Origin of the sequence: Streptomyces luteogriseus (genome assembly GCF_014205055.1) — a bacterium.
GTDB lineage: Bacteria > Actinomycetota > Actinomycetes > Streptomycetales > Streptomycetaceae > Streptomyces > Streptomyces luteogriseus.
In genome coordinates this window covers 7621976-7679646 of sequence record NZ_JACHMS010000001.1, presented here as the reverse complement: position 1 = coordinate 7679646, position 57671 = coordinate 7621976, and the positions used below count along the sequence as shown (strand labels likewise).

Genomic DNA, 57671 nt, shown 5'->3' with positions numbered 1-57671 from the left:
GGTGCCCTCTTTCGACCGGGGCATGCCCAACTCAAACGCCAGGCCGCGCCACCCCTTCCGGCCCGTAGAAATATCTACGAGCATGGCCAGGGCCGGGCGGCTCGCGGAACCCCGCGGGTCACCGGCCCGTGTCCAGCACGCGCCCGACCGCGGCGCCGCCGACTGCTCCTGGGGTGGCCATGCAGAGCGTCATGTGGAAGCAAGCCGTCGAGTGGCTCGCCGCGGCCGCCACGGACCCCCAGGAGTGCAAGCGGGAGTGGGACTACGGGGCGGGAACCGTGCTCGTGGAATCCGGGCGGTACTGGGACGTGCTCAGCGTCCCCGACCGGCTCGGTCTGCTCGCGCTGGACCTCCTGTGGCGCGACCCGCTGAAGGTGCCCGGCCCCACCCTGGTGGACTCCGCGGCCCGCAGAGTGGGGTTCTTCCTGCCGCCCGACCCGGTCAGCGAGTGGATCGGCTTCGGGGTGCGGCACGTGGGCCGCGGCTCCTGGGTCGCCGTGCCACCGCCGTACCGTCCCGCCGGTCGCCTGGAGTGGCTCGTCCCGCCGGACGGAACCGGCACCCTGCACACGCCGGGCACGCTCGAAGCGGCCCTGCGGGAGGCCAGCGGAACCCTTGCCGTGCTGGCGCCGGTCAGCGCGGAGCCGGTGGCGACGGACGGCTGGTGAGGCGCGAGCCGGACGGGGGCGTCGCCGCCCCCGGGTGACGGCCGGAGCCAGGACGGGTGCCGACCGGAGCTGCCTGCCCCGGGTGCCTGCCGGCAGCCGGGTGGGGTGCGGCGGCGGGGTGAGTCGCGGCAGCCGCGTGAGAAGTCGCGACCGAGTGCGCAGGTGCGGCCGGGCGGGGACCGGCGGGGACGACCGGGCCCGTGTGCCGGCCGGCGGCCCATGAGGTGACGGCGGCCCAGGTCTCGCTCTCGGCCGGCGCGGCGAAGGAGACCCACTGGCCGTCGCGGTGCTCCGGGACCGTGTGGCCGCGCGCCTCCCACTCGGCGACCAGGGCCGCGTAGATCGGCGGATGTCCCGCGTATGCGCTGGTGAGTTCGGCGTACGAGCGGGGCGCGGCGGCGTTCCCCGGAAGGCGCCGCACCGTCTCCGTGCTGTCCATGCCAGGGGAACGCGGCGTCCCACACCGGTGGTACGCGGGCCGGGCTCCGTCCGTCGGGTCGAGTGAACCCGTCACCCGTACGGCGGCACGGGTGAACCGGACAAACTTCCAGTCAGGCGGTCGCCCGTTCAGGGGCGGGGACGGTTCCCGGCCACAGGTCGGTTGCGGGCCGACCGGTCGCCCGGCTGCCTCATACGGAAAAGCGCTCCCGGGTCCGACGGAGTTCTCGACCGGGACAGGCCCGTCCGGTCACACTGGCCTCACGCCGACTAACCGGTACGACGGCAGGGAGAGGCCATGTCACAGCGCCCTGACCTCCGGCAGCGCAGGGCCGTGCTGGAGCACGAGTGGTCCCGCTGGGTGCCGAGGCTGAGCGTCCCGGGCGCGCGGCCGGGCGGCACCGCGACGCTGCGCCACGAGGTGACCGAGTCCTGGGCGCGTTCGCTGGGCAGCGTGGACCCGGGCCGGGACAGCGCCCCGGTCGCCGACGACGGCCGGGTGCACCAGCGCTGGGCGTCGTCACCGCTGTACCGGCCGGTCTCCGCCCTCGCCGGGGAGCTGCACAGCATCGCCGAGGACGCCGGGTTCGTCACGGCGGTCACCGACGAGTCCGGCACCATCCTGTGGACCTGCGGCGGCCCGACCATGCGCCGCCGGGCCGAGCGGGTCAACTTCGCACCGGGCGGCCGCTGGGACGAGCAGGCCATGGGCACCAACGCGCTGTCCCTCGCCCTGCGCACCGGCCGCCCCAGCTCCGTCTTCTCGGCGGAGCATCTGGTGTCGGCCCTGCACGGCTGGGTCTGCTACTGCGCGCCGGTGCACGGCCGGGACGGCCGCGTCCTCGGCGTACTGGACCTGTCCACGACCTGGGACCGCTCGCACCCCCTGGCCATGTCCACGGTACGGACACTGGTGTCCAGCATCGAGGCCCGCCTCACCACGCAGGACGCCGGTACGGGACACCTGCGGCTCACCTGCCTGGGCGCCGAACGGGCCGTGCGGGACGGACGGCATCTTCGCCTGCGTCCGCGGCAGTTGGAGATCCTCGTCCTTCTCTCCCTCGAACCCGGGGGCTTCTCCGCGGAACGGCTGCGCGCGGCCCTGTACGGCGACCGCCCGGTCACGTCGTCGACCTTCAAGGCGGAGATCTCCCACCTGCGCCGCGCGCTGGGCGGCGCGATATCGCCCCGCCACTACGCCCTCACCGAGCCGGTCTCCTGCGACGCCGGCGAGGTGCTGCGCGCACTCGAACAGGGCGACACGGACACGGCCCTGCGCCGCTACGGCGGCCCGCTTCTCCCCCGCTCCGAGGCCCCGGGCATCGAGGAGTGGCGCACGCGCCTCGAAGTGGCGGTGCGCGACGCCGTGCTGGCGAGCACCCGCCCCGAGCACGCCCTGCGCTACGGCGAACGGGCCCCGTACGACGCGGAGGTCCACGAGCACGCGCTGCGGCTGCTCGGCCCGGGCGACACCCGCCGGGCGATCGCGAGGGGCCGGCTCGCGACGGCCCTGCGCGGCTGAGGGACGCCCGGCCCGTCACGGCGCCAACCTTGCGCCAACCTCCCGGGAGCACAGTGAGGGACGTCGCAACCCGCCCCGCACCGCACTTCATTGAGGAGAGCCGCCATGGTGTACGCGCAGCCAGGAACCGAAGGCAGCATCGTCACCTTCGCCCGCCGCTACGACAACTTCATCGACGGCGACTGGACAGCGCCCGTCGAGGGCCGCTACTTCGAGAACGCGACGCCCGTGACCGGCAAGGCCTTCTGCGAGGTGGCCCGTTCCACGGCGGCCGACGTCGACCTCGCCCTGGACGCCGCGCACCGGGCGGCCGACCGGTGGGGCCGCACCTCCACGACGGAACGCGCGAACATCCTCAACAGGATCGCGGACCGCATCGAGCAGAACCTGGAGAAGATCGCGGTCGCCGAGACATGGGAGAACGGCAAGCCGGTCCGTGAGACCCTGGCCGCGGACATCCCGCTGGCCGTGGACCACTTCCGGTACTTCGCCGGGGTGGTCCGCGCCCAGGAGGGCAGCATCGCGGAGATCGACGCCGACACGGTCGCGTACCACTTCCACGAGCCGCTGGGCGTGGTCGGCCAGATCATTCCGTGGAACTTCCCCATCCTCATGGCCACTTGGAAGCTCGCCCCCGCGCTGGCCGCGGGCAACTGCGTCGTCATCAAACCGGCCGAGCAGACCCCGGTCAGCCTGCTCTACGTCATCGACCTGATCGCCGACCTGCTCCCGCCGGGCGTGGTCAACGTCGTCAACGGCTTCGGCGTCGAGGCGGGCAAGCCGCTGGCATCGAGCCCGCGGGTGGCGAAGGTGGCGTTCACGGGCGAGACGACCACCGGCCGTCTGATCATGCAGTACGCGAGCGAGAACATCATCCCCGTCACCCTGGAACTGGGCGGCAAGAGCCCGAACATCTTCCTGCCCGACGTCATGGCCGCCGACGACGACTTCCTGGACAAGGCGGTCGAGGGTTTCGTGATGTTCGCCCTCAACCAGGGCGAGGTCTGCACCTGCCCGTCACGCGCCCTGATCCATGCCTCCATCTACGACGACTTCATGGCCCGCTGCGTCGAACGCACCCGGGCCATCGTCGGCGGCGACCCGCTGGACCCGGCCACCATGATCGGCGCGCAGGCGAGCAACGACCAGTACGAGAAGATCCTCTCCTACCTCGACATCGGCAGGAAGGAGGGCGCCGAGGTCGTCACGGGCGGCAACCCCCGCGCGGTGCCGGGCCTGGAGGGCGGCTTCTACATCGAGCCGACCATCTTCCGCGGCACCAACGACATGCGGATCTTCCAGGAGGAGATCTTCGGCCCGGTCGTCTCGGTCACGACGTACGACTCGGTCGACGAGGCCCTGAAGATCGCCAACGACACCCTGTACGGCCTCGGGGCCGGCGTCTGGACCCGCGACGGCAACACGGCCTACCGCCTGGGCCGCGAGATCAAGGCGGGCCGCGTCTGGACCAACTGCTACCACGCCTACCCGGCCCACGCGGCGTTCGGCGGCTACAAGAAGTCGGGGATGGGACGCGAGACGCACAAGATGATGCTGGACCACTACCAGCAGACGAAGAACCTGCTGGTGTCGTACTCACCGAAGAAGCTGGGCTTCTTCTAGACACCGCAAGAAGGGCGCCTGACCTGGGCAGATGCCCCCGTCGGGCGCCCAGCGCATCACCAGCCCGTGCCTCCCATCTCTGTATGGACCCCTCGATCAGCTGGTTGGCATGACGCCCACTTGCCCTCTCCGGCCTCGGAGCGGTCCGACGCGGCCCGTAGCCGGGTCTGGGTGCTCGAGGCGGCCGATCGACCGGTCGCTGAGCGAGGGGCCCGGCAGTGGCGGAAGTCAGTAGAGGCCTCGTCACCCGCTCTGTTACGGTCCTGAGGCCGGCCGCGGGACTCCGGTGCGACTTCCGGAACCTGCCTATGAAGCAATGATTCGCAGCTCGTGCCCCCATTCCCCGGCCGGCATCGCACCCATGAGGAAGATTCGGATGGATTCGTACGGGGACCTCATCGCGGCTGACGATGTACTGCTCTTCGTCAACGCGGCGATCACCTCCACCGGCCAGCGTGAGTTCCACAGCGATGCGGGCGAGCAGCGACTGTCCTTGGACTTTCTCCACGCTTACATGCTGGGGAACTACCGTGACCTCTACGCCGGGGTCCTCGCCCTCGACATCAACGACCACAACGCGGTCCTCATCATCCGGCGTCTGCTGGAGACCACCCATGAGGCCACCGCCGACCAGCGTCGCAGCGAGGGCCGTCTGATTGCGTGCCGTCTGGCGATGCTGCCGCCGCAACGCGTGTACGGGCTGTTCGGCGCACTGCGCCGGGCCAGGGTGAACAACCGCCGAACCCGCGCGATCATGCGTGACTGGCTGTCCGCCCGCCCGGACCTGGCGTTCGATGCCGTGAAGTACCGCAGCGGACTCAAGCGGGCGCTTCGCCACGCACACCTGACCCCCGCCGCGGAAGAACTGGGACCTTTCGTCTTCGCGCCGCTGACCCGCAAGCGCTATGCGACACCCCTCCTGGAGACATGGCGCCGCGCGCACCACGAGAAAGCTGCGCTGTACGAGCTGCCCTTCACGGCTGCCGAGGGCTTCGCCGCCAAGCACGGCATCCCCCGGGATGTCTTCCTGCAGCGCATTGCTCCACGCATGACCCGCCTGGAGACCCTGCGGCTGCAGGAGTCCGCACACCAGCGCGGGGCCACGGGTGTGCAAGCGGACCTGACCCGAATGCCCCTGACCAGACTGGCCGCCTATGTGCTGTCGCTGCCGGTCGAAGACCGCCTGCGCCGGCGCCATGAGCTGACCCACGCCCTGGATTCGGCCGCGGCTCGGGTGGCCGGCTCGCACAGGGGGAAGTGGGGCAAGGTCACAGCCGTCCTCGACGACAGCTTCTCCGCCTTCGGCTCAGCTCACAAGCGTCGCCGACCGCTGGCCGTGGCCCTTGCCTGTCACTACCTGCTCGCAGCCCTTGCCGACGAGTACACCGGGCTGTGGGCATCGGGGCGGACCGACGCTCTGCTGACCTATCCGTACGGGCCGACGCCGCTGGGGCGGCGGATCCTCGACGCGCTGGACACCACCCCGTCCAGGCTGGTGATCGTCTCCGACGGATGGGACAACGCACCCCCCGGCCTGGCGGCCGAAGTGCTGCGCATCTGGCGGACCCGGCTCGACCCCGAACGTCGCACCAGCGTCGTGCACGTCAACCCCGTCTACGACGCGGCCGACTTCGACGTACGCCGACTGTCCGCGACGGTGCCCACCGCGGGCATCCGTGACGCCGAGGACCTTCCCCCACTGGTGGAACTCGCCCAGTTTTCGGAAGGCCGGACCGGCCTGGCAGAACTGATCGCTTACATGGACACCCGTGCGGCCCGGATGCTGAGCGGCCACAACCACGAGCAGGCGCGATGACCACGCTGGATCTGACCGGACTGGACACCCGCCCCTCCCAGGTCTGGGGGGCCGTCCGTCTTGTGCCGCTCGTACGGGACGAACCTGTCGACGATCTCCGTCTACGCCCGGAGCTCTACGGCGACGTAGCAGGTCTGGTCCAGGTCGGGCCACACCGTGCCTACGTCTCTTACATCCCGCACGGATTCGTCGCCACGTGGACCAGTGACAGTACGCCGGCAGCCGCCTACGGCACCCAGATGTCCGCCGACGCCGACTCGGCTCCCGCTGCCACAGTGGGCCTGCGTTTCCACCGCAGAATGGCCCGTCGCCAGGCCAAGGACCGGCTGCGGTTCCTTCCCATGCACCTGGCGCTGGAAGGCTATCTGGCACTGCACTTCGGCGGCCCCTCGATCGCCTGGGAGGAGTGGTCGCAGCGTGCGATCCGCCAAGGGCTCTCCCCGCGCGTCGAAGAAGCGTACGTGGGCGCCGAAGTACACGGACTCGGCGACGCACTGCGCATCTTCGAGATCCACCCCAACCAGTGCGGTGTGATGCTCTACCTGGCCGACGCACTCGCGGCCGTGTTCGCTGTCCCGCATCCCGACGATTACCGCGCCCTCCACCCGACGCTTCTGCAGGATCTGTACGGCGAACTGATCCACCACTACGCCACGCTCATGCCGCCGGTGCAGGAGTTCCGGGCGCGCATCCCTGACGCGCAGATCCGCTCTCTGGCCCACCTGCGCACGGCAGTTGCCGACCAGGAACGCACCTGGACGCACTTTCACGACACGACCATGGTCACTGGCCTGCTGGAGCACACGTACACCTGGCAGACGGTCTACCGGATGGAACGCTTCACCCTCTCCCGCTTCCTGCCGACGTTCCGTCCCAAGCAGGAGAACCACATCGGTGAGGCCATCACCGACGACAGGGGCAGGATCGCCTACCTCAAGACGTTTCGGCTGTCGGAGAACCAGGTCCGTCGCGGCCACCTTCTCAGCCGACTGGCAGCCAAGGACTGGCATCTCGCGGACACCGCAGCCGACTTGGCTATCGACGAGGCTCAACTGGGCCTACGGCTGGAGTCAGCGGGCTTCGGCTTCCTGCTCCGCCAGGATGTACTGGACGCATACCGCAAGCAGGAACGAACCCGGGATCAACGGTGAGTGAGCGCGCGGCCTGCGGGTTCACGGATCCGTCGCGGGTATCCGTGGCCCCGGCCGCCGCGGCGGAACCACCGCCTCGGGGTGGTCCTCTCGGCCACATCAGCGGCAGCACCTCCGCGCGAGTCAGTCCTCGTCGGCGCGCAGCAGTTCCGGGAGCGCGCGGGGATCGGGGGCGTCGGCGGAGTCGTAATCGAGGAGGACCCCGCCCGACGGGGTGGTGAGGGTCAGGGTGCCGACGCGGCGGGCACCGAACCACCATTCCTCAACGATCCGCATGAGCCGGTCACGGGCCGCTCCCGGGACACCCGTGAGCGGGACCACCACGTGGTCGGGTGCCGTGAACCGCAGCTCGCCGTCGTGCACGCCGGCATCCATGACGAGCCGGGCCAACTCCCACATCAGGTCGCGGTCCTCACGGCGGGGGCCACAGCGCACGCTGAGGTGGTACACCGTGCGACGCGACGCTTCCGAGGCCGCCGCCGCAACCTGCAACTGCGTCTGCCAGGGCTGTTCGACGGTCGGCGTGCGCTCCAAGGTGAGGCGTACCCCGGAGTCGTTCAGTGGGCCCAGCCGGAAGGTCCGCACCGGTCCGCGCGGGGACCGATCTGGTCGGCGTACGGACACCCTCGGATCGCCGGGCTCAGGGGCCGTGTACGTAAGGAGGGTCGAGGAGTGCGCGGCGGCCACCAGCGGCATCACACGGGCCTCGATGTGGCGGCTCGGCTCCGGATGCCGGATCACGTCCTCGTACAGCAGGCCAAGCCCTTCGCCGGTCAAGGGGAGTGCCCAGTGGTCGAGGGCAACGTTCCGCAGCGCCAGCACCTTCGTGACCTGCGGGGATGGCACGCCCGGGTCGCTTGCGGCGAACAGCTTCAACTCCTCGAAGAGGCCGACCTGCGTGCCCACGGTGACCAGCAGGTCGATGTGCACCTTGGGCCGGTGGAACGAAAGAACGTCGTGGACGATGTTGCCACCCATGCTGTGGGCCACGACGATCAGCGGATCACCGTACGTCCCGGCCGCATCGGCCGCCTCGTCCAGTGCCCCGCCTACCAATTCAACAACCCGGCCCGGCATTTCGGCAGTGCCGCGTCCGGCGAGATACCCGGCACGTCACCGCCGAGTCCTCCGGCCTCGCAGGCCACGGCGCCCACCTCGCCGGAGCCCTGAACGGCGCCGACCCCGACCTCCCTGTCCTGCTCCTGGCGCACCAGCCCAAATTCGTCGACCGGGCGGCAGCCGCCGGCATCGACCTCCAACTCTCCGGCCACACCCACGGCGGCCAGATCTGGCCCTTCCATCACCTGGTCCACCTCGACCAGCCCGCCCTCGCCGGCCTCAGCCGGCACGGCACCCGCACCCTCCTCTACACCAGCCGTGGCACCGGCTTCTGGGGGCCGCCCTTCCGTGTCTCCGCCCCCAGCGAGATCACCCTGCTCGTGCTCCGCTCCCCGCACCTGCCCACCTCGCCATAGCACGGGTTGGCCAACAGATCCGCTTGGCGGAGTCCACGAACCGAGGGGCGCGGCGTCCAGCAGACGTCCACGGAGTGGGGCCAGGACGATCCTGGCCCCACTCCGTGGTGCGGGTCTGTCACTGGAACTGTGCGAAGAACCTCCAGATCTCTGCCTTGGTCCAGGTGGTGACGCCGCTTTCGCCGCCGGAGCCGTCGACCGGACCGGGTATGTGGCCTCCGTCGAACGCGGCCCATTGGACCGGGTATCCGGCACGGCAGCCCGAGTAGGTGGTGGTGATGTGCGTCCGGCTGCCCGGCGCGGGTTCGCGCGGGCCCTGGGGGGTGCAGCCGTTGTTGCTGACGAATCTGTCGCGCAGGGACCGTCCTTGCGCGATGTTGAGGACGTTGTCGCTGATGCCGTGGATTCCGAAGTAGGCGATGGGCTGGGTGCCGCCACTGCACCCGCTGATCTGAGCGCCGGACATGACCGCGACGGCCCTGAAGACGTTCGCCCGGCTGCATGCGAGTGCGTAGCTCATCCCGCCGCCCCAGCTGAATCCCGTGGCGAACCGCTGTGCCGGGTTGACACAGAGGCCGCCCTCGATTCGCCGGATCATGTCGTCGACGAAGGTGATGTCCTCACCGCCCGAATTGGCCCAGCCGTTGCCGAGGCCCTGGGGGGCGACGAGGATCGCGCTGTTGTTCGCCTGTTCCTGTTGGCCGTAGTAGGACCAGGCGCTCCCGCTCGTACCGCCCGAGGCGACGTCGCCGGCGGTTCCGCCCCGCCAGTGGAACGCGAAGATCAGCCGGTAGGGGCGGCTGTTGTCGTAGTTGGCGGGAACCCTGAGGATGAAGCTGCGGCTCTTGCCGCCGCTCTGGATCGTGTGCGTACCGCTCGCCAGGGTCGGGGCGCTACCGCATCCGCCACCGCCGCCGCCACCGGACGACAGCTTGATCATCTGCCATTGCTGGTTGGTGCCGCCCCAGTCGGTGTACTGAACGACGTTGCCGCCGTCGGCGGTGGACGCTCCCTGCACCTCCACCGCCTTGCCGCTGGTGCGGTTGATCAGCCTGATGTGGCCCGCCTCGGAGTCGGCCAGACGGAACTGCTGGTTGGCCCCGTTGTGGTCGGCCCACTGCTGGATCGCGGCACCGTCTGCGGTCGAGGCTCCGGCCACGTCGAGGACCTTGCCCGAATGCCGGGCCTTGAGGCGGTAGAAGCCGCCGCCGGAGTCCACGAACTGCCACTGCTGGTTGGCTCCGTCGCTGCGCGTCCACTGGCTGACCCGCGCACCGTCGGCGGTGGACGTGCCAGAGACGTCCAGCGCCTTGCCGCTGTTGCGGTTGACCAGGACGTACCAGGCGTTGGGGTCCACCGTCGCCGCCTCGGCGGGCGACGGGTTCACCGCGGCGAGCATGCCGATCGCGAGGGTCGCCGCCACCAGGGCGGCGACCCTGGACCACCAGCGATGTTTTCGTGGAGGGGCGGGGGAAGCCGCACCGTGGGTCTTCATCGATTCGCCCTTTCGTTTCCGGAGGGTCCCATCAGGTGCGGGTCCAGCGTTGGTTGCTGCCGTTCGAGCAGGAGTAGAGCTGGATCAGGGTGCCGTTGGCGGTGCCGGCCCCGACGGCGTCGAGGCAGAGGCCGGACTGGACGCCGACGATGGATCCGTCGGAGTTGAGGCGCCATTTCTGGTTGTCGCCGCCCCAGCAGCTGTAGATCTGGACTTTGGCGCCGTTGCCGGTGCCGGCGGCGTCCAGGCACTTGTTCCCGTAGACCCGGAGCTCACCGGCGGCGGTGTACGTCCACTGCTGGTTGGTGCCGTTGCCGCAGTCCCACAGGTGGACCTGGGTGCCGTCGGTGGTGGTGCTGCCGGGCACGTCCAGACAGCGGCCCGAACCGACGCCCTTGATCTGTCCGCCGTCCGAAGGGGGCGTAGTAGAGCCGCCGTTGAGTGCGTTGAGGACGGCGGTGTAGGCGGGCTTCTTGCTGCCGTTGCCGTTGAACAGCAGCGGCGTGTCCCCCGGTCGCCAGGAGTCGGTGTCGCGCACACCCCAGACGGTGATGCCGAGGCAGCGCGGGACGGCCAGACAGTCGTTGGTCACGTTGGCGTAGGTCGAGGCCGGGGCGCCCTGGATGTCGAGTTCGGTGATGGCCACGTCGACGCCGAGGGCGGCGAAGTTCTGCAGGGTGGTGCGGAAGTTGCTGTTGTAGGGGCTGCCGCTGTTGAAGTGCGACTGGAAGCCGACGCAGTCGATCGGCACGCCGCGCTGCTTGAAGTCCCGGACCATGCGGTACATGGCCTGGGTCTTGGCCCAGGTCCAGTTCTCGACGTTGTAGTCGTTGTAGCAGAGCTTGGCGGCCGGGTCGGCGGCGCGCGCGGTGCGGAAGGCGACCTCGATCCAGTCGTTGCCGGTGCGTTGCAGGTTGGAGTCGCGCCGGGCTCCGGAACTGCCGTCTTCGAACGCCTCGTTCACGACGTCCCACTGGGCGATCTTGCCCTTGTAGTGGGCCATCACGCCGTTGATGTGGCCGATCATCGCCTGGCGCAGGGTGCTGCCACTGAGGCTCTGCATCCAGCCGGGCTGCTGGGAGTGCCAGGCCAATGTGTGGCCGCGCACCTGCTTGCCGTTCTGCACCGCCCAGTTGTAGACGCGGTCACCGGCGGTGAAGTTGAACTGGCCCCGTTGCGGTTCGGTGGCGTCGATCTTCATCTCGTTCTCGGCCGTCACCGAGTTGAACTCACGGCCCGCGATCGTCGTGTACGCCGAGTCGCCCAGCCTGCCCGAGGCGATGGCGGTGCCGAAGTAGCGGCCGCTCTGTGCCGCCGCGGCGCCGAGCGTGTTCTCGGCGGCGTGCGCGGCCGGCGGCGGGACCAGTGCGGCGACCGCACCGAGGACGCAGACGACCAGCGCCGGCAGCAGGCCGCGGGTCTTCCGGCGGATGTCGGGTCTGGGGAGGGCATACGAGCCCATGACGTGCCTCCAAGGTAGAAATCACGAAGGACTGAAGCGCGGGGGTATGCGTCGTCCGATCGCACTCGGCAGACGGACGGGGCGGTCCGGAACCCGGGCGGCACGGAACCACCGGGCACCGCGGTCATGGGGCCGGGACGATCTCGGCCGGCACGGACGGCACCCGTTCGGCCGTTGGCGCTCTGGTGCGCGGATCTGCTGTGCAGTGTGCGTCGATGGATCTGCCGTGCGGTGTGCGTGGATCTGCCGTGCGGCACAGGCCGCCCAGGCGCATTCGACATACCGAATAAAGGTCGGTTTCTCAGACACGGATGATCGAGGTTTTGGTGACGGGTCGTCAATACTTCCCGCAGAAGAAGTTTCGGTTTCCCTTCCGAAACTTTCTGACGTCGCCCTCTCCACTCCTCCCCTCAGCTCGGAAGTCACGCGCCAAGGGCAGGCGCGGTTTGTGGACAGATCAGTGGCAGACCTTGACCAGAGGGCTCCGCATTCCTAGCTTGTGGCGTCACAGCATCCGGGAATTCCTCGAAACATTCGAGATTTGCCCCCGGTCCCCCGGCACGGCCGCTCCGTGGTTCATCGGGGTCACCTCACCACCGCCCCGCCCCCAAAGGAGGCCCTCTGATGAGGATCCGCCGCCCGTCCCCCGTCCGTCCGAGACGCTTACTGGCCGTCCTTGCGCCCCTGCTGCTCGTGGCCACCTTCCTCGGTGCCCAGCCCGCCGCCGCGGCGACCGTAGACACCAACGCCTCGTATGTGCTGGTCAACCGCAACAGCGGCAAGGCTTTGGACGTCTACAACAGGGCGACCGGTGACGGCGCCCGCATCACCCAGTGGGCCAGGAACGATCAGGTCCAGCAGCAGTGGCAGTTCGTCGATTCCGGGGGCGGCTACTACCGCATCAGGTCCCGCCACTCGGGCAAGGTGCTGGACGTCCACAACTGGTCCACCGCGAACGGCGGCGCGATCGTCCAGTGGGCCGACCTGAACGCCACCAACCAGCAGTGGCGGCTGGCCGACAGCGCGGACGGCTACGTGAGGTTCATATCGCGCCACAGCAACAAGGCTCTCGAAGTGCAAGGCGCCTCCACCGCCGACAACGGGAACATCGTCCAGTACGACGACTGGGGCGGCACCAACCAGCAGTGGCAGCTCGTCAAGGTCGACGGCGGCACCCCCGGCACGTGCGATCTTCCGTCGGCGTACCGCTGGACGTCGACGGGCGCGCTGGCGCAGCCCAAGGCCGGGTGGGCCTCGCTCAAGGACTTCACCGTCGCCCCCTACAACGGCAAGCATCTCGTCTATGCGACGACGCACGGCGCCGCGGGAACGGGAGTGGGCTGGGGTTCGATGAACTTCGGCCTGTTCACCAACTGGCCGGAGATGGCCTCGGCCGGCCAGAACACGATGGCGTCCGCCACCGTCGCGCCCACGCTCTTCTACTTCGCGCCGAAGAACATCTGGGTGCTCGCTTACCAGTGGGGCGGCGGGAGCGCCTTCTCCTATCGGACGTCCAGCGACCCCACCAACCCCAACGGCTGGTCGGCACAGCAGGTGCTCTTCTCCGGAAGCATCACCGGCTCCGGCACCGGCCCCATCGATCAGACGCTCATCGCCGACGGCCAGAACATGTACCTGTTCTTCGCCGGTGACAACGGCAAGATCTACCGGGCCAGCATGCCGATCGGGAACTTCCCGGGCAGTTTCGGGTCGTCCTACACCACGATCATGAGCGATACGGCAGACAACCTGTTCGAAGCCCCGCAGGTCTACAAGCTCCAGGGCCAGAACCGCTACCTCATGATCGTCGAGGCTAGGGGCTCGCAGGGCCGCTACTTCCGCTCGTTCACGGCCACCAGTCTGAACGGCTCGTGGACGCCCCAGGCCGCGACCGAGAGCAATCCCTTCGCCGGCAAGGCCAACAGCGGCGCCACCTGGACCAACGACATCAGCCACGGCGAACTGATCCGCACCACCGCCGATCAGACCTTCACCGTCGATCCCTGCAACCTGCAGTTCCTCTACCAGGGACGCAGCCCCAACTCCGGCGGCGACTACGGCCAATGGCCCTACCGTCCGGGTCTGCTGACCCTGCGGCGCTGACGGGCGTGACACGAGTTCGGCTCCGGTAGGGAGCCGGCGTGGCGGGCTCGGCGCAAGGCCGAGCCCGCCCGGTCACGCGACGACGTCAGCGCTCAGGCGGCCGGCGTTGTCGGTGTGGAGACCGGCTCAGCCGCCGCGGCGCACCCGGGCCGCCTTGCGGGCCTCCGCGAGCTTGCGGGCCTCGTTGTTCTTGCGGGACGACCTGCCACCGGAGCCGCTCTTCGCGTCCTTGGTGCTGCCCAGGCCGCGGAACGGGGCGTTGTGGTTCTTGGGCCGGGCCGCGGCCGCCCCGCCGTCGAGCGGCTCTCCGGAGGGGGCCTTGGCGCCGGTGATCCGGCTGAGCTCCGCCTCTCCGGACCGTACTTTGGTGACCTTGGGAGTCACGTCGGCGTCCGACATGACCTGGCTCGTCTCGCGGCGCTGTCCCGGCAGGACGAGTGTCACGACGGTGCCGAAGCGGCCGGCCCGTGCCGTGCGGCCCGCGCGGTGCAGATAGTCCTTCGGGTCGGTGGCCGGGTCGACGTTGACCACGAGGTCGAGGTCGTCGACGTGCAGGCCGCGCGCGGCGACGTTCGTCGCCACCAGCGAGGTGACCTGCCCGTTCTTGAACTGCGCCAGGGTCCGGGTGCGCTGCGGCTGGGACTTCCCGCTGTGCAGGGCGGCGGCGGCCACGCCACTGGCCCGCAGATGCCGCGTGAGCTGGTCGACGCCGTGCTTGGTGTCCAGGAACAGCAGGACGCGGCCGTCCCGGGCGGCGATCTCCGTGGTCACGGCGTACCGGTCCGGGCCGTGCACGACGAAAACGTGGTGTTCGATCCCGGACACCGCGCTGGAGGAGGGGTCCACGGAGTGGACTGCGGGGTCGCGCAGGTAGCGCTGCACCAGGTGGTCGACGTCGCGGTCGAGGGTGGCGGAGAACAGCATCCGCTGCCCGTCGGCGCGCACCTGTTCCAGGATCTCGGTGACCTGCGGCAGGAAGCCCATGTCGCACATCTGGTCGGCCTCGTCCAGGACCGCGATGCGCACACGCCCCAGCCGGCAGTCCCTGCGCTCGACGAGGTCGTGCAGCCGGCCGGGCGTGGCGACGACGATCTCGGCGCCGTCCCGCAGCGCGGCGGCCTGCCGTCCGATGGACACGCCGCCCACCACGGTGGCGAGCCGCAGCCGCAGGGCCTCGGCGTACGGGGTGAGCGCCTCACCGACCTGCTGCGCCAGCTCCCTGGTGGGCACGAGAACGAGCGCCAGCGGCTCCTTGGGCTGCGCACGCCGCCCGGCCGTCCGGGCGAGCATCCCGAGGCCGAAGGCGAGCGTCTTGCCGGAGCCGGTGCGGCCCCGGCCCAGGACGTCCCGTCCCGCGAGCGCGTCCGGCAGCGTCGCCGACTGGATGGGAAAGGGCACGGTCACACCGTGCTCGTCCAGCGTCCGCAGAATCCCGGCCGGCAGCCCCAGCTGAGCGAAGGACGCCGCCGAGGGCGGCGCCGAGTCCTGCGGGCGGGCATCGCCACGTACTGATTCGCTCACAGAAAGCCTTCCTCCGAAGAAACCGTACCGAGGAAGGCGCGGCGGGGACGCGGTCACCGGCCAGGGACTCCGAACAGGGTCACCGACACGGTGAGCGGCAAACAATAAACGCTAGCACGGGTCACTGCGCGGGAGACGCGGTCCGGGAGGGCCGCGGCACAGGGCGGTCTGCTGTCCGGCCGCGAGAGGAGGACGGATGGGGGGCCGGGCCGGTCGGGACCGGGCGCGGGGCCCGGTCCCGGCCGTTCGCCGGCTGCCTCTACTTGCGGTGTCCGACGGCGATGACGCCCTTCGTCCTCGCGCCGGTCCTGTTGTCGTACAGGACATCGCCGGTGGCCTTCTTCCAGATCCTGATGCGGAAGGTGTCCGGGCCGTCGGTGGCGGTGACTCTGAAGGCGTAGCCGTTCTTGCCTCCCACCGTTCCGGTGCCCTGGTAGACGGCCCGGGAGCCGTTCACCACGAGCCAGTCGGAGCCGGTCGAGCGGAAGGTGAGCCGGGCGGGGCCGAAGACGAACGTGGCCTTGCCGGTGGGGACGGTGGCTCCCTTCCGGTACTGGGCGGCGAGGGTGAACGCCGCCTTCCCGGTCAGTCCCGGCCTGCCCGGGCAGGCACCGGCCGGCGAGGTGATCGTGCCGGCTCCGGCGGCGGGCCCGGCGGACCGGTCGTAGACGATCAGCTCCGCCAGGGTGGTGCTGTCCGTGCCCGTGTCGTCGTCGGTGACCGTGACGACGGGGCGGTGGATGCCCGCGTCGTCGTAGACGTGCGCGGCGCGGCAGCCGGAACCGGTGACCGTGCCGGTCGTCGGGCGGCTCCCGTCCTTCCAGTCGACCTTGCAGGTGTGGTTGTCGGACGTGCCCGGGTCGTCGAAGGACGCGGTGACGGCGGCGACCCTGCCCACCGGGAGGGGTGAGCCGGGACCCTTGGCGGACGTGATCGACGGGGCGGCGTTGGCGACCTCGACCGTGGTGGTGTCGGCGGAGCGCCCGCCGGTCAGGGTCGCCCGGAAGGTGCCGTCATCGGTGCAGGTGACGGTGGTGCGGGCGGCTGTGGGGTCTGCGACGGTGCACGGGGCGCCGTCCTGGAGGGTCCACTTGGGGGTGCCCGCCCCGGAGACGGTGCCGGCGAGGGTGATCGCCTCGCCCTCGGCCCCGTCGGTGTCCGGTCCGGCGTGGACGACAGTGACCGGGTCGATGCCCGAGAGGGTGGGGACGACCTTCTCGATCAGGCCGTCGGCGTCGAACTCCAGCTTGTCGACGGTGGTTTCGCGGTGGGTGCCGTCACCGCCGGGGATGGCGAAGCGGTGGTAGGCGATGTACCAGTCGTCGGTGTTCGGGACGTGTACGACGGAGTGGTGGCCCGGGCCCTTGATGCCCAGGGACAGGTCCTTCTCCAGGATCACGCCCCGCTTGGTCCACGGGCCGGTGGGCGAGGGGCCGGTCGCGTAGGCGACGCGGTAGTTCTCGTCCCGGGTGTCGTTCTCCGACCACATGAAGTAGTAGGTGCCCTTGCGTTTGATGACGAAGGTGCCCTCGTTGTAGCCGCTCGGGGTGATGTCCGTGACCTTCGAGGTGTCGAGGGAGGTCATGTCGTCGCCCAGTGGGACGACGTAGGCGCGGCCGTTGCCCCAGTAGAGGTACTGCTTGCCGTCGTCGTCGGTGAAGACCGCCGGGTCGATCATCTGGCCGCGGAAGTCACCGGCCTTCAGCAGCGGCTTGCCCAGGGCGTCCTTGAAGGGGCCGGTGGGCGAGTCGGAGACGGCCACGCCGATGTTCGCGTCGGCGCAGAAGTAGAAGTAGTACTTGCCGTCCTTCTCGGTCATCGCCGGTGCCCAGGCGCGGCTGTCCGCCCAGTCGACGTCCGGCCCCAGGTCGAGGATGACGCCGTGGTCCTTCCAGTGGACCAGATCCGTGGAGGAGTAGGCCTTGAACTGCGTGCCGCTCCAGCCCTCGAAGCCGTCGGTCGTCGGGTAGAGGTAGAAGGTGTCGCCGAAGCGCACGATGTTCGGGTCGGCGTTCAAGCCCGGCAGGACCGGGGTCTTCATGATCAGCGCGGAGACCTTCCAGGTGCGCTTCTTGCCGTCCGACCCGGTGACCTCGTACGTGACGGGCTCGGTGAAGTCGTGCGCGCTGCCGGAGGCGGGGCTGATCGACGCGCCCTCGGCGAGAGTGAACTCCGGTGCCAGCGCGGTGAGATCGGTGCCCGCCTTCATCGGCAGGGTGATCGTGCCGCCCGCGTTGTCGACGAGCGCGTCGACCTTGAGCGCCGGGTGGGCCGCCTTGGCGATGCCCGTCGTGTTACCGCTGAGCTCCATGACCTCGGCGCCCGTGAGGGCACGGTCGTAGATGCGGAAGTCGTCGACCTCGCCGCCGAAGTACGGGTCGGCGGCGTACAGGGAGCGGCCGATGAAGCCGCTGTGGTCCTTGGCCGCGCTGTACAGCTCGGACGGCTTGACGGTGGTCGTGGTGCGGGCCGCCTCGATGCCGTCGGCGTAGAGGACCATCGTGCCGGTGGCGCCGTCCAGCGTCACGGTGACGTGCCGCCATTGGCCAGGGGTGAGCTGTGAGCCCGCTGTCAGCTTCGACTCCGCCGACCAACTCGCCTTCGTGATGGCCGAGTAGAGGCTGGACCCGCCGTTGGAGGGGGTGGCGAAGAGGTACGTGTCACTGTCGGGACCGAGCCCGAAGAGCCACTGGAAGCTGCTGCCGCCCTTCCACTTGGCGTACGTCGACACGGTCACGCTGCCGGCGTTCTTCAGCACACCGTTCGGGATCTTCACGTACGGCGAGTCGGAGCCGCCGGACATCTTGAACGAACCGCCGTGGACACCGGTGCCGAACTCGGGCGTGCGCGCATAGGTGCCGTGGAAGCCGTGTCCGCTGGAGTCACGAGCGATGGTGCCGCCCGTCTCGTCGAAGTCGTAGTGCAGCAGCAGGCCGGCCGGGGCGCCCGGCCCCTCGTCGGACACGGTGACCTCGGCCCGGACCGGGATCGCGGCGCCGTCCAGGCTGCCGGTCACGGTGAAGGTGCCGGCCTGGGCGTACTTCGACGCCGGTACGTCCTCCCAGGTGACCGCGACGGGCCGCTCGGCGCCGTCGGCGTACTCGGCGATCACCGTGGCCGGCAGCACCGGCGCCCGGCCGATGCCGGTCTTCACGGAGACGTCCTCGACGCTCTTCACGATCTGGTCGGGCTGGTAGGCGCGCAGCAGCCGGTCGTACTCGGCCTGGGTGACCGGCAGCACTGTGCCGTGGCGGGGCTTGGCGGGCAGGTCGTAGCCGGTGGAGGGGGTCCAGGTGCCGGAGTCGAGGTCGGTCGTCTCGAACGGGATGTAGCCGCGGCCGCCGAACTCGTCGAGGAACGCGTACCACTTCTTCTCGGTGTTGGACTTGAACACCAGCGGTCCCTCGGCGGCGTTCATCGCGCCCTTGCCGATGCCCTCGGCGACCGGGGTCCAGGACGGGTTGAGGATCGAGTCGCTCTTCTCCTCGAAGATGAACTTGCTGTTGGGGGTGGAGGAGCTGTTGTTCCGCTCGTCCTTCGACAGGCGGTAGTACGTGCCGTCGTGCCGGATCATCGTGGAGTCGATGACCGAGTAGCCGCGGTCGATCCAGACCTTGGGCTCGCTGAAGGTGTGGAAGTCGCGGGTGGTGGCGTACATCATGCGGTTGTACGTGTCGCCGGAGTGGTCGGCGTTGTCGTACAGCTTCGACGCCCAGAAGACGACGTACTCGCCGCGCTCGGCGTCGTAGAAGGCCTCCGGCGCCCAGGTGTTGCCGGCGCTGTCGGGTGAGACCTTGACCAGGCGCTGGTTCGTCCAGTGCACCAGGTCGGTGGACTCCCAGACCATGATGGACTTGCTGCCGGTGCGCTGGGAGGCGTCCCAGTCGCCGTTGCCGTAGATCCTGAGGTCGGTGGCGATCTGGTAGAACTTGTCGCCCTCCGGGGAGCGGATGATGAACGGGTCGCGCAGGCCCTTCTCGCCGAGCGTGGAGGTGAGGACCGGCTTGCCGTCGTTCAGTTCGCGCCAGTGCAGCGGGTCGTTGCCCTTGCTGAGGGCGGCGTAGAGCTGTTCGCCGTCGGAGGTGCCCTCGCCGGTGAAGTAGCTGAACATGTAGCCCTCGAGGGCCGCCTCGGCGGGGAGTTCGGGCACCTGGGCCGTCATGACGCGGGTGGCCTTCGCCTCGCCCTTGGTGACGGTGGCGGTCAGTTCGACGGTGGTGGCGCCGTCGCCGTGCGCGGGGCGGTGGACCTCGCCATCGGCGGAGACGGTGTCGGGCTTCGCGGAGGACCAGGTGACGGACGTGCCGAGGGCACCGCTCCCGGGGAGGGTGAGGTTGCCGCGGGCGTCGTCGAGGTTGTGGACCGTGAGCGCGTCGGCGGCCTGCCGGACGGCGGCCGTGTCGTCGAGTGCGGGCCGGACCGTGACGTCGAAGGTCTTGGTGCCGGTCACGGTGCCCTTCCTCAGGGTCGCCGTGAGGGTGGCGTGGCCGTCGGGTGAGCCGGCCTCGGGGCGGGTGACCTTGCCGGTGGCGGAGACCACGGACGGGTTGTCGCTGTCCCAGCCGATGGTGGAGCCGCCGGCCGGGCCGACCTTGGGCAGGTCCAGGTCCGAGGTGATGCCGCGGGTGTCGCCGAGGCTGAGGGCGTCCTTGTCGTCGGCGACGCCCTGTGTGGCGACGGGGAGGGAGAGCTGCTCGACCTCCGAGCCGTCCAGGGCCCTGTCGTACACCCGGAAGTCGCGTATCCGGCCCTTGAAGAGCTTGTCGCCGTCGTAGACGGACTTGCCGACGTAGTTGGCCTTGGTGCTGCCGGAGCCGATGGCGCCGGGCGTGGTGGTGACGGAGGTGTTGCGGCCGACCTCGACGCCGTCCTCGTACAGCACGCCCGTGGAGCCGGTCTGGGCGTAGGTGACGTGCTTCCACACGCCGCGGGTCAGGTTGTGTGAGTCGGACGGCTTGGTGGTCTGCTCGGTCGACCAGTTGCCCGTCGCCACGGAGGTGCGGAAGGAGTTCCCGGTGGTGAACAGATAGCCGTTGCCCGTGCCCGCGCTGGTGTTGCCGAAGCCGTAGAGGAAGTAGGGCGTGCTCTGGGCCGAGTCGATCAGTACGTCCATGGAGACGGTGATCGCGTTCATGCCCTTCATGACGTCGTCCGGCACCTTGATGTAGGTGTCCGATCCGTTGAAGGCGAGCCCCTGACCGGAGGGGGACCAGTCGGCGGTGCCGTTGACCGTGCCGTTCCGGCCGTTGCCGGAGGCGTCGGTGGCGGTGCCGCCCGAGGCTGCGTCGAGCTTGTACCAGAGGGCCAAACCCTCGGTGAGGTCCACGGTTTCGGCCGCCGGTGCCCCCGGGGCGGCATGCGCGGAAGCGGTGGGTCCGGCGAGGGTGAGCAGCATCGACGCGGCGGTCAGTCCGGCGAGATGACCCGCCCGGCGTCTCGCGCGGCTGCGAAGGCGTGCGACGTGCGTCATGTCGAGGTTCCCTGCTGAGGCATGGCTGATGACGGACAAGGCGGAGCGGAAGGGACGAGCGGCCGACGAGGCGACGGCAAGTCCTTGCCGTGGGCCTGCCGTTACACGCAGGTGAAGTGTGTGGCGAGAGTCTCAGCGACGCCCGGGGCAGCGTCAAGAGGTTTCGAACAATGTCCGACAGGCCGAACAGGAGTCACGCCGCACTCCGGGGCCACCGAGTGCCGCCGGTCAGCGGGGGCGGGCGCCTCGCGTGCGCGTCAGTTCGCACCCCTTGTCGCCACCACGGCCCAGGTGCGGTGCGGGATTTGGAGGACCTCGCCGGGGAAACGGTCGCGCAGCACCCGGCCGAGAGCCGCGTCGAAGCGATCCACCTCGTCCGGCGGCAGGGCGGCGCCGACCCCGGCGCTGGCCCGGATCCGGCCCCGCCACGCATCGGGCGGGTACGGCACCTCCAGATCGAAGGAGAAGGTCTCGATGCCGGTGAAGCCCGAGCCTGCAAGGTCGGTCAGCCAGCGCGGGTACAGGCCGGTGCCGCCGCCCAACGTCCAGGCCGGGTTGAAGGAGAGGATCAGTTCCTCGGTCGCCTCGACCACGTTGCCCGGCAGGGGCAGCCAGTCGAAGTGGGCGATGACCACCCGGCCGCCGGGGCGCAGCAGCCGCCGCGTCTCGGCCCCGGCCTCCGGTGCGTCGAACCAGTGCCAGCACTGACCGGCCGTCACCACGTCGTACGACGCGTCCGGCAGCCCTGTCGCTTCCGCAGTGCCCACCCGGTAGTCGGTCTCCACCCCGGCTTCCTTGTCGAGCCGCCGGGCCTGTTCGAGCAATGGCTCCGCCGGGTCCAGGCCGGTCACCCGCGCCCCTGCCTGCGCCAACAGCCGGGCCAAGGCGCCGGGGCCGGTCCCGACGTCGAGCACGTCCCTGCCGGGGAAGGCGATGCCGTGCCGGTACAGGTGCGAGACGAGCTGCGGGGGGAATCCGGCGCGGTGACGGCCGTAGTCCTGCGCGGTGAGCCCGAAGTCAGGGCGGAACGAGCTGGTCATGGCGGGTCTCCGTTCTGCCGGGCTGCCGCCCGGACGCAACTGCCGTGCATCGGTACCGGGAAAGTCGGTACCGGGAAAGTCGGGCTCTCGTGGACAAGGACTGCTAGCTGCTAGCTGCTACAGCACTGTAGAAGCTACCGACCCTCATGGAGTTCTCATGGCCCTGTGGGACCGCCTCAAGGAATCCGCCTCGACGACGCAGACCCAGCTGATCGCGAGGAAGAACGACCTGAAGAGCGGAGCCTTCCGCGACTCCAGTATGGCCATGTGCGCCCTGGTGGCCGCCGCCGACGGCACGGTGGACCCGGCCGAACGGCAGCGCGTAGCCCGGCTCATCGCCACCAACGAGGTGTTGCAGAACTTCCGCGCCGACGATCTGCGCCGCCGCTTCGAGAACAACCTCGACAAGCTGGCCGCCGACTTCGACTTCGGCAAGGTGAGCGTCATGCAGGAGATCGCCAAGGCGAAGAAGAAGCCGGCGGAAGCGCGGGCCGTCGTCCAGATCGGCATCGTCATCGGCGGCGCCGACGGCGACTTCGACAAGGACGAGCAGGCGGTGGTCCGCGAGGCGTGCTACGCCCTCGACCTGCCGCCGCACGAGTTCGACCTCTGACCGAGCAGGCCTGGGGCCGAGGGGCCGACGCGGTGTTTCCCGGCTGTGTCGAGCGGCCGGGGCGCCATGATTCGGCCATGCTGGGGCTGTCTGGCATCCCTCCATACGACAAGGAGCCCCGCATGCCCTCGGACCCGCTCGGACGATTCCTGACAGCTCTGGACCCGGAGCACCGCGAGGCGGTCGGCGCCAGGCCGCGCCAGGAGCAGGAGCGCCTCGCGGCGGCCTGGGAACGGGAACTGGAGGCGGACGACGAGCTCGACACCCTCGACGAACTGTCGCCGCCGGCGGCTGAGGCCGAGGCGGCCCGCCGCGTCCTGGAGCGCGAGACCGACTAGGTGTACTGACCTGAAGCGTCCTAGGTGTACTGACCTGAAGCGTCGTTCGCACGGCTGACGAGTGGGTGGGCGCCGAGCGCGGCGACGGGGGCGGACCGATCCCTCCGGCGCGGGCCGGGCAGTCGCCGGAGCCGGGAGCCCGGTGTGCGCGGCTGGACCGGCATTCGATGGACGACCGGCAGTCGGCGGACGCCCGGCTGCCGACGGACGCCCGGCTGCCGACGGACGCCCGGCAGTCAGCGGGCGCCCGGCAGCCGGCGGATGCCCAGCTGCCGACGGACGCCCGGCAGTCGGCGGATGCCCGGCAGTCAGCGGGCGAGGAGCTGTTGCGTGCGGACGTGTCCGCGGTGCTCGGCCATCCGGACGCCGACGCCCTCCCGGGCGACCGCTCCCTCGCCGAGCCGGGCTTCGACTCCCTGACCGCGGTGCAGATCCGCAACCGGCCGAGCACGGCACCGGGGCTCCGGCTGTCGGAGGCCCTGGTGTTCGAGCACCGCACGGCCGGAGACCGGCCCGCCACCCGCTCGGCCAGTTGTCCGACGCCCCGGTCAGCCGACAGGCGGAGCACGCCCCGGCTCATGTCGGCGATGGCCCCCTCGTGCTCGTGGGCCGGTCCTCGGGTGGCGACGGGACGCACCTGGTGGCCCACCGCCTGGAGGGGACGGGCCGGGCACCGGTGGGCCTCGTCCTGCTGGACGCCTGCCCATCACGCCGCACGGCCACGGCGAGGACTGGCTGCTGTGCCCGGCCGCTCCCCCGCCGCGGGAGTCGGGGCGGCCCCTCTTCAGCGGGGACGGCGACAGGGCACCGGCGGCGATGGGGGCCTGCGACCGCGTCTTCCGCGGCCGGCACCCCGAGCCGGTCACGGCGCCGACGCTGCTCCACCGGGCGTCGCACCCCACGTCCGCGACGCCCGCCTCCGCGGACGGCTGGACGGCTGGACGGCTGCGACTGGCGTGCGTCCTGGCCGTGGGCACACGACGTCCTGGACGTCCCCGGCGACCATCTGACGTCGATGCAGGAACACGCGGACACCACGGTTCCGGCCGTCCGCACCAGGATCGAGAGGGCGTGCGCGGGCCCGGCGCGAGTGCGTCGAGCGGGCCGTCCGGACACCGCCGAGCAGCAGGATTGTCCGTGATCCGTAACAGACGGATCCGCCGGCCGCCTTCAGCCCTCTTGCCGTATGCACGGGCTCCACGGCGACGGCGAAGGAACAGAAGACATGGTGCGAAGTGGCGGGCGGGGTTGGTACGCCAAAGTGCTGGCGGCGGCGCTCGGGGTGACAGCGGTGGCCGGGCTGAGCTCGCTCTGGAACGCGCGGATCGGTTCCGGCGAGGAGCGACCCGCCCAGGGCGTCTCGGCGCCTCCCGCCCAGTCGCAGGGCCGCAAGGCTGCGCCCGTGCCGGCGGGCATCGTGCACGCCTCGGACGCCGGTGCCCGAGGCGTCAACATCACCATCGACGACGGACCGGACCCCGCCTGGACCCCCGAGGTGCTGCGGGTGCTGCGCGACAACGGTGTGAAGGCCACGTTCTGCATGGTGGGCACGCAGGCCCGCGCCCATCCGGACCTGGTCAAGGCGGTGGTGGCGGCCGGGCACCGGCTCTGCGACCACACGGTCTCGCACGACGTCACCATGGACCGTAAGTCCGAGGCCTACCAGTCGAAGCAGATCCTGGACGCCGAACGCATGATCACCAAGGCGTCCGGGGGTGTCCGCCCGCTGTACTACCGGGCGCCCGGCGGAGCCTTCACGCCCTACAGCCGTCAGCTCGCCGCGTCCCACGGGATGCGCCCGCTCGGCTGGAACATCGACTCCAAGGACTTCGAACGACCCGGCACGGCGGCCATGGTGGCCACCGTCAAGAACGAGATCTCCAACGGCCCGACCCTGCTCTTCCACGACGCGGGCGGAGACCGCTCGCAGACCGTCGCCGCCCTGCGAGAGGTCCTGCCATGGCTGAAGGAGCAGGGGTACTCCTTCGGCTTCCCCGTGCGCTAGCCGCGGCCGGCGGGGCCGGACGGCGGTCGCGGGCCGCCGAAGCCGTGTTCCGAGAGGTCGAACCAGGTGCCCTCCGGGTCCATGGCCCGGTACTCGGCGAAGGGACGGTCGGTGAAGCGATCGGCCGGTTTCGGGGTACCGGCCGGCGCGAGGGTCTCGGAGGTGGCCGCCGTGTCCGTGATGTGGAAGCCGAAGTGGTTCATGCCGACCGGGGTGTCACCGTCGAGCCGGTGCTTGATCAGGGCGAGCGACAGGTGGCCGTCGGACAGGAAGCAACTGCCCTCCGGGTCACGGTGGAAGAGCTCCATCGCGAACAGCGTTCAGCTGCGCCGTCCGCCACGTCGGTACCGGCCTTCGGGGGAAATCCGGGCCGGCTCCGCTGTGCGACGGCCGGTGGGTGGTACGGGCATGAGGTGTCGACGCCCCCCGATCCCCCCGTCTCGGCGCTGCCGAACCTCAACGACGCCGAGTCGCGCGTGCCGGGCGTGCTGCGGACGGCGGCCGCGTACGCGTGGCGGCTCATCGCGGTCGGCATCGTCGTCCGGGTCGCCTTCTCCGTGCTCGGGCAGTTCCACCGGATCGCCGTGGCCGTCTTCCTCGGCCTCGTGATCACGGCGGTGCTCCGTCCCGTGGCCGGTCTGCTGGCGCGGTTCATGCCCCGGCCGCTCGCGGTCGCCGCCGCCCTCGTCGGTGGCATCGTCCTGGTCCTCGGGGCGCTGGCCCTGGTGGGCGAGACCGTGGCGGATCAGCGGACCGGGCTGGAGAAGGAGTTCGTGGCGGGGATCGACCGGATCGAGCGCCGGCTGGAGGAGCCGCCCTTCCGCCTTCCCGCGGACGCGTTCGACGATCTCCAGTCCCGGATCGGCAAGCTCCTGTCCGACCACCGCTCCACCCTCATCAGTACGGCGCTCAGCGGCGCGAGCAGGCTGGTCGAGGTGCTGACCGTGCTCGCGCTGGCCCTGTTCTGCGCGGTCTTCTTCACGCACTCCGGCGACAAGCAGTGGCAGTGGCTGTGCGGCCAGCTCCCCGAACGGGCCCGGCAGCGGTTCGCGGTCGGGGCCGGGGCGGCGTGGCGGACCTTCACCGGGTACACCCACGGCATCCTGCTGGTGGCGACGACCAACGCGGTCCTCGTGGGCATCGCGCTGTTCGCCCTCGGGGTGCCGCTCGCCGTGCCGTTGGCGCTGCTGGAGTTCATGGCCGCTTTCATCCCCCTGATCGGCTCGCCCATCGCCCTGGCGATCGCGGCGGTCGTCGCCCTGGCGTCGAAGGGGCCGCTCATCGCCCTGGTGGTCGTCGCCCTCATCGTGGTAATCGGCCAGATCGAGGGCCACCTCCTGCACCCCATCGTGATGAGCTGGGCCGTCCGTCTGCACCCGGTGGTGGTCGCCCTGGCGGTGGTCGGCGGGGCGGTCGCGGCGGGGGTGATCGGTGCGGTGGTGGCCGTGCCGCTGGTGGCCGTGGTGTGGTCCGTGTACCAGGCGCTGCGGGGCAGCGCGGGCGAACCGGCCCGGACGTCTCCCCGGTGAGGGGCCCTCGACCGCGTGCTTCCGTGTGCGGCGCCTGGGGCCCGGAGCCGCCGCCCGCCGGACGTATCATCGCGCGGTGGGCACTGGGGTGGGGATCACGGCGCCGTTCGGCCGGCTGCTGCGCGCGCTACGGCAGAGCCGCCGGCTGACGATCGAGGAACTGGCCGAGGCCTCGGGGATCTCGGGGCGGGCCATCGGGGACATGGAGCGCGGCCGGAGCCGGCGTCCGCACCGGGGCACCATCACCGCGCTCGCCCAGGGTCTGGACCTGGACGAGGCGGGGCACGCGGACCTCCTCGCGGCGGCCAGGGCGGCCCGTCCCGGTGCGCGGACAGCCGGGTTCGCCAAGGCCTCGCCCCACACCCTGCCGAGGGGCGTGAGGGACTTCGTCGGCCGGCACACGGAACTGACCGTGCTGCGCGCTCTCGCCCGGGAGGCCGCCGAGGGCCAGATGGTCGCTCCGCCGACGGCCGTGGTGTCGGGTCCGCCCGGCAGTGGCAAGACCTCGCTGGCGGTCCGGCTGGCCGAGGAGCCGGGGTCGCCCTGTCCCGACGGGGCGTTCCTGGTGGACATGCGGGGCCTGGACGAGCTGCCGCTGCCGGCGGAGCAGGCGGTGGCGGGGCTGCTGGGGTCGTGGGGCGTAGGGGACGCCGAGCTGGCCCGGCTGACCGCCGAGGAACGTCTCGCGCGCTTCCACGAGATCGCCGCCGGGCTGCGCGCGGTCCTCGTCCTGGACAACGCCGCCGGCGAGGCCCAGGTCAGGCCGCTGCTGCCGCGTGCGGGGCGACTGCTCGTGGTGGTGACGAGCCGCCGTACTCTCGCCGGTCTGGAGGGAGTACGGCGGGTGGAACTCGGGCCACTGAGCCGGCGGGAGTCCGCCGCCCTGCTGCGTGCGGTCGTGGGCGCCGGGCGGGTGGACGCCGAGCCGGGGGCCGCGGACGTCGTGACCGAGCTGTGCGGGCATCTGCCGCTGGCGCTCCGGGTGGCCGCGAACTGGGCCGCCACCCGCGCCGGCTGGAGCCTTGAGCGGCTCGCCGCCCGGCTCGCCGACGAGGACCGCAGGCTGGACGCGCTCAGCGCGGGCGATCTGCGGGTCGGTTCCGCGTTCGCGCTGTCCTGTTCCCGTCTCGCGCCGGAGGCCGCCCGGATGTTCCGGCTGCTGTCGCTGCTGCCGGGCGGGGACTTCGGCGCCGCCCCGGCCGCCGTGCTCGCCGACGTGCCGCTGCCCGACGCCGAGGACCTGCTGGAGGAACTGCTGGAGGCGGGACTGCTCATGACGTCCCATCAGGATCGGTACCGGCTGCACGATCTGCTGCGCCTGTACGCGGCTTCCCGTCACCGTGCCGAGGACGGCGAGGAGATCTCGCTCGCCGCGCGGTCGCGGTTGCGGCACTGGCTGCTGGACACGGCCGTCCTCGCCGGCCGCTGGCACGAGCCGGACTACGGCGTACCGCCGGCGGATCCCGGCCGGCTGGTCGCCCTGGACGACCGTGCGCAGGCGGCGCGCTGGATCAGGGCCGAGGGCGACACCTGGCTGGCCGCGTTCCGCGAGGCCGCGGCGCACGGCGAGCACGCTCGGGTCGCCGAGGTCGCGGAGGCCATGCACTGGTTCTCCGACCACTGGGTGTCCTGGGGCCACTGGGTGGAGGTCTACGAGCGAGCCGCCGCGGCCGGGGCCGCCCTGGGCGACGCCGCGCTGGGGGCGACCCACTGCAACTACCGCGCCTGGGCGTACTGGGCCTGCGCCCGCCGGCACGACGAGGCGGTGGAGTCGGCCACGACCGCACTGCGCCTCGCCGGGACGGCCGGCGACGTCCGCCAGCAGGCGTGGGCCCACGCGTATCTCGGCTGGCTGCGGGACGCCGTCGACGACATGGCGACCGCGGCCGACCACTATCACCGCGCGGCGGAGCTGTTCACCGAGGCGGACGACGTCAACGGGTATCTCCAGGTGTCCTGCGGGATGATCCGGGTGCTTCGCGGGGCGGGGCGCGCGCAGCAGGCCGTGGAGACCTGCCGGGGCATCATGGACACCCTCGCGGATCCCCGCCACCAGGACCGGATCCCGGCCAACGTACGGGAGTTCACGGCCCTGACCGCCCTCTACGCGGTGTCGTTCGTCCATCTCGACGAGGGGCGGTGGGGGGAGGCCGTCGACGCGCTGCGGTCCATCCGCGGGCAGTTCGACGACCGCGGGTGGCACAAGCAGGCGGGCAAGGTCCGCCTGCATCTGGCGCATGGGCTGGCCCGGCTCGGCGAACGGGCCGAGGCCGCCGCCGAGTACCGGGCCGTGCTCGCGCTGGAGAGCCGCGTCCCCGCTGACATGCGGGACGAGGCCCGCACCGGCCTCTCCGCACTGACCGCGGGCCGACCCGTGCCGCACATCCGGTTCGTGCAGTGAACCGGCGTCAGCCTCTGCGGCCCGCCGTGGAGGCGAAGCCGAGCCAGGTGTGCCGGTTGTTCCACCAGCACCAGCCGACCTTGGGGGCGTTACGGCGCTCGCGGCCGTCCCGGCCGGTGCCGTTGCTGATCCAGATGGCCGGGGTGCGGGCGTCGAGGGTGCCGTTGGGCTTGCGCAGCCGGGAGCCGATGGTCATGAAGCAGAGGTTGCGCTCCAGGGCCTCGGGCTGCTGGAGCACCCAGTGGATGCCCTCGCTGAGCACCAGCGGGCTGCGGTCCTCCTCGGTGAGGGCGGGCAGGGCCTCGTCCGGGGACCAGTTGGACATGTGGTCGCCGCGGTCGACGCCGGTGACCAGGTAGAGCGGGGCGTCGGGCAGTTCGAGGGAACAGGGGGTGAACTCGTCGACGTCGGGCATGTCGACGACGACGAAGCCCGGTTTGCCGTCGCGGCTGAGCAGCGGTGCGAGGGCGGAGGCGGGGGCCCGGTCCGGGTGCACGGCCAGCAGGGCGCCGTCGCCGTCGGCCCCGGCTGCGGCCTGCGCGGCGAACGTGCGGATCTCGTCGGCGGACAGTCCCGCGGTCTCGTGCACCCCCAGCTCGATCAGCCGCTCGGCCTGCGCGCTCAAGGCCGGGAGTGCGGGGAGGACGGTGGACGGGTCGGGCGTGGTGTCGGGCACGATGCTCCCTGGGTGGACGACGTGGGGCGAAACTCGAACGCGGGCCGGACTCGCCCGCCGGGCGGATTCGGACCTGCGCGAACTCATGGGCAACGCGCCGGTCCGCCGGGACGTTCCCGCTCCGCCGTGTCCCTTGTCCCCACGCCTGCCCTGTCGCCCGTCCCGTCGCCCGTCCCTTCGCCGGACAGTCTGTCGATCTGCCACGCGCGGGGCGTCATCCCGTAGGCCGCTCGGAAGGCACGGCTGAAGTGGCTGGGGCTCGTGAATCCCCAGCGCCGGGCGACGGCCGCCACCCCGTGCCCCAGGGCCGGGGAACGCAGCAGATCCCGGCGGCACCGCTCCAGCCGCTGCGTCCGGATCCACTCCCCGACCGTGACGCCCTCCGCCTGGAACAGCTTGTGCAGGTAGCGGACCGACATGAAGTGCGCGGCGGCGATTGCGGGCGGTGCCAGGCCGGGGTCGGCGAGGTGGCGCAGGATGTGGTCCTTGACCCGCACCAGGGTGGCCGCGGCGGTCTCCGGGCCCTGGGGGGTGAAGCGGCCGCTCCGCTCGTTGATCAGCAGCGCCAGCAGGTCGAGCGCCGTGGCGGCGAACTGGGGACCGGCCAGGGCGTCGAGATGCCCCGCCTCACGTGCCAGGCGCGCGAAGTAGGTCCCCACCAGGGCGGCGCTGCCCTCCCGGCCGGAGAACGCCGTGGCGGTCAGCGCCCGCAGGTCCTCGTCGCGCACCCGGAGATCCTCGCGGGGGAAGTGGAAGGAGGTGAAGCTGAACGCGTCCTGCACCTTCTTCCGGAACAGCCGCGAGGAGTCGGAGAGGGAGAAGTCGCCCGGCCCGATGCGGGCCTGTCTGCCGTCTTGTTCCTTGAGTGCGCTGCCCCGTCGCTGCAGGGTCAGGATGAGGAACTGCTTGCCGTCCCGGGCGATCAGCCGCCTGCTGCGCGTCACGACCTGCGGGCCCGCCTGGACCTGCGAGACCTGTAAGGAACCCAGCCGGTGGCTGACGATGCTGCCGGGGGACGGATCGTCCTCCAGGAGTCGTACGTCGAGCGGGATGAAGGTCCGGGACACCGCGTGGTGCCAGCGCTCCCTCCGGTCGGCCGCCGGCAGTGACGCGGTGGAAAGGACGACGGACACGTGGATTCCCCCTGGGCATGATCAAGGGCCGGCAGACGGTATCCGCTGCCGGCCCTGACGATGTCACCATGCCGCCCCGGGGCGGTCCAGGAAGAATCGGGGGAAGAAACCGATCACTTCGCCAGGAAGGCGAGCAGCGCCGCGTTGACCTCCTCCGCGTGGGTCCAGAGCAGACCGTGCGGGGCACCCTCGATCTCCACGTAGTCCGCCGCCGGCAGGGCCTTGTGGAACGGTCGCGCGGTCCCCTCGACGGGCAGGATGCGGTCGCCCGTGCCGTGCAGGATCAGGGCCGGCACGTCGATCGCGGGGATGTCGGCGCGGAAGTCGGTGTACCAGGTCGCGGGCGCGGCGGACGCGGCGAAGAAGCCCCCGCCCGCGGCGACGTCCCAGCTGTGGCGGACGGCCTCCTCGCTGATCCGGGTGCCGAGGTTCTCGTCGAGGTTGTAGAAGTCCTTGTAGAAGTCGGTGTAGTAGGCGTAGCGGTCGGCCTTCACCGCGGCGACGACCCCGTCGAAGAACTCCTTCGGGGCGACCCCGTCCGGATTGTCGTCGGACTTCAGCAGGCAGGGCTCCAGGGAGGCGAGGAAGGCGACCTTGGCGACGCGGGCCGAGCCGTACCGGGCCACGTAGCGGGCGACCTCGCCGGTGCCCATCGAGAACCCGACGAGGACGGCGTCCCGCAGGTCGAGGGTCTCCATCACGGTGTTCAGGTCGGCCGCGAAGGTGTCGTAGTCGTAGCCGGTGGTCGGCTGGGAGGACTGCCCGAAGCCACGCCGGTCATAGGTGATCACGCGGTGGCCGGCCTCGAGCAGGACGGCGCTCTGCCGTTCCCAGGAGTGCCCGTCGAGCGGGAAGCCGTGGATGAGGACGACCGGCTGCCCGGATCCGTGGTCCTCGTAGTACAGGTCGATGGCGGTGGAGTTCTCCTGGCCCACGGTGATGTACGGCATTTGTGCTGCTTCCTCGTTTCCGAGCGGCTGGTGCAAGGGACCCGGCCACGCTAGGACGGACGCGGAGCCGCCGATTGCCGTACAGCGCACGGGTAGTTGACCGGGGGTGCACAGAAGGCCGCCGATTCATGACTCGGTGCACCACCGCCCCCGCCGTGACACCATCGGCGCCATGGAAGGATTCTTGACACCTGATCAGATCTCCGCCCGCAGCTCCCGCGCCCTCACCGCCGCCGTCGCCGCCGGGCGGGAGCTGGGGCTCGACGTGGGGGACGCGAGGGTCATCTACGACGTGTTCTCGGTCGTGGTGCACCTGGCTCCGTCGCCCGTGGTGGTCAGGGTGCCGACCGTGCTGCCCTCGTACGCCGACGCCGACTCGCAGGCCGCCCGGCAGCGGCAGGAGCTGGACGTGGTGGGGTGGCTCGCGGATCACGGGCATCCGGTGATCCCGCCGAGTCCGCTCGTGCCCCGGGAGCCCGTGACGCGCGACGGGTTCTCGATGACGTTCTGGCAGTTCGTCGAGCTGGACCAGAGCGCCGAGCCCGACTATGTGCGCAACGCCGGCCTGGTCGCCGACCTGCACGCCGCGCTGCGCGCCTACCCGGGTGAGCTGCCGTTCCTGTCGGCGGCCGAACCGCGGTTCGTCACCGAGGGGCTCGCCGCGCTCGAAGGGCGCCCCGATCTTCTGGATCCGGCCGATCTCGACCGGGCGCGGCGCGAGTGGGAGGTGCTGGAGCCGGTCGTCGGTTCACCCGCGGGGTTCGAGGCCGTGTTCCCCGGCGTCGGGCTCCAGCCGATCCACGGGGACGCCCCGGCGGCCAACATCGTCTCCGGGCCGGCCGGCGTGCTGTACTCCGACTTCGAACTGACCACGCTCGGGCCGGTCGAATGGGATCTGGCTGCCTTCGGCGGCGAGTGCGAGGCCGCGTACGACGCCGCCGCCGGGCGCTTGGGGCTGCGGCGGCTGGACCAGGACGTGCTGCGGGTCGTCAACGCGGTGGGCATGTCCCGCGCGGTGGCCTGCCTCGCCCTCGCGCCGCGGCTGCCCCTGCTGGTGGACGCGCTGAAGCCGGCCGTCGAGCAGTGGCGGACGATGCCGTTCGCCGGAGGACTGGCGGGCTGAGGCCCCGCGCACTCGCGGCGGCCGGTCACTCGGGCAGCGGGCGGTCGTCGACGATGTGCTTCATGACGAGGGTGGAGTTGAGGCGCTGCACGCCGGGCAGCCGGGCCAGCTGCTGGTCGTAGAGCTGCTGGAAGGCGCCCAGGTCGGTGGTGGCGACGCGCAGCAGGTAGTCGGGGTCGCCGAACAGGCGCTGGGCCTGGAGCACGTGCGGGACGGCGGCCACGGCCTCTTCGAACGCGGAGACCGTGTCGGCGTCCTCCCAGCGCAGGGTCACGAAGACCAGGGCCTCGAAGTTCAGGCCCACGGCGGCCGGGTCCACCACCGCGCGGTACCCGCGGATCGCACCCTCGCGTTCGAGATCACGCAGCCTGCGGTGACAGGGCGAGACGCTCAGCTTCACGCGTGCGGCCAGCTCGGTGACCGTGAGACGGCCGTCCAGCTGCAGCTCGGTAAGAATTTTCCGGTCCAGGGCATCCATGGAGAAGATTCTGCCCCAGATCCCGCGATCAAGGAGTAAAGAAGGGAACACCTTCGGGCAGATCCGGCCTAGCCTTCCTCTCGCACTACAGCACGTGAGAGGGAACGATCGATGGACACGACCACGCTGGCGGCCTTCCTGGCAGTGGATCTGCTGCTGGTGTTCACGCCCGGCGCGGACTGGGCCTACGCGATCACGGCGGGTCTGCGGGACCGGTCGGTCGTGCCGGCGGTCGCCGGGCTGGTGGCCGGATATGCCGGGTACACCCTGCTCGCGGTGGCGGGACTGGTGGTGATCGTGGCGAGCTCCGGAACGCTGCTCACCGCGCTGACCATGGCCGGGGCCGGCTACCTGGTGTGGCTCGGCTGGGGAGTGCTCCGGCAGCCGGCCACTCTGACGGCCTCCGAGGCGGAGGTGGGCACCCAGGGCTCCTCCCGCCTGCGGGTGATGTTCAGGGGCATCGGGATCAGCGGCCTGAACCCCAAGGCGCTGCTGCTCTACTTCTCCCTGTTCCCGCAGTTCATCGATCCCGCGGGGGCGTGGCCGGTCGCCGGCCAGACCGGTCTGCTCGGCTCGCTGCACATGACCGCCTGCGCCGTCGTCTACCTGACCGTCGGGGTTCTGGCCCGTACGGTCCTGAGGACCAGGCCCTCCGCGGCCCGGGTGGTGACCCGGGTCTCCGGTGCGATGATGATCGTCATCGGCGGGTTCCTGCTGGTGGAACGCCTGGCGGGTTGACCGATCCGAGCGGCCTCCCTGTCGTAGGAACGTGCATGGACGGGCCCTGCGGGGAACGGGCGTGGCCGGCACGGTCCTGAGGTCCGGACGACGCTGACGGTGTGCTGGCGGGAGGTGTTCGGCGTCGAGGACGGCCGACGGGGTTCGCCCCGCCCGGGCGGCGGACCCTGATCCGTGTCGGCCGGCCCTGACCTCAGCGGAGGATCACCGAGCGGCGGCCCTGGACGAAGACCGGGCCCTCGCAGTGCCAGCGCACCGCCCGCGCCAGGGCCGCCGACTCCGCGTCGCGGCCGATGGTGGCGAGGTCCTCGGGCGTGTGACTGTGGTCGACGTCGATGGCAGGACGCCGGCGAGCTGACGCACCTGGACCTTCAGGTCCACCGCGCGGTCTACGCCGCCGCGCACAACCCGTATCCGGAGGACACCCTCGTCCGCCACGACAACCTCGCCACCCGCATCTGGTGCCTGTTCCTCGACCGCCCGTCCGACATGGCGGGACACGTCGGGGAGCACGGACCGCTGATCGAGGCGAGCGTCGCGGGCGAGCCGGAGCGGGCGGCACGGCTCGCCCGCGGCCACGTCGAGGGGTTCGAGCAGGCGATCCGCGCGGCCATCTGAGCGTTCACGCTGGTCACCGAGGCGCCCCTCGGCAGACGAGCCCCGGCGGGCCGGTAGCGGGACAATCGGGGGCAGGGACTCGTGAGTAGGCAAGGGCGGCACATCCGGAGGCACCGTGCAGGGACGCGTACCGGAGGACTTGGCGTTCGTCGTCGACGCCCGCGGAGCGATCACGGTGTGGAGCGACGGAGCCCGCCGTCTGCTCGGCCATGAACCCGCCGAGCTCGTGGGCCGGCCCCTCGACGACCTGCTCGCCGCCCGTCTCCCGGAGTCGACGCGACGGCACGCGGCCGAGGGCCGGCGGTGGGCCGGTGAGGTGGCACTGCGGCACCGCGACGGCAACCTGGTCGTGGTCCGGCTGCAGGGGACGCCGCTGCTGGACGGGGAGGGCGGCCGGCTCTGGCTCGTGACCGGCACCGTGCCGGTGAACCCGGGCGTGCGGGACGAGCACGGGGCCCCGCCCCTGTGGGACCTCACCCTCGCCCAGCTCCCCGTACCGGTGGCGGTCTACGACCGGGACGCCCGGCTGGTGGGCGCCAACGAGATCATGACCGAGCTGATGGGCAGGTCCGAGGAGGAGATGAAGGGCCTGACCCTGTGGGAGATCGAGCCGAACCCGCCCTTCGACACCTACGACCGCCTCCAGCGGGAGGTGCTGCGCACCGGCGAGATGATCTTCCACGAGGAGCACGGCAAAGCCCCGGGCGAGATCCGGCCGCACGCCTGGTCCATGTTCATGTCGCCGCTGAAGGACGAGGCCGGCGAGGTCCGGGGCGTGTCGGCCACGGTTTTCGACACCACGGATCAGTACTGGGCCCGGCGCCGGCTGGCGGTGCTCAACGAGGCCAGTCTGCGCATCGGGAGCACCTTGGACATGACCCGGACGGCCGAGGAGTTGGCGGAGGTGGCCGTCGCCGGGGGGTTCGCGGACTTCGTCACCGTGGATCTGCTGGAGACCGTCGTCCTGGGCGACGAGCCGGAACCACTGCCGACGGGCACGCCGGCCACGGTGCGGCGCACCGCGCAGCGGTCGGTGCTGGAGGGCTGCCCGGAGTCGGTGGTGGCCACGGGAGGCACGATCGGCTACCCGGTGGGGACGTTGCCCCTGCGGGTCCTGAGCGCCGAGCGGGGCGCCCGGCACCGGCCGGGGGATCCGGAGCTGATGGAGTGGCTCAGGTCCTCCCCCGCCCGCGCCCAGACCGTGTCCAGGTACATGATCCACTCGGTGATGATGGTGCCGCTGCGCGCCCGCGGCATGACCCTGGGCCTGGTGCACTTCCTGCGCCACCGGACCCCGGACGCGTTCAGCGAGGACGACCTGCTGCTCGCGGAGGACATCGTCGCCAGGGCCGCGGTGAGCGTGGACAACGCCCGCCGCTTCACCCGGGAGCGCCACACCGCCCTGGCGCTCCAGCGCAGCCTGCTGCCCGAGCGGCTTCCGGAACTGGCGGCGATGGACATCGCCTACCGCTATCTGCCCACCGGGGCCGGTGCGGACATCGGCGGCGACTGGTTCGACGTCATCCCGCTGTCCGGCGCCCGCGTGGCCCTGGTGGTGGGGGACGTGGTGGGCCACGGCATCCACGCGTCGGCCACGATGGGCCGGCTGCGGACCGCCGTGCGCACGCTCGCCGATGTCGATCTCGCCCCCGACGAGCTGCTCACCCAGCTGGACGACCTCGTCATCCGGCTCGACCGGGAGGAGGGCCCGGAGGTGCGCGGGGAGGAGGAGGCGTCGGGGCAGGTCGGCGCCACCTGCCTGTACGCCGTGTACGACCCGGTGTCCCGCCGCTGCACCATGGCCCGCGCCGGGCATCCGCCGCCCGCGCTGGTCACGTCCGACGGCGGCGTCCGGTTCGTGGACCTGCCGGCCGGTCCGCCGCTGGGCCTGGGCGGCCTGCCGTTCGAGGCCGCCGAGGTGCGGCTGGAGGAGAACAGCCTGCTGGCCCTCTACACCGACGGGCTGATCGAGGCTCCCGGCCACGACATCGAGGTCGGGATCGCCCTGCTGCGCCAGGCACTGAGCGGCCCCCCGGTGGCGCTGGAGGAGACCTGCGAGCGGGTGCTGCGCACGCTGCTGACCGGCGGACCCGCCGATGACGACGTGGTGCTGATGCTGGCCCGGACGGCGGTGCTCGACGCCGGCAAGGTCCGCACCTGGCAGCTGCCGCCGGACCCCGCGGCCGTGGCCCGGGCCCGCAAGATGGCGGGCGAGCAGCTGGCCGAATGGGGGCTGACGGAGGCGGAGTTCGCCACCGAACTGATCGTCAGCGAACTGGTCACCAACGCGCTGCGGTACGGCGGCGCCCCCATCGAGCTGCGCCTGATCCGCGACTCGGCCCTCATCTGCGAGGTGTCCGACGGCAGCAGCACCGCCCCGCACCTGCGCCGGGCCCGGGTCTTCGACGAGGGCGGACGGGGCCTGCTGCTCGTCGCCCAGCTCGCCGAGCGGTGGGGCAGCCGGCAGACGGCGACGGGCAAGACCATCTGGGCGGAACAGCCCCTGCCGACCGGGGTGTGAGCCGAGCACCCCGCGTGCCGACGGTGTCCGGGTCACGACGGGCATGTTCCCCGGCGTCCGGTACGGGCGCGGTGTCCGGAGCGGCATGCCGGCACAGAGCAGGGGTACTCCGACGATCTTGCAAGCCGGCCTTCGGGCCGTACGTCGTCGGAAGGAGAGCCGTGTCTGACGAGACGGTGAAGAACGTCTTCGTGATCGGGCTCGACGAGGCCAATCTGCCCACGCTTCAGCAGGTCCCGGGAGCCGACCAGCTGCGTTTTCACCAGTTGCTGACGATCGAGGAGCTCCAGGTCGGCGAAGTGGACCTGCCCGCGCTGCTCGACAAGGCCCAGGGTGTGCTCGACTCGTTCGACGGCAGCATCGACGCGATCGTCGGCTACTGGGACTTCCCGGTCAGCACCCTCGTCCCGATGCTGAGCGAACGCTACGGCACCCGCAGCACCAGCCTGGAGTCGGTCGTCAAATGCGAGCACAAGTACTGGAGCCGGCTGGAGCAGCAGAAGGCCACCGACCGGCACCCGCCGTTCGGCCAGGTCGATCTGTCGGCCGAGCCGCCGTGCCCGCCGGACGACGTGACCTTCCCCATGTGGCTCAAGCCCGCCCTCTCGTACTCCTCCGAACTCGCCTTCGGAGTGGATGACGAGGAGGAGTTCCGCAAGGCGGTCGCCGAGATCCGCGCAGGCATATCCCGCATCGGCCGCCCCTTCGAGCACGTCCTGGAACGCATCGACCTGCCGCCCGAGATGAACGGCGTGGGCGGCCGGGTCTGTCTCGCGGAGGGGGCCATGTCGGGCGTCCAGGTGGCCGTCGAGGGCTACGTCCACCAGGGCGAGGTGACGATCTACGGGGTCCTGGACTCCATCCAGTACCCGGACTCCTCCTGCTTCCTGCGCCACCAGTACCCCTCGATGCTGCCGCCCCCGGTCATCGCCCAGCTGCACGACATCAGCGAGCGCGTGATGCGGCAGATCGGGATGGACTCGGCCACCTTCAGCATCGAGTACTTCTACGACCCGCGGACCCAGGAGATCAACCTGCTGGAGATCAACCCCCGGCACTCCCAGTCGCACGCGGAGCTGTTCCAGTACGTCGACGGCGTGCCCAACCACCACTGCATGGTCCGTCTCGCCCTGGGCGAGGACCCGCACATGCCGCACCGTGAGGGCTCGTACGCGATGGCGGCGAAGTGGTACCACCGCTGGTTCACCGACGGTGTGGTGCGGCGGGTGCCGGGCCCCGAGGAGATCGCCCGCATCGAGCGGGAGACCCCGGGGGTGCGCATCGAGGTGATCCCCGCGGAGGGCGACCGGCTCTCCGACCTCCCCGGGCAGGACAGCTACAGCTACGAGCTGGCGCACATCTACACCGGCGGGGCCGACGAGGCGGAGCTGCGGGAGAAGTTCGACCACTGCGTGGCCGCCCTGGGCCTGGCCTTCGAGGACGCCCCGGCCGGGGCCGACGCCGCGCGAAAGTGAGGAGTACGTCAGTTCCATGCGTTACGTGACCAATCTGCCGTACGAGACGAAGGAAGAAGAGCACGTCACGATCCCGATGTCCGACGGGGTCCGGCTCTCCGCGCACATCTGGCGCCCCGCCTCCTCGGACCAGGAGCCGGTGCCGGCGGTGCTGGAGTACATCCCGTACCGCAAGCGCGACCTGACGGCCGTACGGGACTCGATCCACCACCCCTACCTCGCCGGGCACGGCTACGCCTGCGTGCGCGTCGACCTGCGCGGCACCGGCGACTCGGAGGGCGTGCTGCGCGACGAGTACCTGGAACGGGAGCAGGCGGACGCCGAGGAGATCCTGGCCTGGCTGGCGGAGCAGCCCTGGTGCGACGGCGGCACGGGCATGATGGGCATCTCCTGGGGCGCGTTCGCCGCGCTCCAGGTGGCGGCCCGCAGGCCGCCGAGCCTGAAGGCCATCGCCATCGCCTCGTTCACCGACGACCGGCACGCCGACGACATGCACTACATGGGCGGCGCCCTGCTGTCGGACAACCTGGCCGAGGCGGGCACCATGTTCGCCTACGGCACCTGCCCGCCCGACCCGGCCGTGGTCGGCGAGCGCTGGCGCGCGATGTGGCACGAGCGGCTGGAGAACACCGAGCCGTGGGTGCTGGAGTGGCTGCGCCACCAGCGGCGCGACGACTACTGGCGGCACGCCTCGGTGTGCGAGGACTACACGAGCGTGCGCTGCCCGGTCCTGGCCTCCAGCGGCTGGGCGGACGGCTACTCCAACGCCGTGACCCGGCTGCTGGGGAACCTGGACGTGCCCCGCAAGGGGCTGATCGGGCCCTGGTCGCACAAGTTCCCCCACCTCGGGGAGCCGGGCCCCGCGATCGGCTACCTCCAGGAGCTCGTGCGGTGGTGGGACCACTGGCTCAAGGGCGTCGACAACGGCGTCATGGACGGGCCGATGCTCCAGGCGTGGATGCAGGACAGCGTCCCGCCCTCCACCTCCTACGAGGAGCGGCCGGGCCGCTGGGTCGGCGAGCCGCACTGGCCGTCCCCGCACATCCGGCCCGAGACACACCCGCTCACCCGGCACACGATCGGACCCGCACAGGACGCCACGGCTGCGCCCTCCGAGGGCGGCGCGGCCATGACCGTGCGCTCGCCGCTGTCCGTCGGCCAGTTCGCCGGCAAGTGGGCCTCCTACAACGCGCCCCCGGACCTGCCCTACGACCAGCGGGAGGAGGACGGCGGTTCACTCGTCTTCGACAGCGAGCCGCTGACCGAGCCCGTGGAGATCCTCGGCTCGCCGAGCGTGGAGCTCGACCTGTCGGTCAGCGAGCCGGTCGCCCTGGTGGCGGCGCGGCTGTCCGACGTGAGCCCCGACGGCGCCGCGACGCGCGTCTCGTACGGCATTCTCAATCTGACCCGACGTGACAGCACGGAGTCCCCCGAGCCGTTGGAGCCGGGTCGGCGCTACCGGGCCACCATCCCGCTCAACGGTGTGGCGCAGGCGTTCCCGCCGGGCCACCGCATCCGGCTGTCCCTGTCGACGTCCTACTGGCCGCTGGCCTGGCCGGCGCCCAAGCCGGCCCTGCTCAGCGTCCACGAGCACTCCAGCACGCTCACTCTTCCGGTGCGACCGCTGGACGAGCCCGACGAGGTGCCGTCGTCGCCCTTCGGCGAACCCGAGGGCACTCCCCCGCTCGCCATGACCCAGGTGACGCCCCCGGAGGAGCGCTGGGACGTCAAGCGGGATCTGATCGACTACCGCTCCGAGCTGGACATCGTGAAGGACCGGGGCACGGTCCGCTTCGAGGACATCGGCCTGGAGGCCGGCCGCCGCGCCCACGAGCGCTACACGGTGGTCGCCGACGACTTCACCTCGGTCGGCGGCGAGACCACCTGGACCATGCGGTTCCGGCGGGACGACTGGGACGTGAAGGTGGTCACCCACACCCGGCTCACCTGCGACGAGACGGACTTCTTCGTCGACGCGACCCTCGACGCGTACGAGGCCGACCGGCGGGTCTTCTCCCGTACCTGGAACGAGACGGTGCCCCGCGACCTGCTGTAGTGCGCGTTCACCGCAACAAGGCGGCGCACCAGCGGAAGTGCCCGTCGTGCGGGCCCATGCCGAAGAGGTCGTACGTGATGAGGGCGTAGGCCGTCCGGTAGAGGGCCAGGACCTCTTCGGCATGGCCCAGTTCGCGGGCGAAGAGACGGGTCAGCTCGGCGGTGTGGCGGTCGGCGTCGGGTCCGTACATGTCCCAGACGGCGGCCGTGACGGCGGCTTCGAAGGCGGGGTCGCCGACGGTGGTGCAGAACCCGAAGTCGAGGACGGCGACCGGGTGCCCGGCCTCGTCCACGTGGAGGTTGGGCGGCACCAGATCCCCGTGGATGACGCTCTCGGGCCGGTCGGGCAGCGCCCGCAGCGAGGACGCGGTACGGGACACGACGCCGGCCAGTCCGGGCACCTGCGCGGCGAGGGCGTCCAGGTTGCGGCCGGCGGCCCGCTCCACGAGGGCGGCGAGCGCGTCGGAGAAGCGGGAGTGACCCTGCCACAGTGGCCGGTCGTCCCCCTGGATCACCAGGCGCCGCATGGCCTCGCTGCCCGGGACGGAGGCCAGTGCGCGCAGGACGGTGAGCAGGGCGTCGGTCTCCCGGCGGGGCAGGTCAGGGGCCGGCTGCTCGCCCTCGGAGCGCAACGGGCGGCCGCCCAGCTCGCGTTCGTAGCTGACGAGCACCCCGTCGTGCTCCTCGGCGTCCAGGATCCGCGGCGTACCGAAGGGCAGGGGGTGCCCGGCGATGTCGGCGTAGAGCCGTCGGGTGAGGTCGAAGTCCTCGGGGGCCCGCCCGGCCCACACCTTCGCGACCGTCCCGTCCCGGAGCCGGTAGACGGTCCCTTCCATGCCGGAGGCCAGCCGCCGGGCGCGGGGGTATCCGCGCCGGACGAAGAACTCGACCCAGCGGTCGGACTCGTGCGCGTCGGTCTCGGTCATGCCCGGCATTCAACCAGCGCCCGCCCTCAGGCCCCCGTACCGGGTGGCGCGGCCGGGAGGCCGACGATCTCGGTCTCCGCATGCCGGACGAGCTCGTCGACGAGCCGGCCGGACGGCCGGCGGGCGGCCGTCCCAGGTTCTCGGGCGACGGGCGGCGAGGTCGGCCTCCACACCCCGGCTGCGCATCTCCTGCATGCGCTCGACCGCGTCCGGACCCGCCTCGGTGAGCTGGACCCGCTGGGCGCGCCGGTCGTCGACGAGGGCGCGCATGTGCTGCGCACCGTGGACGACGCCCTCGCGCCGCGCGGGCGGCCGCGGTCCGGCCGCCTTCCGGTCGTGGTGGGCACCGGGTCCTCGGCGTTGAGGCCGCCGCGGTGGCCCGGGGGCTGGGCGCGGGGGTGACCCCGCTCGAACCGGCTCCCGTGCCGCCGGCCACGCCGTCGGCACCGTGGTCGGTCGGCTGCTCAGCCGGGTGCACCTCGACCACGGCGTCGAACCGCACACCGGCGTCACCGTGACCGGGGGTGCGCGACGGCGGCGTACGGCCGGCCGGCGGCGAGGTGGTCGGGGCCCGACGAGGTCCCGGTCGCCGGCTCGTTCCCCGGCATCGAGTGGCCGGCGGACAGCGGGCCGCCGCGTAGCGCAGGGGCGAGCGGCTGACCGGTGCGTTGGCGACGGGCATGCCGCCCCGGGCCGTGGGCGACCGGCGGCAGGCCATGCGGGCGGAGCGGACGGGCGGAAGAGGGTGGGGGCCGTCGCGGGCGGAGCGGACGGGCGGGAGACGGTGGAGGCCATCGCGGCCTGATCCGTACGCCGCGCGGGGCGGGGGCGGCCAGGTGTACCGCTCCCGCCTTGTGGCCCTCCCCCGTACGGCGGCGGATACTGGGGGACTCGCGATGCGGAGCGGTTCCCGACCCCGACGTCCCGCCAGGAGGAACTCATGACCGTGCGCACAGGACGTGTCGAACTGACCCCCGCCGCCGAGGAACTGCTGCGGCGGCTGACCGGGACGCACGGGCCGGTGATGTTCCACCAGTCCGGCGGCTGCTGCGACGGCAGCGCCCCGATGTGTTACCCGCGCGGCGAGTTCCGGGTCGGCGCCTCGGACGTCCTGCTGGGGCACGTGGCCGGGGACACCCCGTTCTGGATGAGCGCGGACCAGTTCACGTACTGGTCGCACACCCACCTCACCGTGGACGTGGTACCCGGCCGGGGCAGCGGCTTCTCCCTGGAGGCCCCGGAGGGCGTCCGCTTCCTGCTCCGCTCCCGCCTCCTCACCGACGAGGAACTGCACCGCCTCGAGTCGGAGCCGCCGCTGCCGAACGGGGCGGACCACACCGCCTAGGGTTGGCCCATGTACACGTCCCGGGTATCCGGCCATGTCGACGCTCCCCGTGCCGCCGTCTACCGGGCGCTGGTGAGCGCGGAGGCGATCGCCCGCTGGCGGGTGCCGTCGGGGATGCGTGCCGAGGTGCACGAGTTCGACGCCCGCGAGGGCGGCCGGTTCCGTGTCTCGCTCACCTACGAAGCACCGGACGCCACCGGCAAGTCGGCCGCGCACACGGACACCTACCACGGGCACTTCGCGCGGCTGGTGCCGGACGAACGGGTGGTCGAGGTGCTCGAGTTCGAGACCGCCGACCCCGCGCTGGGCGGCGCCATGACGCTGACGACCACACTCACCGACGCCGAGGGCGGCGGCACCGACGTCCTCATGGTCCACGAGGGCCTCCCCGACGCCGTGCCCGCCGCCGACAACGAGACGGGCACGCGCATGGCGCTGGAGAACCTGGCCCGTCTCGTCGAGGCCGACGGCGCCTTCTGAGCGGCGGGACTACCGGGAACCGGCACACACCGACGGCAGCGCCCGCCCGAGTCCCTCCAGGTGCAGGGCGTCGAGCCGGTGGGAGTGGGCGGACCAGCCGGCCGCCACGGCCAGGCGCGGACCGCACGACGGCACCGCCCGGGCCCGTTCCGTCTCCCGCAGCGCGACCAGCAGGCCGGTGGTGATGCGGTCCAGAGCCGGGCGGACCTCCTCGGCCAGGTCGGGACGCTCGGTGGGACGCTCGCCCGGGTTCGCGTCCCAGCGGGCGTACAGACCGCGCTGCACCAGCTTGTTCGCCTCGATCTGGTCCCGGAACACGGCAGCCACGCTGTCCGGGTCGAGCCCGAGGCCGGCTGCCCGGGCCCGGACATCGGTCAGGATCTGTGCCTCGCGCGCCGGGTCGTCGATCGGCGTGTCCGTGCCGTACTTGGCGGCGGCGACCTTGTCGGCCAGCAGCAGCCGCCGGGCGAAGAGGTCCGTCACCGGGACGAGGCCGTGGGCGGTGGTCGACCGGCCTGCGGGTGCGGGCCGCCGGGCGTCGGCGGTGGCCGGGCCCGCCACGCCGAGGGCCAGGATGGCCGCCGTGGCCATGGCGCCGAGGAGGGTGAGAGCGGATCGGAGACGTCGAGTGCGCACCGGGTCGGCCTTCCGTGTGGGGGGGAGGCAGGCGCCAACCTACCGACCAGCCTCGGGGCGCCCGACGGCACCCACCCCGTAACGGGCACACCCCGGTGGCTCATGTACCGCCTCCCGCCCCGGTGTTGGCCGGGACCGTCGTGACGGAAGCGGCGTCACGGCAGACCCCCCACCCCCATCTGGACGCCCTCATGTGGCCTCACCTAGGGTGCAGCGGAAAGCGCTTTCCAGCCTGCCCATGCCCCTCCCGCCCCTCGCCCTCCCCTGTGCGCGCAGCCCCGCCGACGGCCCGTACGTGAGGAACCGCCGCGGAGCCGGCGCGGAAAGGCAGTGCCCTGTGCCGCAGAGACCATCGCGCTCGTCCGTGACCCGCAAGTCCTTCTTACGGGGAATGGCAGCCGCAGGCGCCGCTCCCCTGCTCCCCGTCGCCGCCGCCGAGGCCGCTCCCTCGGCCGACCCCTCCGGCTTCCCCCTGCTCCGGGACGGCACCGCCGTGGACATCGTCGTGGACGCGGCGGAGGACCCCGCCGTCATCCGCGCGGCCGGTGACCTCCAGGCGGACGTGGAGCGGGTCGGCGGTGTACGGCCGGGCCTGCTGCACACCGTGCCGCGGCGCTCCGAACTCCTGGTCCTCGTGGGGACGATCGGCGCGAGCCCGGTGATCGACCGGCTCGTCGCACAGCGGCGTCTGGACGTCTCCCGGGTGAAGGGCCGCTGGGAGGCGTCGGTCACCCAGGTCGTGGACCGCCCGCTGCCCGGCGTGGGACGGGCCCTGGTCATCGCCGGCAGCGACCGCCGCGGCACGGTCTACGGCGTCTACGACACCTCGGAACGCATCGGCGTCTCGCCCTGGTACTGGTGGGCCGACGTCCCCGTGGCCCGCCGCGACACCGTGACGGTCCCGGCCGGGCCCCTCATCCGAAAGGAGCCGGCGGTCCGCTACCGGGGCATCTTCATCAACGACGAGCAGAACCTCACCACCTGGTCCCGCCGCACCCGGGAACCGGACAAGAACATCGGCCCGAAGACCTACGAGCGGGTCTTCGAACTGCTGCTCCGCCTCAAGGCCAACTACCTCTGGCCCGCGATGCACCCCTACTCCGACTTCTTCAACAAGCACCGCGACAATCCCGAACTGGCCCAGCGCTACGGCATCGTGGTCGGCTCCAGCCACCCCGAGGCCATGCTGCGCAACGGAGTCCACGAATGGGAGCCGTGGGCCGAGGAGCACCGTGCCGAGGACGGCACGCTCCCCCTCTACGACTACACGGTCAACCCCTCGGTGATCTCCGACTACTGGCGGGCCCGGGCCCGCCAGAACGCCGCCTACGAGAGCAGCTGGACGATCGGCATGCGCGGTCTGCACGACTCCGCGCTGGAGACGAAGCACGCCACCACCGTCCCGGAGAAGGTCGTGGTGATGAACGACATCATCGCCGACCAGCGCCGCATCCTGGCCGAGGAGGTCGGCCCGGCGGCCGAGCCGCAGATCTTCATCCCGTACAAGGAGGTCCTGGAGCTGTACAACGCGGGCGTCCAGGTTCCCGAGGACGTCACACTGATCTGGCCGGACGACAACCACGGCAACATGCGCCAGCTCCCGAACGAGGCCGAGCGAAGCCGACCCGGCGGCAACGGCATCTACTACCACCTCTCGTACTGGGGCCGCCCTCGGAGCTATCTGTGGCTGGACACCACGCAGTTGAGCAAGGTCTGGCAGGAGCTGCGCCGGGTCCACGAGCACCGGGTGGACCGCATGTGGATCTTCAACGTCGGTGACATCAAGTCGATCGAGACGGGGCTGTCCTTCTGCCTGGACATGGCCTGGGACGTGGACCGCTGGGGCCCCGGCGACGTCGGGGACTTCCTCGTGGAGTGGGCAGGACGCCAGTTCGGCCGACGGTACGGCTCGGAGATCGCCGCGATCCGCACCGAGTACTACCGCCTGGCGGCGCAGCGGCGCCCCGAGTTCATCGACCGGGCGGTCTTCTCGACGGTGCACCACGGCGACGAGGCGGGCCAGCGCATGACGGCCTACGAGCAGTTGCTGGACCGTGCGCGGCGGCTGGGTGCGAAGCTGCCCGAGGCCTACCGGGACGCGTACTACGAGCTGGTCGAGTACCCGGTCCACGGCGCCTGGTTGATGAACCTCAAGTACTACTGGGCGGACCGCAACGCCCTCGCGGTCCGCCAGGGCCGCGGGGCGGGCACGAACCGTTTCGCGGACCTGGCCGAGGCGGCTCACGCCGAGGAACAGGAGATCACCCGGCGCTACAACACCCGGATCGCGGGCGGGAAATGGGACGGCATCGTCAACCCCTACCCCTCCGAGATTCCGAAGGCGCCGGGCCGCCCGGCCGTCACCAGACTCCCCCGGCAGGAGACGTCGGGCCTGGGGCTGGCCTCCGAGGGCAACGAGACGGGGGCCGACCGCCCGCTGTCCTTCTCCTCCTACACCCGCGACCGCCGCTTCGTGGATGTCTTCAACACCGGCTTCCTGCCGCTTGAGTGGCGGGCCGAGGCGAGCGCCCCGTGGGTCCGGCTCAGCACGACGGGCGGTGAACTCATCGACCAGGTCCGGGTGTGGGCCGAGATCGACTGGCCCCGGGTGCCGGAGGGCACGCACCGTCCGACCCTGACCTTCACCGGTGCCGGCCGGAGCATCCAGGTGCCGCTGCTGGTGGTCGACGACGGGGAACGGGCGCGCCGGCGCGCCCGCGGCTTCGTCGAGGCCCATGGCTATGTGTCGATCGACGCGGCGCACTTCGACCTCGCGGTGCCGCGCGGCGGAGCGCGATGGCGGACCGTCCGCGGCCTGGGCCGCCGTGCGGCCGCCGTCGAGGCCGTCCCGACGACGGCACCGCCCATCGCCGAGGACCTCGCCAGCCGGTCACCGGAGTTGCGTTACCGGATCCGTTTCAGCACGCCCGGCACGTTCCCGGTGACGGTCTTCCGGCTGCCCTCCCTCGACGAACGCGGCAAGCGGCGCCTCGCGGTCGCCCTCGACGACCAGCCTCCGACGGTGCTGTCGGGTCAGGCGGTCGCCACCGGCAACCGGGGCGACGCCTGGGCCCGCAACGTGGAGGAGGGCATCGAGAAGCTGACGACCCGGGTGACCGTGTCCGCGCCCGGTGAGCATGTGCTGAGGGTGTTCATGGTGGATCCCGGGATCGCGGTGGACCAGATCGTGATCGACACGGGCGGGGTGGCGGGCGGGTATCTGGCGCCGCCCGAGAGTTACCGCCGCACCTGATCCGTGGGGGCGGTATCTGGCGCCGCCCGAGAGTTACCGCCGCACCTGATCCGTGGGGGCCGGGCGGTCCTGTCCGCCGCAGGTGCGGGCCGCCCGGTTCGCCGCCACAGTCTTCTTCTCCGGATCGGTGTATACGGAAAAGGCCTCAAGGCCCTTCGGGGAACAGGAGTGACGGAAGGAGACCGTCTGCCGCACGGCGTGCATCGGAAGTGATTCATCCAGCGCTTCCCCATGCACCCGTGCGCCCCCTTGGAGAAAGGGTTCACCAAGTCGGCGGCCGACTTGGACTGGGCAGGACATGGGGCAAGCACCACGCCCTTGAAACATCACCGTTTTCCCAGGTCGACTGAAGCAGGTGGTATTTCGATGAACGGCTGCGTTCCTGAATCGGAACAGGCATGGACGGTTGGTACTGCTCCAGGCATATTCCCATCCCTCGGCCACGGTATCGCCTTGTTCCGTCGGCCGCTCGAGTTTCTGAATTCTCTTCCCGCACAGGGCGATCTGGTCGAGATACGCCTCGGCCCCCAGCGGGCGTGGATGGTGTGTCACCCGGAACTGGTCCACCGGATGCTCCGCGACACCCGCACCTTCGACAAGGGCGGACCGCAGTACGAGAGGCTGCGGGCGCTGATGGGCGGCGGTGTCGTCACCTGCCCGCACGCGGAGCACCGGCGTCAGCGCCGGTTGCTGCAACCCACCTTCCGCCCCTCCGGCGTCGCCGCGCAGACGGAGGTGATGGCCGAGGAGGCCGCGTCGCTGTGCCGTGACTGGCGCACGGGGCAGGAGGTCGATGTCAGTGCCGCCACGCTGGGTCTGACGACCCGGCTGATCAGCCGGCTGCTGCTCTCCGACTCGCTCGCTCCGGCAGCGGCCGACGAGGTACGGCACTGCCTCGCGGCCATCGTCCGCGGACTGTTCGTGCGCACGGTCGTGCCGGTGGACGCGCTGTTCCGGCTCCCCACGCCCGCGAACCGCCGCTACCGGCGCGCGGTGGAGCGGGTGCGCGAGCTCATCGGCGCGGCCATCGCCGAGCGCCGCCGGGGCGCTCCCCGCGACGATCTGCTCGGGCTCCTGCTGGCGGCCTCCGAGGCCGGGGACGACGGGGTCCCGGTCACCGACCGGGAGGTTCACGACCAGTTGGTGTCCCTCCTGCTCACCGGTTCCGAGAGCCCGTCGATGTGCCTGGCCTCCACCTTCAGCCTCCTGGCCCGGCACCCGGAGGCGGAGCGGCGGCTGCACGCGGAGGTCGACACCGTCCTCGCCGGCCGGTTACCGGACGTCGACGACCTGCCGCGCCTGGTCTACACGAGGGCCGTCCTCACCGAAACGCTGCGCCACTCCCCGCCCGGCTGGCTCTTCACCCGGGTCACGACCCGGGAGGCGGACCTGGCCGGACGCCGGCTGCCGCGCGGAACCACGGTCCTGTACAGCCCGTATCTCCTGCACCACGACCCCGCGTCGTTCCCCGAGCCCGACCGGTTTCTGCCCGAGCGCTGGCTTGAGGGTGAAGCCGACACCGGTCCGCACGGGGCGCTGATCCCGTTCGCCGCGGGCAGCCGCAAGTGCATCGGCGACCTGTTCTCCATGGCCGAGATGACCGTGGCCCTGGCGACCATCGCCGGCCGCTGGCGACTGCGGCATCCGGCCGGGCGCATCGCACCACCGCGCCCCGGGGCGACGCTGGGTCCGAGGTCCCTGACGATGATCTGCGCATCACGGGCGCACGCGCCGGGCGGCACCGCGCCGCACGCCGTCGCCCTCGCGCCCGGAGCCGCGCCGGCGGCGTCCGGGGTGGAGAAGACCCGGAGGGACGGTGACAACGGTGTCCACCACGCATGAGGAGAGGGCGGCCGTCGCGCAGGACGTGATTCCCGGTTCCACCCTGGTGGAACTGATCGACGCTCACCTCTACATGCCGTTCCCGTTCCGGCGCCATCCGCAGGAGGCGGCGGCCGCGGCAGGGGTCGACCACTGGCTGCGCACGACCGGGCTGAGCGACGAGCCCGGGGTCGCGGCCATGATCTCCCGTACCCGCCCGGCCGAGCTGGCGTCCTTCAACAGCCCTGACGCGGATCCCGGCATCCTGCAGCTCGTCGCCCATCAGATCGCCTACCAGTTCGTCTTCGACGACCGGGCCGAGGAGGTCGGCCGGCACCGGCCCGGCCAGTTGCTGCCGATGCTGTGCGAGAGCATCGCGGTCCTGCGGGACGGCGCGCCGCCCAGCACCCCGTTGGGAGCGGCCCTGTCCGACCTCTACCGGCAGATCCGCGAGCGGTGCACACCGGCACAGGCCGCGCGCTGGTCCTGGAAGAGCCGCGAGTACGTGCACGGACTGCTGTACGAGGCGGTGGCACAGGCCCATCCCACGCCCCCACGGTCCGGGCTGTGCACCTCCGTACGGTCCCTCACCGCGGGGGTCGAGCCCTTCCACCCGCTGTGCGAGGCCGCGCAGCCGTGCGAGCTGACCTCCGGGGAACTCCACCACCCGGTCATGCGGCGCCTGAGCCGGTTGTCGGCAGACGCGGCGGTGTGGATCCCCGACCTCTTCTCCGCGGTCAAGGAGCAGCGGTCCGGCGAAATGATCAATCTGGCCCTCGCCTACCAGCGGGCCCACCACTGCTCCCTGCCGGCGGCCGTCACCCTGGCCATCCAGCAGATCAACCGCACGATCCGCGAGTTCGAGAGGCTCTACGCGGAGATCGAACCGGAGTTGAGCCCTTCGGGCGTCGGCTATGTGGAAGGCATGGCCGGCTGGATCCGCGGCTGCTACTACTGGTCCCGCACCGTGCCGCGCTACGCGGACGCGGCGGCCCCGGCGCTGCCGTGAGGGGACGCTCCGTCAGGCCGTGGAGCGGGTACCCATTCGAGCCACGGTACCCGCCAAGCCCGCACTTCACGCGCCTTTAGCAGGTCATTCACCCTTCTTCGTCGTGCTCGTTCCAGAATCCGGAACGGGGCTCATCGGGAGGCGTACGCTCTGCGCTGCCTCCCGATGGCCGACGACAGGAAGCGGTGCGGCACATGGCGCATGAGCTGGGGCAACCCACGCCCGAGAAGCGGCCGTTGCTCGAGCGCCGCAAGGAGCTCCGGGCGCTCGACTCGGCGCTCACCGGCCTGCGGGACTCCGTCGACGGCGTGCCCCAGGCACCCCGCGGCGGGCTCCTCGCCTTCACCGGGCCCGGCGGCATGGGCAAGACGGCCCTGCTCACCGAGGCCCGGGCCCGCGCCCGGGCGCGGGGGTTCACGGTGCTGTCGGGAAGGGGCGGTGAGAAGGAGCAGGAGCTGGCGTTCCACGTCGTGCGCCAGGTGGTCCAGCCCGCGCTGGCCTCGATGGACGACAAGGAGCTGCGTGCCTTCCTGGGCGGCTGGTACGACATCGTCTCCGCCGCGCTGGGCCTGGTCGCGACACCGAGTGGCCATGTGCCGGATCCGACCGGGGTCCGGGACGGTCTCGACTGGGTGATGACGCGCCTCGCGGTGATGAAGGCGCCCGTCGTCCTGCTGCTGGACGACCTGCACTGGGCGGACGTGGAGTCACTGAGCTGGCTCGCCTCGTTCGCGCCCCGGGCGGTGGACCTGTCGATGCTGATCGTCGTCGCCTTCCGGCCCGAACTGCCCCTCGAGGCCGCCGCCTTCAGCGCGCCCTCGGCGGATCTGGGCAACCGTCCCTTCACTCTGGCACCGCTCAGTGCCACGGCGGTGGCCCGGATCATCAGGGACGAGGTCGGCGAGGAGGCCGAGGACGCGTTCTGCGAAGAGTGCTGGGAGGTCACCGGAGGAAGCCCGTTCGAGGCCGTCGAGCTCTCCATCAGGCTCGGCGAGCGCAACCTCAGGGGCACCGGTGACGATCTGCCGGCGATGCGCGACCTGGCGGCCGCGGTGAAGGGGCCGGGGCTGATCGAGCGGCTCCAGGGCTTCGGCACCACCACCGTCCGCTTCGCCTACGCGGCGGCGGTCCTCGGGCAGGCCATCTCGCCGGAACTGGCCGCCCGGATCGCGGCGCTCGGCAGCACGGCGGCGGCCGAGGCCACGGAGAAGCTGCGCGCCGCCCGCATCCTGGCCGACGGCGAGGGGCCCGGGGGGAGCCTGGAATTCGTCCATCCGCTGATCGCCACCACGATCTACCGGTCCATCGGGTCGAGCCTGCGGGAGGGCATGCACAACTCCGCCGCGGAGGCCGTCCGGGCGGCCGGGCTCGGCCACGCCGCCGCGGCCCGGCATCTGCTGGAGGTGCCGTGCGCGGGCAGCTCCGAGGCCGTGACCTGTCTGCGGGAGGCCGCCCGCGAGGCCCTGCACTCGGGTGCGCCGGAAGCGGCGCGCCGGCTGCTGAACCGGGCGCTGCAGGAGCCGCCGCTGCCGGAGGAGCGCGCCGCGCTGCTGCACGAACTGGCCTGCGCGACCTTCCTCATCAAGCCCACGGCCACCGTGACCCATCTACGGGAGGCGCTCGCGGAACCGGGCATCGACCCCGAGCTGCGCGCCTCGATGGTGTACCGGCTGACCCAGGCGCTGGCCCACACCGACCGGATGGCGGAGGCCGCGACAGTGGCCGCCGAGGAGGCGCAGCGGGCCGCCGCCCATCCCCGGATCCGGCTGCGGATGCAGGGCGACCACTTCGTGTGGAGCGCGTTCCGCACCGACGAGGCGGACTCGTCGGGCCGTTCGCGGGCGCTGGCCCGGCTCGCCGACCGGCTGTCCGGCCGCGGTCTGGAGGAGCGCTACATCCTCGGGTCGCGCGCCTGGGACGCCATGATGTGCGGCGAGCCCCGGCAGAAGGCGCTCGCCTACGCCGAGGAGGCCCTGCGCGGCGGGCTGAGCTGGACCCATGAGAACCGGGGCTTCGAGGTGCCCGTCTCGGTCGCGCTGGTGTTCATGTACTGCGACCAGCCGCGCCGGGCGGAGGAGCTGTTCGCGAAGGGCATGGCCGAGTGCGAGTCGAAGGGCTGGCGCGGCTCCCATCTGGCTCTGGGCCAGACGCTGTCGGGGTACATCCGGTACCGCCGCGGCTGTCTGGCCGAGGCCGAGAACCTGGTGCGGGAGGGCCTGCGCATCGCCGACCGGGTGGAAGGCGCGGTACCCGCCCAGTGGTTCGCCATCGGCATCCTGATCCAGACCCTGCTGGCCCGGGGCCGCGTCGTGGCGGCACGGCGGCTCGCCGACTCGTATCACTACGGCGACTTCATTCCGAACGCCGTGATCTATCCCGACCCGCGCACCGTCCACGCCGAGCTCCTCCTGGCGGAGGGCCGGCCCGACGACGCCGCTTCCCTGCTGTCCCGCGTCGGCGAGTGGCTGGAGGGCCGGGACTGGCGCAATCCCGCGTGGTGCCCCTGGCAGCTGGGGCTTGCCTCGGCGCTGTCCCGCAGCGCTCCCGACCGGGCGGTGCGCCATGCGCAGGACGCCGTGAAGCGCGCCCGGGACTTCGGCGCGGCCTCCGCGATCGGCCAGGCCCTGCGCACTCAGGCGGAGGTGACGGGCGGTGAGGCGGGGCTCGATCTGCACGCGCAGGCCGTCGACCACCTCCACCAGTCGCCCGCCGCGTACGAGCTGGCTCGTGCACTGGTCGGTCACGGCGCCGCGCTGGCCCGCTTCGGCCGGCTGCACGACGCCGCCGACCGGCTCTACCAGGGCCTGGAGGGCGCCGTGCACTGCGGTGCCGAGGGCCTGGCCGCCCGGGCCAGGCGGGAACTGTCCGCGGCCGGGCTGCGGCCGCTGCCCCTGCGCTACGCACAGACGGACACGCTCACCGCGCAGGAGCGCAAGGCCGCCGAGATGACGGCACGGGGACAGGCCGCGGCGGTCGTCGCCAAGGCACTGCACCTCACCGAGCAGGGTGTGCGGCACCTGCTCTCGTCCGTGTACCGCAAGGTCGGCACGGACGCGGCGGGACTGGCCGAGGCCCTGGAGACGTTCCCCCGGCCGCGGCCGTGAGGAGTTCCCCGGCGGCCGGCTGCCCCGGGCAGGCCGCCGGCCCGGCACGGGCGGGAGCTCACCGCGGCCGGGCGTTGTGCTGCGCCCGATGCCCCATCGACTCCCAGAACCTCCGCAGCTCCGTGATGGTCGTGCGGCGCTGCCAGGGTGCCCTGGGGCGCAGGCCCGCGCGGGAGTGGGACAGGAGGGTGGACTGGGCACGGCAGAAGGCCTCGCCGAGTTCGACGCGCTGGCCGTCCAGGCCCTTGGGAGGGTAGGGGCACAGTTCGAACGCGCAGTCGTCGCGGCAGTTGGAGCCCGCCTGGGAGGAGGCCGTGCGGACGGCGGTGCGGCCGGGCTCGAGCGGGGTGCGGTCCAGAGTGAGGCAGGGCGGCAGGTCGGGGCGTGCGGTGTGCTGGAGGCGGCGGATGCGGTCGGTGGGCCAGTCGCCGCGTTCGGCCAGGTTGAGGAGGAGCAGCACGTCGGCGAGGAGTTGCTGCGCGCTGGGGTGGAGGGCGCTCCAGCCGGTGGAGGGCGGGATCCACAGGTTGTGCTTGCGGAACTCGCCCCGGCACGTCTGGGAGCCCACGTGTGCGGCGACGCCCGACTCGTCGACCCACAGGAACCGTTCGGGCCGCCGGGTCTCGAGTGCCCACACGCACAGTTTCCCGGCCGCCGTGACGAAGGGGTGCTCCGGTTCGCCGTCCGGCCGGGCCAGCCACTGACGGACCTGCTGGGCGGGGTCGGACCCGTGGCCGTGCGAGGACTGGGAGTTCGTGGCGCCGTCGGGCAGGTCCCAGAGGGTCAGCGCGTGCAGCAGCGTGAGGCGGGTGAACCAGAACCGGGTGCGCTTGAGCATGTCCCAGGCCTGCTCGCTGAGGTACTCGCGGGCTTCGGACCGGGCGTGCGGATGGCGGTGCCGGCGGTTCGCCGCGTACTTGAAGCCCTGGGCGAGTGCCACCTCCACGTTGAGGTCGAGTGCGGCGTGCGCGTCCGGGCTGTCCTCGGGGATGCCGACGCGGCGTACCCAGCTCTCCAGGAAGGCGTACGGCGTGTCCTGGTGCCGGTGGGTGGTGACCGAGCCGACGAGCAGCGGGATCAGCCAGGCGCACAGGGTGTTGTCCCGCCACTGCCGTTCCTCGGCCTCGCGGTCCTCGCGCTCCCTGCGGCGTTCCCGGCGCCGCTGCTGCTCACGCTCCTTCAGTTCCCGCTTCATACGGGCGACCTGGCCCTCGTCCTGCCGGCGGCGTCTGCTCTCCCGCTCGCCGACCACCTCGGGCTGCTGGCCGCCCCAGAGTTTCTCCGTGCAGTCGGGCTCGCGCTGCACCCGTTGCCCCTCGACCACCAGCGGCCCCCGCAGCCTGGGCTGGAGTGCCTCGAAGGCGAGGTCGCCACCGGCGCCGATCTCCTGTGCGATGGCGAGACGGACGGCGTACGAAGGCTCCAGGCGTGCGATCTCGAACAGTTCCAGGTAGGCCGGCCGCAGCGTCCGGCGCTGGGCGACCCCGCGCATGGCCTCTCCGAACCGGGCCACGAGCAGGGCCTTCGCGGTCTGCAGGGTGTGCGGGTCGCGGGCCCGCAGCTCCGGCCAGGACGTGCACAGCCGCATGGCGATCAGATGCTGCTCCGGCTCGGCGTCGACGCTGTCGATCTCCAGGGCCGCCGCGTACAGCTCCAGGGCCTTGCTGTGCAGGGTGCGGCCGAAGAGGGGACGCGCCTCCTGCCTGTCGTCGTTGTCGTGTCCGGAGGCGCGAACCGTCTGAGCATGGCAGGCGGCCTCCATCAGCAGGTCGCGGGCGGCGCTCACCGGGCACCAGCATGCCCCGTCCGGGCCCTCCGCGCCCGGCTCGTCGTGGATGCACGCGCCGTCGGGCAGCCGGGAGTGCAGCACCATCGCGATGAGCAGTTCCCGGCCCGGGCTCTGCAGGGCCGCCGGGAAGAAGGAGCCCTCCCGCGGTTCGGCCGGGACACCGGGGTGGATCACCGCGCTGAGGAAGCGGGCCCCCAGCTGGGCCTGGATGACGCTGTGCTGGAAGCGGACGCGGTCCCCGCCGAGCTCGACCAGCTCCATGCGGGCGCCCCAGTGGGCGGCGAGCCTCAGGTCGATGCCGCTGTCGCCGACCCGGTGGGCCAGTTCCCGGACGATCTCGGGAAAGCGGGAGCGGTCCGGGTCCTGCTCGTCGACGACGTCGGCGAACCGCACCTCTGAGGTGTCGAGGGCGAGTCCCACGCACGCCAGCGCGGACAGGTAGTGGACGGTCGAGCGGCGCTCCTCCGGGGAGAGCGGCAGATGCGGCTGGAAGCGGCCGTTGATGAGGGCGCTGAGCCAGGTCTCGAACAGATGGAAGCGCAGGGACGCCCGGTCGCCGCCGCGGGTCTCCACCGCCTCCTCCTCGGTGGGGACGCCGAGGGCGCGCTCCAGCAGTCCCTGCTCGTGCAGTTCGGCGGCGATCTCCAGATAGGTCGGAGCCTCCGCGATGCCGGCCCGCTCGACGATCCAGTCCAGCCGCTGCCGGTCCTCCCCGGCGCCTCCGGACGAAATGTAGGTGAGGGCGGCCTCCTCGCTGAGCGGCTCCAGTTCGGTGAGGGAGGCCTCCATGCCACGCAGCGAGTCGTGCGGGCGGGAGGTGATGATCAGCGGCAGGCCCTCCTCGTTGGCGCGGCGGATGGCCAGCCGGATGATGGTGTCGCGCTCCTCCGTCAGGTCCGAGGTGGTGAGGGCCTCGTCCAGGCCGTCCGCCAGCACCACGATCCGGCCCTGCTGGCTCAGCCGCCGCCACACCTTCTCCGCTTCCGCACCGGACCGGATGGTGCCCTGCACCTCCCGGCAGAAGCGCTCGAAGGCCAGCTCGCGGAAGTCCAGGTCCTTGTCGGCGGCGCGCAGCCGCAGCGGCACGGGCACCGCCCCCCGCTCGGCGAGCCGCTGGGTCAGCAGCACCACCAGCGCCGTCTTGCCGGTGCCGATGCCGCCGACGACGACGTGCGTGCGGCGGAAGCGGCGGTCACGCAGATCCTCCATGAGGACGGCGCAGAGCTGGTCGCGGCCGACGACCCGGCCGAAGATGCCGCCCGCGGTCTCCACGAGCTCGTGCGGGTCCTCCAGGGCCTTGCGCACATAGGCCCGGCGCACATGGCGGAAGCGGAAGAAGAGGTAGGTGACGGTGGCCAGGGCGAGGGTGAGGAACGGCATGAAGAGCGACTGCAGGACGGCGCAGCTGAAATTGTCCGCCTTGCACTGCTGGTCGATCCACCGGACCGGCGATTCGAAGCTCTTCTCCTGCGGCAGGGTGATGAGGGCCGTGACGGCCAGGAACAGCAGGAGCAGCGCCCCGATGAAGGTCAGCACCAGCAGCGCCGCGTATGCGCCGCTCTTGTGGACCCGCCAGGTTCTGGTCCGGTCGTAACCCTGCCGCATCAGCCGGCGCCGGTGCAGGGCTCGGCGGACACCGAGCCCACCGCGCAGCACGCGCCCGAGCCGGTGTGCGGGTCCTCCTCCTTCGCTCACCCTGTGACAGTTCCGCCACCGAGGGGGTTCCGGGCGCCGGCGGCCCCAGATTCACCCGACAGAAGCGCCGTGGACACCCGCCGCCCGGCCGTATGGAGCAGCACCCCTGCGTCACACCGGGAAGTTCGGCTCTCAACTTCCTTGCATGACGGACCACTTGACGTTGAACCGTTTCACTGCTTCCCTCGAGAAGCTGCCTATGGGAGCGCTCCCAGACCACCCCCACGTGAAGGGAATCCCGTGCAGACCTCCCCCCACATCTCCCCGAGACGCGCCCTGCCGGCCCTCGTCGCGGCCGTCCTCATGGCGTGCCTGCTGTCCTGGGCCGGCGGCTCGCCCGCGCATGCCGCGCCCGGTGACGGCTCGGTGTCCGATCCCCACATCGCGTACGTCGGACGCTGGGACACCTCCGCGGGCACCGCGGCCGTGCCGAACTGGACCGGCGCCTACCTGGAGACCGGCTTCACGGGCACCACGGTCAAGGTCAGGGCCAGGAACGCGGTCAACCTCTATGCGAGCATCGACGGCGGCCCCGACGTGTTCCACGCGGGTGTGCGCGGCACGGTGAACCTCACTCCCCGGCCGCTGTCACCCGGTACCCACACCCTGCGTCTGACCTACCGCTCCGGCGACACCGTCTTCCAGGGCCTGGTCCTGGACTCGGGGGCCCGGACCGTCGCCGCGAGCGCCCCGACCGGGCTGGTGGAGTTCGTCGGCGACTCCATCACGGCCGGGGCCCTCACCGACCGGCTGGCGCTGGACTCCTATGCCTGGAAGACCGGCGAGCGGCTGGGCATGCGGCACACACAGATCGCCCGGTCCGGGTACTGCCTCGTCGCGCAGTCGGGGTGCGCCGGTCTGAGCGGACAGTTCTTCAAGACGGCGAGCACGGGCGGCACGAACTGGGACTTCTCCCGGTACCGGGCCGACGCGGTCGTCATCAACCTCGGCACCAACGACATCGGGCACGGCGTGTCCGGGGCCGCCTTCCAGTCCGCCTACACCACGTTCCTGCGCGACGTACGCGCCAAGTACCCCACGGCGCACCTGTTCGCGGTGCAGACGCTGAAGAAGCGCTACGTCACCGAGACCAGGGCCGCCGTCGGTGCGCGCAACAGCGCCGGTGACGCACGGGTGCACTACGTCGACACCTCCGGCTGGCTCACCGACGGCACC

The 57671-nt window shown here is 71.6% G+C and carries 39 protein-coding genes and 2 pseudogenes (1 of these 41 cut by a window edge); 26 read left to right on the top strand and 15 right to left on the bottom strand.

The window, feature by feature from the left end; translation table 11 throughout:
* Positions 1-179: 179 nt before the first annotated feature.
* A complete protein-coding gene (locus BJ965_RS34080; RefSeq protein ID WP_184914248.1) occupies positions 180-668 on the top strand; it encodes a hypothetical protein in 489 nt (162 codons plus the stop codon).
* On the opposite strand, the gene BJ965_RS34075 is transcribed toward BJ965_RS34080, so the two are convergent.
* Positions 634-1107, bottom strand: a complete 474-nt coding sequence (locus BJ965_RS34075; RefSeq protein WP_184914246.1) for a hypothetical protein — start codon at positions 1105-1107, stop codon at positions 634-636. The two genes, BJ965_RS34080 and BJ965_RS34075, sit on opposite strands and share 35 nt — an antisense overlap.
* 297 nt (positions 1108-1404) lie before the next feature.
* Here BJ965_RS34075 and BJ965_RS34070 point away from each other — a divergent pair, with 297 nt between their 5' ends.
* The 4 genes from BJ965_RS34070 (at position 1405) to BJ965_RS34055 (ending at position 7218) form a co-directional block, all read left to right on the top strand.
* Positions 1405-2628, top strand: a complete 1224-nt coding sequence (locus BJ965_RS34070) for a GAF domain-containing protein (protein ID WP_184914244.1) — start codon at positions 1405-1407, stop codon at positions 2626-2628.
* Positions 2629-2733: 105 nt separating this feature from the next.
* A complete protein-coding gene (gene adh / locus BJ965_RS34065; RefSeq protein ID WP_184914242.1) occupies positions 2734-4251 on the top strand; it encodes an aldehyde dehydrogenase in 1518 nt (505 codons plus the stop codon).
* A gap of 376 nt (positions 4252-4627) precedes the next feature.
* Positions 4628-6067: a hypothetical protein gene (locus tag BJ965_RS34060; RefSeq protein ID WP_184917818.1), complete on the top strand. Its 1440-nt coding sequence runs from the start codon at positions 4628-4630 to the stop codon at positions 6065-6067.
* Positions 6064-7218 (top strand): ARPP-2 domain-containing protein, encoded by a 1155-nt coding sequence (locus BJ965_RS34055; protein ID WP_184914240.1) that lies wholly within the window; start codon positions 6064-6066, stop codon positions 7216-7218. Before BJ965_RS34060 ends, BJ965_RS34055 begins: the two co-directional genes overlap by 4 nt.
* A 123-nt stretch (positions 7219-7341) precedes the next feature.
* Here the strand turns inward: BJ965_RS34055 and BJ965_RS34050 are convergent, their stop codons facing one another.
* A complete protein-coding gene (locus BJ965_RS34050) occupies positions 7342-8208 on the bottom strand; it encodes a hypothetical protein (RefSeq protein WP_184914238.1) in 867 nt (288 codons plus the stop codon).
* 122 nt (positions 8209-8330) lie between these two features.
* Here BJ965_RS34050 and BJ965_RS34045 point away from each other — a divergent pair.
* A pseudogene (locus BJ965_RS34045) lies at positions 8331-8693 on the top strand (metallophosphoesterase); the annotation flags it as partial.
* Positions 8694-8811: 118 nt separating this feature from the next.
* On the opposite strand, the gene BJ965_RS34040 reads toward BJ965_RS34045, so the two are convergent.
* Both BJ965_RS34040 and BJ965_RS34035 read right to left on the bottom strand, forming a co-directional pair.
* Complete coding sequence (locus BJ965_RS34040) at positions 8812-10188, bottom strand: RICIN domain-containing protein (RefSeq protein ID WP_376777959.1); 1377 nt, start codon at positions 10186-10188, stop codon at positions 8812-8814.
* 31 nt (positions 10189-10219) lie between these two features.
* Positions 10220-11650 (bottom strand): endo-1,4-beta-xylanase, encoded by a 1431-nt coding sequence (locus BJ965_RS34035; RefSeq protein WP_184914236.1) that lies wholly within the window; start codon positions 11648-11650, stop codon positions 10220-10222.
* Positions 11651-12274: 624 nt separating this feature from the next.
* On the opposite strand from BJ965_RS34035, the gene BJ965_RS34030 reads away from it, so the two are divergent.
* Positions 12275-13753, top strand: a complete 1479-nt coding sequence (locus BJ965_RS34030) for a non-reducing end alpha-L-arabinofuranosidase family hydrolase (protein ID WP_184914233.1) — start codon at positions 12275-12277, stop codon at positions 13751-13753.
* Positions 13754-13879: 126 nt separating this feature from the next.
* On the opposite strand, the gene BJ965_RS34025 is transcribed toward BJ965_RS34030, so the two are convergent.
* The 3 genes from BJ965_RS34025 to BJ965_RS34015 all read right to left on the bottom strand — a co-directional run bounded on the left by BJ965_RS34025 (position 13880) and on the right by BJ965_RS34015 (position 21784).
* Positions 13880-15274, bottom strand: a complete 1395-nt coding sequence (locus BJ965_RS34025) for a DEAD/DEAH box helicase (RefSeq protein WP_184914231.1) — start codon at positions 15272-15274, stop codon at positions 13880-13882.
* A gap of 259 nt (positions 15275-15533) precedes the next feature.
* Entirely contained in the window at positions 15534-20744 is a 5211-nt protein-coding gene (locus BJ965_RS34020; protein WP_184914229.1) for a family 43 glycosylhydrolase, read from the bottom strand.
* Positions 20745-21001: 257 nt separating this feature from the next.
* Positions 21002-21784, bottom strand: a complete 783-nt coding sequence (locus BJ965_RS34015; RefSeq protein WP_184914227.1) for a class I SAM-dependent methyltransferase — start codon at positions 21782-21784, stop codon at positions 21002-21004.
* A gap of 157 nt (positions 21785-21941) precedes the next feature.
* On the opposite strand from BJ965_RS34015, the gene BJ965_RS34010 reads away from it, so the two are divergent.
* The 4 genes from BJ965_RS34010 to BJ965_RS33995 all read left to right on the top strand — a co-directional run bounded on the left by BJ965_RS34010 (position 21942) and on the right by BJ965_RS33995 (position 24740).
* Positions 21942-22397 (top strand): tellurite resistance TerB family protein, encoded by a 456-nt coding sequence (locus BJ965_RS34010; RefSeq protein ID WP_184914225.1) that lies wholly within the window; start codon positions 21942-21944, stop codon positions 22395-22397.
* Positions 22398-22519: 122 nt separating this feature from the next.
* On the top strand, positions 22520-22735 hold the full coding sequence (locus BJ965_RS34005; protein ID WP_184914223.1) for a hypothetical protein: 216 nt from the start codon (positions 22520-22522) through the stop codon (positions 22733-22735).
* Between the two features lie 167 nt (positions 22736-22902).
* Positions 22903-23745: an acyl carrier protein gene (locus tag BJ965_RS34000; protein WP_184914221.1), complete on the top strand. Its 843-nt coding sequence runs from the start codon at positions 22903-22905 to the stop codon at positions 23743-23745.
* A gap of 215 nt (positions 23746-23960) precedes the next feature.
* Positions 23961-24740: a polysaccharide deacetylase family protein gene (locus BJ965_RS33995; protein WP_184914219.1), complete on the top strand. Its 780-nt coding sequence runs from the start codon at positions 23961-23963 to the stop codon at positions 24738-24740.
* Here BJ965_RS33995 and BJ965_RS33990 read toward each other — a convergent pair.
* The gene (locus BJ965_RS33990; RefSeq protein WP_246546129.1) at positions 24737-25048 is read right to left on the bottom strand and encodes a hypothetical protein; all 312 of its coding nucleotides are present in this window, start codon (positions 25046-25048) and stop codon (positions 24737-24739) included. The genes BJ965_RS33995 and BJ965_RS33990 overlap by 4 nt on opposite strands.
* A 105-nt stretch (positions 25049-25153) precedes the next feature.
* Here BJ965_RS33990 and BJ965_RS33985 point away from each other — a divergent pair, with 105 nt between their 5' ends.
* Positions 25154-26269 (top strand): AI-2E family transporter, encoded by a 1116-nt coding sequence (locus BJ965_RS33985; protein ID WP_376777958.1) that lies wholly within the window; start codon positions 25154-25156, stop codon positions 26267-26269.
* A 76-nt stretch (positions 26270-26345) separates the two neighbouring features.
* The gene (locus BJ965_RS33980; RefSeq protein ID WP_184914216.1) at positions 26346-28670 is read left to right on the top strand and encodes a helix-turn-helix domain-containing protein; all 2325 of its coding nucleotides are present in this window, start codon (positions 26346-26348) and stop codon (positions 28668-28670) included.
* A 7-nt stretch (positions 28671-28677) separates the two neighbouring features.
* Here the strand turns inward: BJ965_RS33980 and BJ965_RS33975 are convergent, their stop codons facing one another.
* From BJ965_RS33975 to BJ965_RS33965, 3 genes are all read right to left on the bottom strand, one after another.
* Positions 28678-29346, bottom strand: a complete 669-nt coding sequence (locus tag BJ965_RS33975) for a DUF5701 family protein (RefSeq protein ID WP_184914214.1) — start codon at positions 29344-29346, stop codon at positions 28678-28680.
* 83 nt (positions 29347-29429) lie between these two features.
* Positions 29430-30479 (bottom strand): AraC-like ligand-binding domain-containing protein, encoded by a 1050-nt coding sequence (locus BJ965_RS33970; RefSeq protein WP_184914212.1) that lies wholly within the window; start codon positions 30477-30479, stop codon positions 29430-29432.
* Positions 30480-30592: 113 nt separating this feature from the next.
* Entirely contained in the window at positions 30593-31429 is an 837-nt protein-coding gene (locus tag BJ965_RS33965; protein WP_184914210.1) for an alpha/beta fold hydrolase, read from the bottom strand.
* Between the two features lie 172 nt (positions 31430-31601).
* Between BJ965_RS33965 and BJ965_RS33960 the strand changes: the two genes are divergently transcribed.
* The gene (locus tag BJ965_RS33960; protein WP_184914208.1) at positions 31602-32552 is read left to right on the top strand and encodes a phosphotransferase; all 951 of its coding nucleotides are present in this window, start codon (positions 31602-31604) and stop codon (positions 32550-32552) included.
* A 25-nt stretch (positions 32553-32577) separates the two neighbouring features.
* Here BJ965_RS33960 and BJ965_RS33955 read toward each other — a convergent pair whose 3' ends face one another.
* On the bottom strand, positions 32578-33030 hold the full coding sequence (locus tag BJ965_RS33955) for an Lrp/AsnC family transcriptional regulator (RefSeq protein WP_184914206.1): 453 nt from the start codon (positions 33028-33030) through the stop codon (positions 32578-32580).
* Positions 33031-33141: 111 nt separating this feature from the next.
* Between BJ965_RS33955 and BJ965_RS33950 the strand changes: the two genes are divergently transcribed.
* The 5 genes and pseudogenes from BJ965_RS33950 (at position 33142) to BJ965_RS33930 (ending at position 40438) form a co-directional block, all read left to right on the top strand.
* Positions 33142-33768: a LysE family translocator gene (locus BJ965_RS33950; protein ID WP_184914204.1), complete on the top strand. Its 627-nt coding sequence runs from the start codon at positions 33142-33144 to the stop codon at positions 33766-33768.
* A gap of 339 nt (positions 33769-34107) precedes the next feature.
* Positions 34108-34386 (top strand): annotated as a pseudogene (locus tag BJ965_RS33945) (FCD domain-containing protein); the annotation flags it as partial.
* Positions 34387-34501: 115 nt separating this feature from the next.
* Positions 34502-36907, top strand: coding sequence for a SpoIIE family protein phosphatase (locus tag BJ965_RS33940; RefSeq protein ID WP_184914201.1), 2406 nt, complete (start codon positions 34502-34504; stop codon positions 36905-36907).
* Between the two features lie 161 nt (positions 36908-37068).
* Positions 37069-38382, top strand: coding sequence for an ATP-grasp domain-containing protein (locus BJ965_RS33935; protein ID WP_184914199.1), 1314 nt, complete (start codon positions 37069-37071; stop codon positions 38380-38382).
* 16 nt (positions 38383-38398) lie between these two features.
* Positions 38399-40438 (top strand): CocE/NonD family hydrolase, encoded by a 2040-nt coding sequence (locus BJ965_RS33930; protein WP_184914196.1) that lies wholly within the window; start codon positions 38399-38401, stop codon positions 40436-40438.
* A 7-nt stretch (positions 40439-40445) separates the two neighbouring features.
* Here the strand turns inward: BJ965_RS33930 and BJ965_RS33925 are convergent, their stop codons facing one another.
* Positions 40446-41363: a phosphotransferase family protein gene (locus BJ965_RS33925; RefSeq protein ID WP_184914194.1), complete on the bottom strand. Its 918-nt coding sequence runs from the start codon at positions 41361-41363 to the stop codon at positions 40446-40448.
* Between the two features lie 940 nt (positions 41364-42303).
* On the opposite strand from BJ965_RS33925, the gene BJ965_RS33920 reads away from it, so the two are divergent.
* Together BJ965_RS33920 and BJ965_RS33915 are read left to right on the top strand one after the other, a co-directional pair.
* Positions 42304-42708: a DUF779 domain-containing protein gene (locus BJ965_RS33920; protein ID WP_184914192.1), complete on the top strand. Its 405-nt coding sequence runs from the start codon at positions 42304-42306 to the stop codon at positions 42706-42708.
* A gap of 9 nt (positions 42709-42717) precedes the next feature.
* On the top strand, positions 42718-43188 hold the full coding sequence (locus BJ965_RS33915) for an SRPBCC domain-containing protein (protein ID WP_184914190.1): 471 nt from the start codon (positions 42718-42720) through the stop codon (positions 43186-43188).
* 9 nt (positions 43189-43197) lie between these two features.
* On the opposite strand, the gene BJ965_RS33910 is transcribed toward BJ965_RS33915, so the two are convergent.
* On the bottom strand, positions 43198-43824 hold the full coding sequence (locus BJ965_RS33910; RefSeq protein WP_313667466.1) for a chorismate mutase: 627 nt from the start codon (positions 43822-43824) through the stop codon (positions 43198-43200).
* A gap of 391 nt (positions 43825-44215) precedes the next feature.
* Between BJ965_RS33910 and BJ965_RS33905 the strand changes: the two genes are divergently transcribed.
* The 4 genes from BJ965_RS33905 (at position 44216) to BJ965_RS33890 (ending at position 53011) form a co-directional block, all read left to right on the top strand.
* The gene (locus BJ965_RS33905; RefSeq protein ID WP_184914188.1) at positions 44216-47077 is read left to right on the top strand and encodes a glycosyl hydrolase 115 family protein; all 2862 of its coding nucleotides are present in this window, start codon (positions 44216-44218) and stop codon (positions 47075-47077) included.
* 453 nt (positions 47078-47530) lie between these two features.
* Positions 47531-48919: a cytochrome P450 gene (locus BJ965_RS33900; protein ID WP_246546126.1), complete on the top strand. Its 1389-nt coding sequence runs from the start codon at positions 47531-47533 to the stop codon at positions 48917-48919.
* Complete coding sequence (locus BJ965_RS33895; RefSeq protein WP_313667464.1) at positions 48903-49907, top strand: (-)-alpha-amorphene synthase; 1005 nt, start codon at positions 48903-48905, stop codon at positions 49905-49907. The genes BJ965_RS33900 and BJ965_RS33895 overlap by 17 nt, the downstream gene beginning before the upstream one ends.
* Positions 49908-50101: 194 nt before the next feature.
* Entirely contained in the window at positions 50102-53011 is a 2910-nt protein-coding gene (locus tag BJ965_RS33890; RefSeq protein WP_184914180.1) for an ATP-binding protein, read from the top strand.
* 58 nt (positions 53012-53069) lie between these two features.
* Here BJ965_RS33890 and BJ965_RS33885 read toward each other — a convergent pair whose 3' ends face one another.
* Complete coding sequence (locus BJ965_RS33885; protein WP_313667462.1) at positions 53070-56495, bottom strand: NACHT domain-containing protein; 3426 nt, start codon at positions 56493-56495, stop codon at positions 53070-53072.
* Between the two features lie 240 nt (positions 56496-56735).
* Here BJ965_RS33885 and BJ965_RS33880 point away from each other — a divergent pair, with 240 nt between their 5' ends.
* On the top strand, positions 56736-57671 hold the start of the coding sequence (locus BJ965_RS33880) for a GDSL-type esterase/lipase family protein (RefSeq protein ID WP_184914179.1). 1053 nt of this gene lie beyond the right edge of the window; 936 of the gene's 1989 nt are visible here — the first part of the coding sequence; it begins with the start codon at positions 56736-56738; its stop codon lies off the right edge, out of view.

What these genes read in the sequence shown, in the direction of transcription:
- BJ965_RS34075 (WP_184914246.1), bottom strand. Translation starts at nt 1,107, where the DNA reads ATGGACAGCACGGAGACGGTGCGGCGCCTTCCGGGGAACGCCGCCGCG.
- BJ965_RS33905 (WP_184914188.1), top strand. Translation starts at nt 44,216, where the DNA reads ATGGCAGCCGCAGGCGCCGCTCCCCTGCTCCCCGTCGCCGCCGCCGAG.
- BJ965_RS34070 (WP_184914244.1), top strand. Translation starts at nt 1,405, where the DNA reads ATGTCACAGCGCCCTGACCTCCGGCAGCGCAGGGCCGTGCTGGAGCAC.
- BJ965_RS34010 (WP_184914225.1), top strand. Translation starts at nt 21,942, where the DNA reads ATGGCCCTGTGGGACCGCCTCAAGGAATCCGCCTCGACGACGCAGACC.
- BJ965_RS34030 (WP_184914233.1), top strand. Translation starts at nt 12,275, where the DNA reads ATGAGGATCCGCCGCCCGTCCCCCGTCCGTCCGAGACGCTTACTGGCC.
- BJ965_RS34060 (WP_184917818.1), top strand. Translation starts at nt 4,628, where the DNA reads ATGGATTCGTACGGGGACCTCATCGCGGCTGACGATGTACTGCTCTTC.
- BJ965_RS33950 (WP_184914204.1), top strand. Translation starts at nt 33,142, where the DNA reads ATGGACACGACCACGCTGGCGGCCTTCCTGGCAGTGGATCTGCTGCTG.
- BJ965_RS33915 (WP_184914190.1), top strand. Translation starts at nt 42,718, where the DNA reads ATGTACACGTCCCGGGTATCCGGCCATGTCGACGCTCCCCGTGCCGCC.
- BJ965_RS34040 (WP_376777959.1), bottom strand. Translation starts at nt 10,188, where the DNA reads ATGAAGACCCACGGTGCGGCTTCCCCCGCCCCTCCACGAAAACATCGC.
- BJ965_RS33925 (WP_184914194.1), bottom strand. Translation starts at nt 41,363, where the DNA reads ATGACCGAGACCGACGCGCACGAGTCCGACCGCTGGGTCGAGTTCTTC.
- BJ965_RS34005 (WP_184914223.1), top strand. Translation starts at nt 22,520, where the DNA reads ATGCCCTCGGACCCGCTCGGACGATTCCTGACAGCTCTGGACCCGGAG.
- adh (WP_184914242.1), top strand. Translation starts at nt 2,734, where the DNA reads ATGGTGTACGCGCAGCCAGGAACCGAAGGCAGCATCGTCACCTTCGCC.
- BJ965_RS34000 (WP_184914221.1), top strand. Translation starts at nt 22,903, where the DNA reads ATGGACGACCGGCAGTCGGCGGACGCCCGGCTGCCGACGGACGCCCGG.
- BJ965_RS33955 (WP_184914206.1), bottom strand. Translation starts at nt 33,030, where the DNA reads ATGGATGCCCTGGACCGGAAAATTCTTACCGAGCTGCAGCTGGACGGC.
- BJ965_RS33920 (WP_184914192.1), top strand. Translation starts at nt 42,304, where the DNA reads ATGACCGTGCGCACAGGACGTGTCGAACTGACCCCCGCCGCCGAGGAA.
- BJ965_RS33995 (WP_184914219.1), top strand. Translation starts at nt 23,961, where the DNA reads ATGGTGCGAAGTGGCGGGCGGGGTTGGTACGCCAAAGTGCTGGCGGCG.
- BJ965_RS33965 (WP_184914210.1), bottom strand. Translation starts at nt 31,429, where the DNA reads ATGCCGTACATCACCGTGGGCCAGGAGAACTCCACCGCCATCGACCTG.
- BJ965_RS34035 (WP_184914236.1), bottom strand. Translation starts at nt 11,650, where the DNA reads ATGGGCTCGTATGCCCTCCCCAGACCCGACATCCGCCGGAAGACCCGC.
- BJ965_RS34055 (WP_184914240.1), top strand. Translation starts at nt 6,064, where the DNA reads ATGACCACGCTGGATCTGACCGGACTGGACACCCGCCCCTCCCAGGTC.
- BJ965_RS34015 (WP_184914227.1), bottom strand. Translation starts at nt 21,784, where the DNA reads ATGACCAGCTCGTTCCGCCCTGACTTCGGGCTCACCGCGCAGGACTAC.
- BJ965_RS33890 (WP_184914180.1), top strand. Translation starts at nt 50,102, where the DNA reads ATGGCGCATGAGCTGGGGCAACCCACGCCCGAGAAGCGGCCGTTGCTC.
- BJ965_RS33990 (WP_246546129.1), bottom strand. Translation starts at nt 25,048, where the DNA reads ATGGAGCTCTTCCACCGTGACCCGGAGGGCAGTTGCTTCCTGTCCGAC.
- BJ965_RS33960 (WP_184914208.1), top strand. Translation starts at nt 31,602, where the DNA reads ATGGAAGGATTCTTGACACCTGATCAGATCTCCGCCCGCAGCTCCCGC.
- BJ965_RS34080 (WP_184914248.1), top strand. Translation starts at nt 180, where the DNA reads ATGCAGAGCGTCATGTGGAAGCAAGCCGTCGAGTGGCTCGCCGCGGCC.
- BJ965_RS34020 (WP_184914229.1), bottom strand. Translation starts at nt 20,744, where the DNA reads ATGACGCACGTCGCACGCCTTCGCAGCCGCGCGAGACGCCGGGCGGGT.
- BJ965_RS33930 (WP_184914196.1), top strand. Translation starts at nt 38,399, where the DNA reads ATGCGTTACGTGACCAATCTGCCGTACGAGACGAAGGAAGAAGAGCAC.